44 protein-coding genes and 1 riboswitch (2 of these 45 only partly in view) are annotated in these 57,671 nt (G+C 38.5%); of the genes, 2 read left to right on the top strand and 42 right to left on the bottom strand.

What is annotated here, in order from left to right:
* From IEX65_RS18330 to IEX65_RS18125, 42 genes are all read right to left on the bottom strand, one after another.
* On the bottom strand, positions 1-706 hold the 5' portion of the coding sequence (locus IEX65_RS18330) for a chromate transporter (RefSeq protein ID WP_188768017.1). 470 nt of this gene lie to the left of the window's left edge; the window shows 706 of its 1,176 coding nt (coding positions 1-706); the start codon lies at positions 704-706; the stop codon falls past the left edge of the window.
* A gap of 90 nt (positions 707-796) precedes the next feature.
* The gene (locus IEX65_RS18325; RefSeq protein WP_188768015.1) at positions 797-1,690 is read right to left on the bottom strand and encodes a sulfite exporter TauE/SafE family protein; all 894 of its coding nucleotides are present in this window, start codon (positions 1,688-1,690) and stop codon (positions 797-799) included.
* A gap of 105 nt (positions 1,691-1,795) precedes the next feature.
* Positions 1,796-2,626 (bottom strand): sterol desaturase family protein, encoded by an 831-nt coding sequence (locus IEX65_RS18320; protein ID WP_188768013.1) that lies wholly within the window; start codon positions 2,624-2,626, stop codon positions 1,796-1,798.
* A 77-nt stretch (positions 2,627-2,703) separates the two neighbouring features.
* Positions 2,704-3,141, bottom strand: a complete 438-nt coding sequence (locus tag IEX65_RS18315) for a DUF4395 domain-containing protein (protein ID WP_188768012.1) — start codon at positions 3,139-3,141, stop codon at positions 2,704-2,706.
* Between the two features lie 117 nt (positions 3,142-3,258).
* Positions 3,259-4,482 carry a peroxiredoxin family protein gene (locus IEX65_RS18310; protein WP_188768011.1) on the bottom strand — a complete coding sequence of 408 codons (1,224 nt, stop codon included), beginning with the start codon at positions 4,480-4,482 and terminating at the stop codon, positions 3,259-3,261.
* 156 nt (positions 4,483-4,638) lie between these two features.
* Complete coding sequence (locus tag IEX65_RS18305) at positions 4,639-5,070, bottom strand: RrF2 family transcriptional regulator (RefSeq protein ID WP_188768010.1); 432 nt, start codon at positions 5,068-5,070, stop codon at positions 4,639-4,641.
* 153 nt (positions 5,071-5,223) lie between these two features.
* A complete protein-coding gene (locus IEX65_RS18300; RefSeq protein ID WP_229250759.1) occupies positions 5,224-5,724 on the bottom strand; it encodes a hypothetical protein in 501 nt (166 codons plus the stop codon).
* Complete coding sequence (locus IEX65_RS18295; protein ID WP_188768009.1) at positions 5,721-6,500, bottom strand: DUF2490 domain-containing protein; 780 nt, start codon at positions 6,498-6,500, stop codon at positions 5,721-5,723. The genes IEX65_RS18300 and IEX65_RS18295 overlap by 4 nt, the downstream gene beginning before the upstream one ends.
* On the bottom strand, positions 6,497-7,969 hold the full coding sequence (locus tag IEX65_RS18290) for a tetratricopeptide repeat protein (protein WP_188768008.1): 1,473 nt from the start codon (positions 7,967-7,969) through the stop codon (positions 6,497-6,499). Before IEX65_RS18290 ends, IEX65_RS18295 begins: the two co-directional genes overlap by 4 nt.
* Positions 7,970-8,113: 144 nt before the next feature.
* Positions 8,114-8,602: a nuclear transport factor 2 family protein gene (locus tag IEX65_RS18285; protein WP_188768007.1), complete on the bottom strand. Its 489-nt coding sequence runs from the start codon at positions 8,600-8,602 to the stop codon at positions 8,114-8,116.
* A gap of 68 nt (positions 8,603-8,670) precedes the next feature.
* On the bottom strand, positions 8,671-9,930 hold the full coding sequence (locus IEX65_RS18280) for a YeiH family protein (RefSeq protein WP_188768006.1): 1,260 nt from the start codon (positions 9,928-9,930) through the stop codon (positions 8,671-8,673).
* Positions 9,931-9,956: 26 nt separating this feature from the next.
* Positions 9,957-10,817 carry a cyanophycinase gene (locus IEX65_RS18275; RefSeq protein ID WP_188768005.1) on the bottom strand — a complete coding sequence of 287 codons (861 nt, stop codon included), beginning with the start codon at positions 10,815-10,817 and terminating at the stop codon, positions 9,957-9,959.
* Between the two features lie 13 nt (positions 10,818-10,830).
* A complete protein-coding gene (locus IEX65_RS18270) occupies positions 10,831-12,270 on the bottom strand; it encodes a phytoene desaturase family protein (RefSeq protein WP_188768003.1) in 1,440 nt (479 codons plus the stop codon).
* Complete coding sequence (soxC, locus tag IEX65_RS18265; protein WP_188768001.1) at positions 12,267-13,520, bottom strand: sulfite dehydrogenase; 1,254 nt, start codon at positions 13,518-13,520, stop codon at positions 12,267-12,269. The genes IEX65_RS18270 and soxC overlap by 4 nt, the downstream gene beginning before the upstream one ends.
* Entirely contained in the window at positions 13,517-14,143 is a 627-nt protein-coding gene (locus tag IEX65_RS18260) for a c-type cytochrome (RefSeq protein ID WP_374757859.1), read from the bottom strand. The genes soxC and IEX65_RS18260 overlap by 4 nt, the downstream gene beginning before the upstream one ends.
* Entirely contained in the window at positions 14,143-15,549 is a 1,407-nt protein-coding gene (locus IEX65_RS18255) for an APC family permease (protein WP_188767999.1), read from the bottom strand. Before IEX65_RS18255 ends, IEX65_RS18260 begins: the two co-directional genes overlap by 1 nt.
* 11 nt (positions 15,550-15,560) lie before the next feature.
* Entirely contained in the window at positions 15,561-16,724 is a 1,164-nt protein-coding gene (locus IEX65_RS18250) for an LLM class flavin-dependent oxidoreductase (protein WP_188767997.1), read from the bottom strand.
* Positions 16,724-18,430, bottom strand: a complete 1,707-nt coding sequence (locus tag IEX65_RS18245; RefSeq protein ID WP_188767994.1) for an amidohydrolase — start codon at positions 18,428-18,430, stop codon at positions 16,724-16,726. The genes IEX65_RS18250 and IEX65_RS18245 overlap by 1 nt, the downstream gene beginning before the upstream one ends.
* 25 nt (positions 18,431-18,455) lie before the next feature.
* Positions 18,456-19,925: a RagB/SusD family nutrient uptake outer membrane protein gene (locus tag IEX65_RS18240; protein ID WP_188767993.1), complete on the bottom strand. Its 1,470-nt coding sequence runs from the start codon at positions 19,923-19,925 to the stop codon at positions 18,456-18,458.
* 12 nt (positions 19,926-19,937) lie between these two features.
* Positions 19,938-23,123, bottom strand: a complete 3,186-nt coding sequence (locus IEX65_RS18235) for a SusC/RagA family TonB-linked outer membrane protein (RefSeq protein ID WP_188767990.1) — start codon at positions 23,121-23,123, stop codon at positions 19,938-19,940.
* A gap of 377 nt (positions 23,124-23,500) precedes the next feature.
* A complete protein-coding gene (locus tag IEX65_RS18230) occupies positions 23,501-24,109 on the bottom strand; it encodes a hypothetical protein (protein ID WP_188767981.1) in 609 nt (202 codons plus the stop codon).
* Positions 24,110-24,140: 31 nt separating this feature from the next.
* Positions 24,141-25,022 (bottom strand): DUF1684 domain-containing protein, encoded by an 882-nt coding sequence (locus IEX65_RS18225; RefSeq protein WP_188767979.1) that lies wholly within the window; start codon positions 25,020-25,022, stop codon positions 24,141-24,143.
* Positions 25,023-25,049: 27 nt separating this feature from the next.
* On the bottom strand, positions 25,050-26,795 hold the full coding sequence (locus IEX65_RS18220; RefSeq protein ID WP_188767977.1) for a tetratricopeptide repeat protein: 1,746 nt from the start codon (positions 26,793-26,795) through the stop codon (positions 25,050-25,052).
* Positions 26,796-26,857: 62 nt separating this feature from the next.
* On the bottom strand, positions 26,858-28,306 hold the full coding sequence (locus IEX65_RS18215) for a RagB/SusD family nutrient uptake outer membrane protein (RefSeq protein WP_188767975.1): 1,449 nt from the start codon (positions 28,304-28,306) through the stop codon (positions 26,858-26,860).
* Between the two features lie 33 nt (positions 28,307-28,339).
* Positions 28,340-31,519: a SusC/RagA family TonB-linked outer membrane protein gene (locus tag IEX65_RS18210; protein WP_188767973.1), complete on the bottom strand. Its 3,180-nt coding sequence runs from the start codon at positions 31,517-31,519 to the stop codon at positions 28,340-28,342.
* 92 nt (positions 31,520-31,611) lie between these two features.
* Positions 31,612-33,270 (bottom strand): hypothetical protein, encoded by a 1,659-nt coding sequence (locus IEX65_RS18205; RefSeq protein WP_188767971.1) that lies wholly within the window; start codon positions 33,268-33,270, stop codon positions 31,612-31,614.
* A 27-nt stretch (positions 33,271-33,297) separates the two neighbouring features.
* Complete coding sequence (locus IEX65_RS18200; protein ID WP_188767969.1) at positions 33,298-34,641, bottom strand: DoxX family protein; 1,344 nt, start codon at positions 34,639-34,641, stop codon at positions 33,298-33,300.
* 89 nt (positions 34,642-34,730) lie between these two features.
* Positions 34,731-36,068 (bottom strand): RagB/SusD family nutrient uptake outer membrane protein, encoded by a 1,338-nt coding sequence (locus tag IEX65_RS18195; protein ID WP_188767967.1) that lies wholly within the window; start codon positions 36,066-36,068, stop codon positions 34,731-34,733.
* 40 nt (positions 36,069-36,108) lie between these two features.
* Positions 36,109-39,150 (bottom strand): SusC/RagA family TonB-linked outer membrane protein, encoded by a 3,042-nt coding sequence (locus tag IEX65_RS18190; protein WP_188767965.1) that lies wholly within the window; start codon positions 39,148-39,150, stop codon positions 36,109-36,111.
* A gap of 153 nt (positions 39,151-39,303) precedes the next feature.
* A complete protein-coding gene (locus tag IEX65_RS18185; RefSeq protein WP_188767962.1) occupies positions 39,304-40,593 on the bottom strand; it encodes an O-acetylhomoserine aminocarboxypropyltransferase/cysteine synthase family protein in 1,290 nt (429 codons plus the stop codon).
* 536 nt (positions 40,594-41,129) lie between these two features.
* A complete protein-coding gene (locus tag IEX65_RS18180; RefSeq protein WP_229250754.1) occupies positions 41,130-42,326 on the bottom strand; it encodes a cysteine desulfurase family protein in 1,197 nt (398 codons plus the stop codon).
* Between the two features lie 164 nt (positions 42,327-42,490).
* Complete coding sequence (locus IEX65_RS18175) at positions 42,491-43,096, bottom strand: YceI family protein (protein ID WP_188767961.1); 606 nt, start codon at positions 43,094-43,096, stop codon at positions 42,491-42,493.
* 317 nt (positions 43,097-43,413) lie between these two features.
* A riboswitch (SAM riboswitch) is annotated at positions 43,414-43,506 on the bottom strand.
* Between the two features lie 87 nt (positions 43,507-43,593).
* Positions 43,594-44,472 (bottom strand): aldo/keto reductase, encoded by an 879-nt coding sequence (locus tag IEX65_RS18170; RefSeq protein ID WP_188767959.1) that lies wholly within the window; start codon positions 44,470-44,472, stop codon positions 43,594-43,596.
* A gap of 164 nt (positions 44,473-44,636) precedes the next feature.
* On the bottom strand, positions 44,637-45,869 hold the full coding sequence (locus IEX65_RS18165) for a sterol desaturase family protein (protein WP_188767957.1): 1,233 nt from the start codon (positions 45,867-45,869) through the stop codon (positions 44,637-44,639).
* 73 nt (positions 45,870-45,942) lie between these two features.
* The gene (locus tag IEX65_RS18160) at positions 45,943-46,755 is read right to left on the bottom strand and encodes a serine O-acetyltransferase (RefSeq protein ID WP_188767955.1); all 813 of its coding nucleotides are present in this window, start codon (positions 46,753-46,755) and stop codon (positions 45,943-45,945) included.
* A gap of 106 nt (positions 46,756-46,861) precedes the next feature.
* Positions 46,862-48,829, bottom strand: coding sequence for a family 2A encapsulin nanocompartment cargo protein cysteine desulfurase (locus IEX65_RS18155; RefSeq protein WP_188767953.1), 1,968 nt, complete (start codon positions 48,827-48,829; stop codon positions 46,862-46,864).
* Positions 48,810-49,739 carry a family 2A encapsulin nanocompartment shell protein gene (locus IEX65_RS18150; protein ID WP_188767952.1) on the bottom strand — a complete coding sequence of 310 codons (930 nt, stop codon included), beginning with the start codon at positions 49,737-49,739 and terminating at the stop codon, positions 48,810-48,812. Before IEX65_RS18150 ends, IEX65_RS18155 begins: the two co-directional genes overlap by 20 nt.
* 38 nt (positions 49,740-49,777) lie before the next feature.
* Positions 49,778-50,188: an RrF2 family transcriptional regulator gene (locus tag IEX65_RS18145; RefSeq protein ID WP_188767951.1), complete on the bottom strand. Its 411-nt coding sequence runs from the start codon at positions 50,186-50,188 to the stop codon at positions 49,778-49,780.
* A 46-nt stretch (positions 50,189-50,234) separates the two neighbouring features.
* Positions 50,235-50,789 (bottom strand): RBBP9/YdeN family alpha/beta hydrolase, encoded by a 555-nt coding sequence (locus IEX65_RS18140; protein WP_188767950.1) that lies wholly within the window; start codon positions 50,787-50,789, stop codon positions 50,235-50,237.
* Positions 50,790-50,855: 66 nt separating this feature from the next.
* Positions 50,856-53,423 (bottom strand): TonB-dependent receptor, encoded by a 2,568-nt coding sequence (locus IEX65_RS18135; protein ID WP_188767949.1) that lies wholly within the window; start codon positions 53,421-53,423, stop codon positions 50,856-50,858.
* Between the two features lie 586 nt (positions 53,424-54,009).
* Positions 54,010-54,834: a hypothetical protein gene (locus tag IEX65_RS18130; RefSeq protein ID WP_188767948.1), complete on the bottom strand. Its 825-nt coding sequence runs from the start codon at positions 54,832-54,834 to the stop codon at positions 54,010-54,012.
* A gap of 114 nt (positions 54,835-54,948) precedes the next feature.
* Positions 54,949-56,394 (bottom strand): MBOAT family O-acyltransferase, encoded by a 1,446-nt coding sequence (locus IEX65_RS18125; protein WP_188767947.1) that lies wholly within the window; start codon positions 56,392-56,394, stop codon positions 54,949-54,951.
* A gap of 437 nt (positions 56,395-56,831) precedes the next feature.
* On the opposite strand from IEX65_RS18125, the gene IEX65_RS18120 reads away from it, so the two are divergent.
* The gene (locus IEX65_RS18120; RefSeq protein WP_188767944.1) at positions 56,832-56,972 is read left to right on the top strand and encodes a hypothetical protein; all 141 of its coding nucleotides are present in this window, start codon (positions 56,832-56,834) and stop codon (positions 56,970-56,972) included.
* 201 nt (positions 56,973-57,173) lie between these two features.
* Positions 57,174-57,671 carry the 5' portion of an RHS repeat-associated core domain-containing protein gene (locus IEX65_RS18115; RefSeq protein WP_188767943.1) on the top strand. Its footprint extends 1,704 nt past the window's final position, so the window shows 498 of its 2,202 coding nt (coding positions 1-498); the start codon lies at positions 57,174-57,176; the stop codon falls past the right edge of the window.

Below are 57,671 nucleotides of genomic sequence, written 5' to 3'. Positions count from 1 at the left end.
CACTGCCAAAAACAAACGCACCTGCTTTCGTAAAAAACCAAGCAATTTCGGTCAGTTTCGACCATTCAAAACTCCAAAAACCAAAATTTGTAAGCAACAAAACCGATGCAGTGTTTTGCTTTTTTAGCCACTGAGGCGGAGCTTTTACTACCATATAACCAAAGCCAAGTACTATAAATAATATCACATCCTCTCGTTGAGTAACAGCCGTAAAAATGGCCATCGTGATAAAGAATATCCACAATATCCAATTCTTTTTGATAGCATCTACTTCAATTTTACTGATAGATTTGATGGTTAATTTATAAGAACTAATGGCAATAATACCTATAACAGCGGCACTAATTCCATAAAAAATGGCTTGCATCCACGGTAATCCGCCATAAAGTTGGTAGGCCATTCCGAGTAGTAGAACCATGATAAACGATGGAATCACGAATACAAGTCCAGTAACTGTTGCTCCAAGAATACCGTAATGTACATAGCCTAAATAAATAGCCAGCTGAGCAGCCAATGGCCCTGGTGCTAACTGTGCCAAAGCCAAACCTTCTTTATATTCTTCTTCCGAAATCCATTGGCGGTTTTCGACTAAATCTCGGTGCATATAACTTACCAAGGCTACGGGGCCACCAAAACCCAATGAGCCAAGTCGAAGAAAATAATTGGCAAGTTGCCACAAATTGTAAGTAGGTCTATTTTCAGTCATTTTTTACCTATTTTAATTATAAATAAAAAAGAGTAGCACAAGTAAACAATCTTTACCTAAGCTACTCTTCTCATAAATTTTAATTAGTTCTTATATCAAATGAAATCCTTTTAGAATCGTGCGAAGGCTCAATAAAATAACTACCGTTCCAACCAAAATCATCAATGGGCGACGTCTCACTTTATTTACCAAAAATGCTCCGAATGGCGATGCAATGACCCCACCAATTATTAATCCAGCAACTACTTGCCAGTTATCAATTCCTTGAAAAATAATAAATGTAATACCACTGGCAAACGAAACCGCAAATTCAGAAGCATTCACCGAACCAATCGTATAGCGTGGGTCACGGCCCTGCCCTAAAAGGGTTGAAGTTACAACTGGCCCCCAGCCTCCACCTCCAATCGAGTCGATGAACCCACCGAAAGCAGCCAAAATATTGATGTTTTTAGTTTTTTTCTTGACGATATTCTTTTGCAAAGCCTTACGGATAATCACAATTCCTAAGATTATCATGTAGGCTGAAATATACGGTTTAATAAAATCACCATTAATCAAATCAGACAATAAATAAGCCCCTGCAACCGCCCCCAAAACCCCAGGAATAACCAAACTTTTCAAAAGTTTTTTGTTGATATTTCCGAAACGATAATGTGAAATTGCCGATGCTCCTGTGGTGAACATTTCTGCCACGTGAACACTCGCACTACTCACCGCTGGTGGTACACCCAAAGCCAATAAAGATGACGTTGAAGTGATTCCATAGGCCATTCCGAGGGTGCCATCAACCAACTGAGCTGCTAAACCAACTAACAAATAAAAGAAAAAATCGTTATTGATAGCCGCCAGTGCCGAATCGAGTGAAATGGCTGTCTTGCTATTAAGAATTAAATAAATTGCAGTTGAAATCAACAATAAAACAGGTATTGCATACCAGAGTAATTTTGATGATTGTGGTTTTATAGAAATGCTTTTGGCCTCCATAATTAAATGCTAAGAGTGTCTTACAAATGATTGATATGCAAAGATAAAACAAAACCTACAAAGTCTATGATTTTAGTAGATTTATTTTATAAAAAAATACAAATCCTACCTTGACATCTCGCTTCTTTGGTCTTTTGCCTTGAAAATTGGGTATCCCAACTGCACATACCAAGGTTCTTCATAATAATCTTCCAAGCCATATTGTTCAGGAAATTGTCGAGTAATGTGAGCTGTTCCGAATAATACATCCCAAATGAAAAACATATTACCATAGTTTCCATTGATAACCCCTATCCCGTCTTTATCATGTGCAGCATGGTGGGCATGATGCGTAGCAGGAGTCGAAATTACTCTTTCCACAACCCACATAATTGGATGTAGCCACTTAATTTTATACAGAGGTTTATCCCAAGCAAAAGGCGAATGTGCTGCTATCCCGATAAGAATTTTCAGGAAATATCCCACTAAAAACGCTTGTCCGAAACCCAAGAATATCAAAGTTGCTGATACAATTCTTGAGGGAAAAATCAGTAGATATACCCATGAGTTTCTTCCAGAAAGAAAAACACTCATTTCGGGGGCTGAATGATGTACTCGATGTCCTTTCCAAAGCCACTCGTACGTATGTGCGGCTCTATGCCACCAATATTGTGTAAAATCTTCGAGTACTGTCACGATGATTAGGCCCAACCAAAATGGCGTTGATTCAAAGTAATTGGCATAATCTTTAAAGAAATATTGAAGAATAAAAGTTGAAAAAATAAAGCTAACAGGGCGTGTAATTACACTCGACATCAGCAAACCAGCAACAGTAATGTGCCATTCGTTTTTTGTCCATTTGCCACTTTTAAAAACGCCTGTGATAAATTCTACGATACTGAAAACAATCAAGAGAACTAAAATCTCGTAATAAATTAAGCTGTCTGTAAATTTCATAATGGAATAAATTTTATAGTTAATAATCAAAAGTTTGGGAATCGTATTTGATAGTTAAAGAACTTATTATAAGTGTTTTATTTGAAAATTTTCTTATAAAAAGTATAGACATAACAGCCAGCACAAAAGCCCAAAGCCGATTCGAGAAATGCAAAAAATATCAATACCGCAGTGATGTATAAAGTCGCTGTAAGATTATCAGTCAGAATTGTTGCCAAGATTGCTATTGAAAAAGCAAACCCTATTTTAGCTGCAAAAAGCTTGGGTGCTTGGTCGATTGGTTTTGTAGAAATTTTAAAAGTAGTAACCGTGAAATCGCTCAGTAAATTAAGCAAACTATATTTCCCAAAATCGAATGCCCGAAGAGCAAAATCAATCAATAAAAATGCAGCGATAAGCCACGATTTTGTAAAAAATACCAACACGCCCAGTACCAAAACCCACAAAGCCGTCAATCGGACTTTATTTTCATTGACTTTCTTAAAATCAACGGGGCATTCTAATTCAAAGCTCATAATTTAATTAATCTATTTAGTCTATGTTTTATATATACTTATTGTTCAAAAAAACGAACTGGATACTTTCTTACAAGGCACTTTTGACAAAGTGCCTTGTAAGTATTGAAAATGCAACTATAACTTAGCCGATTTATCACCAGTGGCTTTCAAAAGGCCATTAACATCTTCGTTAAATTCTTTCACAAATTCTTCGTAGTATTTGCCTGTAGCTGGGCCGGTATAGCCTGTGTGAATCTTACGAACTTTTCCTGCTTTATCAATATAGATTGTGGTCGGGAAAGACAATACTTCGCTCAGTGCTGGTAAAGCGGCCGATGCAAATTTCTTATCGGCTAAGCCCGCAAATAAAATATCATACTGAATATCAAAGCGTTTTTTAAGGGCTTCGAGTCTTGTTTTAGCAAAAGCAGGGTCATTTTTACGTTCAAAAGCCAAACCGATTATTTCAACGCCACGATTTTTGTTGGCCTTATACCACGGCGAAAGAAATAAAGCCTCGTCAATACAGTTCGGACACCAGCTACCCAAAATCGTTACGATTACAGCTTTACCTTTGTATTTTGGGTCTTTCAATGAAACTTGTTTCCCTGTAAAAGCGTCTGGAAAGGTAAAGTTAAAGTCAGCTCCTTCTTTCAAGGTTGTGAGTGTGTAAGCATCAGGTAAAGCTGCTTTTTCGTTGCGAGTTCCTTTGATTGCTTGGCTTCCTCGGAAACCGATAAATTCGGCAGTTAATTCATCGCCATTGACAGTCCCTTTTATTAACGAAGGGTTTGACCCACTGAAAGCTGATAAGAAAAACTCATTGCCTTTTACCGAACCTTCAAAATAGCGATAGTCGCCCGTTGTGCTTAAAATTGTACCAGTAAGTTTACTGCCCGTTTGATTGAAAACCCCTACGGTTTTGTTGCCAGAAGTACCAATCAGAAAATCCCAAGTACCTTGTAAGCTTACTTTGGCTTCTTGTGGTTTTTCAAAAAAACGATATTCTTTGCCAGCTTCAGCTTTAAACGGAATTCCCGCATCGGGTGTGGCCGTGCCAAGCTTTATAAATTTACCATTCAGACTGCCGCTATTTTCGATTTTGGCTGCCAAAACCGCATCAAATATCTCAACTGGAATAAAGATTGAATCTTTTCTGATGGTATAATTTTTAAGTTCAAAACGTTCTTCAGCGTTCAACAGATAAACGTCTTTGTTGGTAATTTCAAAATTGAATGGAGCTTCGTTGCCGCCCGCAACTGCAAAAGTACCACGCCACACACCTACTTGTGGTTTGGTTTGTGCATTTACCGCAAAACTACCCACTAAATATGCCAATGAAAGGATGATTTTTTTCATAATTTTCTTCTTTAGTTTATTGAGAAACAAATATAAAATATATAATCTATATATTTAGTAGATTATATAAAATATTTTTTCAATTAGAAGAAAATATGGCTTAAAGAAGATTTTTAACAGAAATTAGACACCAAGAAAAGCATGAAAGGGCGGTTCTTAGAGTGGAATAGTATCTTTCAGCACTAAATCAAGCAGAGAGGTGTTTTCGTAAATTTCTAAGCTTGCATTTCTGATTTTTAGCATAATAGGGCGAATACTGCACGTTTCTTCGCTTTCGCAGTCATCACATTTTCCGTAGAAATTAACTGATACACAAGGCGTTGGAGCAATTGGCCCATCAATGATGCGTAATACTTTAGCAACCGAAACCTCATTTGGTGGTGTACGGAGTAGGTATCCCCCACCCTTTCCTTTTTGGCTTTTGAGTATGCCCTGGTTACGGAGTTCGAGCAGGATGGCTTCCAAGAATTTCTTTGGAATTTTCTCTTCAACAGCAATATCGCTTATTAAAGTTGGTTCGTTTGCTTCAAATTTTTTAGTAAGCACCTTTAGTGCTTTGAGAGCATATTTCGCTTTCTTGGAAATCATATTGTGGTATTTTTCGTACTTTCTGAGCGAATTAACAAAGTTTTACCGAAAATATGAAATATTAGATTTAGTATTTATTGATTTGAAAATAAAAAACTGCCTTCCTGAAACACAAAAAGGCAGTCTGATGAAATTGAACCTTCAATAATACACTTAAAATCCGACTCCAAATTGGAATCCAATGGTAAAAGAAGCGGGTTTGTCGTTGCCAAAACGAACGGGTAAAGGCACTGCCACAAAATAGTTACTGTTTTTATTTTTCTTTACAACTTTATTCAAAACAGGAGTAAAACCGTAGCGTCCGCCGGTTTCGAATGCAGCACGAGTGACGAGCGTAAGCCCATGCGGATAACGAAACATTACCCCAGGGTGAAATAAGAAGTTATTTACTTTACTGACTCCTTTTTCTGAGCGAATGATAGGCACAAACTCAAAACTAAAACCGATTTTGTCGCTTTTCAGGATATTGACTCCCGTTGGAAAACCAATCGTATAACTTGATGAAAAATTGGTAGTGGTTTCGGTGTTTGTAAAAGTGACAAGCGGATGCAAAATGCCCATGTAACCCGCAATTTTTGGATAAGTATTTTGCGGCATTTGAGCTTGTGATAAATAACTGATGATGACAAAAATGAAGGTAATTGTTTTTTTCATGATTTACTTTTTTTGTTGAACTGGCTAAATAAATTATCGAACGTTAGTACGCCCCATAGAAAATTATAATAATCGATTTCTTTACCCGAATTACGTGCTTGAATACCCCATACGTAGCCCAAACTCCCTTTTATGTTTTTGGTGAATGGAAAATTGAGGCCAGCATAAAGCCTATTTTGGTCAAAAATATTAGGATTTCCACGCACTGCTTTGCCAAATTGAATGAAAATTTCATCGTTGACTACGGCAGTCAAGGTCTTTTTCGAGCCTTTAATTTTAAATGGTTTTTCAAGCCTAAGCATATATCTGACTCGCCAGTTTGGCTGAAAAACATTATTATTCAATAAATCTCGATTTCGGTATTCTAAACCATAGCGATTGATGATATTGAAATATTTCCCCTTTGATTCATTATCAATTCTTGCTGAAACCCGCCATTCACGAACGCCAGGTTTTTCGACGTCAGTTGGTTGAGTAATCAAAATCCAGCTTTTGAAATATCCGATAGGTGATAACGATATTTTGGTTTTCGGAGAAACTGTATAATGCAACCAAGGCCAATAACTTGTGAATTGATTGGCCGCAAGTACATCAAAATCAGTTTGCTCAGTGTTTTGTCGGCGATGCTGCAAATACAATTCCCATCGTAAATTTTTACTCAGGGTGTCGGTTAAAACTAACCTCCCCCAAACCACATTGTGGTGGTAAGTTTTTTGTGTTTTTGCTTCAAAAAAACAAATTAGCGTAAGAAATATCCAAACGTATTTTTTCATCATAGATAATAGCCCATTTCGGTCATTGCAGCACGGGCTTTGCTATCAATGGTATTCTTAAACTCGTGATTTTTGTAGGAAATGGCTTTCTCAAAATAATTTTTGGCCTGCTGTTTTTGGCCTTTCGCTTGAAGAATATAGCCAATTTGCAGAGACGAACTCGCACCAAAATGCCAATTTTGTTTTTCGCTCAAAGTAATAGATTTCTCGAAATAGGTAATCGCTTTATCAGGTTGCCCTGTTCGATAGAATGCTTTTCCGCCAAGAAAATAATACTCGGCTTGTTCTTTTGGACTAATCTGCTTTACATCAACATCTTGAATGGCATCAAGAGCTTGTGTACTATATCCACCATCTAATGCCAAACGAGCTTGTAAGAGAGCCTTATTGGGTAACACACGTGTTTTAGCATAGTTTTCGTAGAACTTCTCGGTAGCTTTATCAGTTTCTGAAATTGAACTTCCTACCGCTGGAATTTTAGTCAAAAAAGTCAACGATTTTTTATCATCACCTGCCAAATAATTACTAAAAAATAGCTTCAAATAGGCGTCTTTCAGAAACGCTTTGCCTTTGAAATTACGTAAATAGGCGTTGTATGAAGCGTTAGCAGCTTGAAATTGGCCTTTCATCAAAGCAATATCCCCTCGATATATTTCCATGATTGGACAATAGAGATATTCAGAGCCAACTGGATACTTTTTTAGGATTTTTTGAGCTTGTTCGGCACGGTTGGTTCGCAGCGAAATGGCCACAGCAATAAAAGAAGCATTGGGATTTTCGGGTTGATTTTCAATGAATCTGAGTAATGAAGAATTATCTTTTTCGTCAAATTTCAATACAAAAGACTGGATGTATAGTGAGCAGTAGGCCGCCTCAGCTCCCCAAATTTTATCTTTAGTGGCTTTGTCGAGTTCAGTGAGTCCTTGATTTACGTTTCCTTTCAGACCTAAGATTTTTAAAGCCCAACGGAAATTATCAGGTACTGAACCAATAACAATATGAAGACTACCCAGAGATTTATAATTTGGCAGGAAATTGGGAAATAGCTTTTGGTTTTCTTCCAGTAATTTAGCAGCCTGAATGATATTGTAAGCGGCTTTTACTTCGTGTCCGAAACGAATTTTGAGTAATGCCCATTGCAGTTTTATTTCAGCACGTAGGAAACGATTATAAGGTGAGTTTTCATCTAAATCTTCAATCAAATCAAGTCTTTCGTCTTCATTGTCGGCAATTCTCTTGAAATACGTTTCTTCATCATTATTGAAAATCTCAACAAATTCGATGTAGTTTTCAAGGTAAAGTCTGAATGGATTATCTTTTTTTTCTTTCGCCAAAGCTGCTCTACAAGCATTTATTCTAAAATTAAATACATCAGAATACGCCTTTTGAACATTGGGACTTAGTTCAAAATCATTAGCTTGGGTTAGAAAAGGGAAAAGTAATAGGATAATAATTTTCAGATTTTTAGCCATAAAAACTCAACAGAAATGTATTTATTCTAATTTTAGGCAAAATAAATGAAAAATAAAATATTATCCTACTAATTATATAGACTTTATATTTATTGTAAAATATTATACTGCTAATGTTAGTTTTAAACGTAATGAAAGTTATTATCATCTCATCAACAACGCTCCATCCCAATGCTCATCGGCTTTTCCGTCTAAAATTCGCCATTGGTCAAACCAAGTTGTGGTATATGTTTTTTGTGAGTCTTTGGGGTCTTTATATTCTCGAACAAAAGCCACAGTTACCAAATCTCCTTCGGCAACTACTGACACAACTTTTGTTTTTATTTTGTCTGGAATAGGCGTTGCTTTTACCTTTAATACTTCGGTAAAAAACTTCACTACTGCCTCTCTTCCATTACCAGCATTAGGGTTGTGCTGGATGTATCTTTCTGTCAAATACTTATCGGCAAGCTCCCAATGATTGGCCTCAAGTAATTCTCGAATGATGTGATAAACTACCTGTTTGTTTTTGTGAAGTTCCTTATTTTTACTCGTAAATAAAGCCTCCGCATCTTTGGCAGATGTTACCGGGTCTTGGGCAAAAAGATTGTCTGCGAAAGTTAGCATGAAAGCTATTGCAATGATTTTTTTCATATTCTTATTCAAATGATAGATTTATTATCCCCCCAACTGCCAACTATGAGGCAGTTGAGGGGATAAAATTATTTAAAAAGGAAATAAGCAATTACCAAAGTAATAATAATATTGAAAAGCTGAGCAATCAGAAAGGCGTAAAGTGGCTTTTTGCCTTCGTTGTTGAATAAATCAGAGAATTTGGTTTCGAGTCCGATGCTCGTAAAAGCCAGAGCAAACCAAAGTCCTTGCAGTGATTTTAGTCCACCTTTTACGCTATCAATGGTTTCGGAAGAAACAAAGAATGAAAACAGCAAAGAAGCGGCAATAAATCCAATCACAAACTTCGGGAAACGCTCCCAAATCACACCTAAAGTTGGTTTTGACTCTTTAACTGTTTCTGACTGATTGTTGGTGTATGTCCAGTAAATTGAAATCGCAAAAGCTGCCAAACCCAGCAATACATTTTGAGAAAACTTGACTATAGTGCTGATTTTGAGGGCCTCTTCGCCTACCAACGTTCCTGAAGCAATGACGGCCCCAGTTGTGTCAATCGTTCCACCAAGCCACGCACCAGTTACAGCTTCTGACAAACCCAATGCTTTAGCAATAAATGGCATGAAAATTATCATCGGAATGGCCGTAATTAATACGATTGAGATAACATACGACAATTTTTTAGAATCGCCTTTGATAGCACCTGCCGTTGCGATAGCTGCCGAAACACCACAAATTGACACCGCACTTGAAATGATGATAGCCAATTCTTCGTCGATTCCAAGTTTTTTTGACACCCAAAAAGCAAAATACCAGACCGAAATCACTACTAATAATGCTTGAATCAACCCCAATGAACCTGCTTTAAGAATATCGCCAAAAATGACACTCGTCCCCAAAAGAACTAAGCCGATTTTAACGAATAACTCGGTTGAAAGTGAATCTTTGAGCCAAGCAGAAACGGTGAAAAAGTTGCTGATTATCAGGCCGATAGATAAACTAAAGATTACCGCTTCGAGATTCCAGTTTTTCAGAAAAGCATTTCCTGCGAGAATCAAGGCTAAAAAAGTAAGTACAAAAACAATCGGAAAGCCCTTTACGGTTGCGATTACATTTTTGCCGAGTGTTAGTGTAGCCAAAATAGCAACGGCATAAACAATCACAAATACAAAAATAACATTCGTTAAATTGCTGATAGTTAATACTTTTTCAAATAACTCGGAGGTATCTTTCCATCCAAAAGCTGGATTTGGAATTTTCAATCCGAGAAGTGTGAGTGCAATTATCAGAAAACCAAAGACGACAACCGTCCAGTCTTCGGTGAGCGAAAGGGTTTGTTTTTTGTTTGACATAGGGTTTAGTTTTATTAGGTAAAATTTTACTTAATGATTTTTCGGTTTTTCAAATCAAACTTCTGACCACGAGACAAAAAATAAAAAGAGCCATTATTGCCCGAATCTCCCGTTGGATTTCTGTTTGTTCCAGAAAAATTTATTGCATCATAAATCGCCACCACAGAATTGCCAATGACGTGAAAATCATTCTTTTGTACTACTATTGCCGTACTTTCATCGATACCAATTCCCAATAAATTCGGGTATTTTTTGATAATTTCAATTAAATCAAATTGGCGATTTCTGGCCAATAGATGTTGGTCAATGGCGGTGTTATGCAAAAAATCTAAGCCCTTAGTGTGGTCGCCTTCTAAAATATTAGGGCCTTTGGTATCGCCACGGTGCAAGAATGAACCTTGAATGGTAGCCCCTGCCGAAGTTCCACCAATTACACCACCACGATTTAGCAGATTTTGAAATTCTTTGTGGGTTTGGGTGTTGAGATACGAGTCAGCCAAACGCCATTGACGACCACCCACAAACCAAACAGCCGTTGCAGTTTTGAGTGGTTTTACGAATGCTTCGGTATTGGCTTCTTTAGGGTCAGTGGTGTGTAAAACTGTAACTTTGGCAACGCCAAATTTCTCCAACAACTCCTTTTCTGCTGAAAATTCCTTACGGGCTTTGATGCTTGAATCGCCCGCAGCAGTAGGAATTACTACAATGTTTGCACCTTCGCCTCCAGCCAATTCTATAAATTTTGCCCATACTTCGGCAGGAACTTTACCGCCACCTACGATTACCAAAGAGCCTTTTTCAGGGCCAATAAATTCCTCTTTTTGTTGTGCAAAACCTGAAAATAATGTAGTTAAAAGCAGGAAAATTAGGGTAGTTATTTGTTTCATTGCTCGTGAAGGTTTAATGTTTAGAGAATATATCTTTCAAAGCACGTTGAGCGGCATGATAGCCACACATTCCATGCACACCACCACCTGGCGGAGTTGATGATGAACAAATATACAATCCCTTTTCGGAAGTTCTGTATGGTGAATATCGCAAAGCTGGGCGAGTGAATAACTGTCTTAAATCTATGATTCCGCCATTAATATCACCACCAATATAGTTGGGATTGTATTCTTCCAACTGCTCGGTGTTAAAGGTATGTTTGGCAAGAATACGTTCTCTAAAACCTGGGGCAAAACGTTCTACTTGCTTTTCGATGATTTCGGTCATATCTTTTTTTGAACCGTTGGGTACATGGCAATATCCCCATACAGCGTGCTTTCCTTCGGGGGAGCGAGTATTATCAAAAACACTTTGTTGAGCCAATAATATAAATGGTTTTTCGGGGTGTCTTCCTTTGGAGGTTTCGAGTTCTGCAGACGCAATTTCTTCAAAAGTATTTCCTAAATGCAAAGTTCCTGCTTCAAGGGCTTTTTCGGAGGTAAACGGAACAGCTCCCTCTAATGCCCAATCTACTTTGAAAACTCCCATTCCGTAACGGTATTTTTCGAGTTGCCATTGATAGATACTTGAAAAACGATGTCCAGCAATTTGCAGAAGCTGTCGAGGCGTAATATCAAATAAAACTGCTTTTGTAGAAGGTAGTTGCTTCAGAGATTTTACATGAAACTTTGTCTCGATTTTTCCACCCAAAGAAATAAAATAATAAGCCAAAGCATTAGCTAAAGACTGCGACCCACCCTTTGGAATCGGCCAACCTGATTTGTGGGCGGCAGCCGTTAAAACCAAGCCAATAGCAGAAGTCGTTAGGTTACTTAATGGCTGAATCGAATGTGCGGCCATGCCCGCCCAAAGTGCCTTTGCTTCCTTGGTTTTGAATTTATTGGCTCGCCAAGTGGCTGGCTTAAAAGCATTTAAACCAAATTTAGCAAATCCAATCGGGTCTTTTGGAAAATGAAGCGGAGCTAATAATTCGGGTAAAAGAACGTCCCATTGTTTGGTAATAGGTTCGATTAAATCAAGGTAATTTTCTTTATCAATTCCCAGACTTTTGGCTGTCTCTTTTAGTGAATTTGTCAAAATAGCCGCTGTACCATCATCCAAAGGGTGAGCGGCGGCGATTTTTGGTTGAATAAATTCTAAGCCAAAGTCGTGCAAAGGCAAAGTTTTGAAAAACGGAGAAGCATAAGCCAACGGATGAATGGCCGAACAAATATCGTGTTTGAAACCTGGCAACGTGAGTTCTGCCGTACGTAACCCACCGCCAATAGTAGATTTTGCTTCAACAATCAGTACCGAAAGTCCTTTTTGTTGGAGCGTAATAGCGGCCGCCAAACCATTTGGTCCAGAACCAACTACGATTGCATCAAAATCTGTTTTCAGTTTATCTATCATTTAAAGGTTTCTGGTTTGAACAACACTTTTCCATCTTTTTTGATTTGCCATGCGGTGATTGGGTTCATGTGATAGCCACCGTCGTTGCCACGTGCCTCAAAAAGTTGTTTGAGCGTTGGTTGGGTATAGCCCGTTTCGTCGGTTACTCGACTTAATATTTCAGTTTCTTCTCCTTTCCATTGCCACAGATGACGAAACTGAACGTGAGCTTTATCGAGAATTGGGTCGTTTAGTTGGGCAATTTGCCAATTTTTACCCGCATCGGTACTTACTTCTACTTTTACTACTTTTCCACGCCCTGACCACGCTAAACCACGAATTTCTATCCAACCTTTTTCGACCTGCTGTGGGAAAGACGGAAAAGTAATGATAGAACGAGCATCAATATCAAAGCTAAAAATGCGAAACTTACCATCTTTAATAGGTTCAGTATATTTAGAAGTTTCTTCACGAGTATAATAAGGGGTGTCTGATAGCTCTAATCTTCTGAGCCATTTTACGCTGGTATTTCCTTCCCAACCTGGGTTAAATAGTCTGAAAGGATAACCTTGTTCGGGGCGAATTGGCTCGCCATTTTGGGCATAAGCAATGATGGAATCTTCCCAACCCTTTTTTACAGGAATACTACGAGTCATTACGGCGGCATCTCCACCTTCGGCTAAAAACCACGAAGCGTTTGGTTTTACGCCAACTTCTCTGAAAAGCGTGGAAAGTTTTACGCCCGTCCACTCGCTTTGGCTCGTTAAACCACATATTTCTTGGGGAGTTAGGTTTTCCTTTCCGCCTCTAAAATTCCCCGAACATTCAATAAAAGCAATGCGTGAAACCGAGGGAAAGCGTTTTAAATCGGCTAAGGTAAAAACCAAAGGCTTTTCTACCAGACCATGAATCACTAATTCGTGTTTGTTGGGGTTAATGACGGGTACGCCTGCATGATGTCGTTCAAAATGCAGGTCAGAGGGTGTAATAATGCCATAAAAATCTTGCAAAGGCGACCTCGAAGAAATATCCGAAGGTTTTTTGACTGATTTAACAAATGGCGAACGTGTACCTATTTCACCTGCGAGCGTACCCAATTTTTTGGTTGGGTCTTCATAAATTGCATTTTCAGGAACAGCTTTTTGAATCGTCTGACCTTTGGCGGTTTGCACAATTGCGACGGCTGCCGTTGCCGCACCACCAAGCAATTTTCTACGAGAGAGTTTTTCTGGAAAACGTTGCGTTATTTCTATGATTTTATCAATTTTCATCTGATTTCAGCACCTCCTTTGCGGTCATCGGGTACAAATAAATTTTTAGCGGGCATTTCTACTTTGGGTAATGTTTGGGCATTAATTACATCTTTTTCGTCAATAATTCCGTTGGCGTTTAATAAATAGGCAGTCAAGTGATAAACCTCCTCGTTGCTCAAAGAACCAGGTTCGTTGAAAGGCATGGCTCTCCGAACGTAATCAAAAACCGTTGTGGCATAAGGCCAATAATTACCGATTGTTTTCTCTCGACGTTTGTCAGTGGGAGTTTTGTTCGTAACCAAAGAACCGTTTGGCCCACCGATGCCCCCCGCTCCATGACAAGCAACGCATTTTTCCTCAAAAATGACTTTTCCTTTGGCCGAAATTCCTTCACCTTTGGGCAAACCTTTGCCATCTGGCCGCACGTCAATATCCAATCGGTCGATTTCGGCTTGGGTGGCATTTCTGCCATAACCGAATGAACTGGGAACGGTATCAGCTAAAACCTTCGGTTCATTTGACTGAACTGGTCGATTTTGCAAAGGTTCAGATTCCTTACTCATGGCTTGGTAGCAAGCTTGTAAAGCGATTCCAAAGAAAAGTAGGGCAGCTAAACCCAATAAATATCTTTGTTTATTCATCATTGTTTTTGATTTCGAGTAGTCAAAAAATATACAGGAATGCCTAAACCTGCAATGATTAAGCCTGGCCAAGTGTAGGTGGGTTTATAGATAATAAGTAATACACAAAATGCCAAACCCATAACAATATAAATCGCAGGAAGCACAGGATAACCCCATGCTTTGTATGGGCGGTCGAGGGTTGGTTCTTTTTTACGTAAAATATAAATTGCGGCAATTGTGAGTACGTAAAAAATGACAACCACAAACGAAATCATGTCCAATAAATCGCCATAGCGACCACTCAAACTCAATATGACTGCCACCACAAACTGAAACCATAGAGCATATTCTGGCACGGAGTTTTTGTTTAAATCGCCAGTTTTCTTGAAGAAAAGCCCATCTTTTGCCATGCTGTAATAAACCCTTGCACCTGCCAGAATCATTCCGTTGGCACAGCCAAATGAAGCTATAAGAATCAAAACAGCAATCACAGCTGTACCACTTGCTCCAAAAATGGCTTGGGCGGCTGCGATACCCACACGGTCTTTTTCGGGGGTTCCGAGTGCTTCGATGGGCAATACCGCCGTAAACATGATATTGAGTGTTACGTAAATAAAAGTAACAACGGCAGTTCCGAGCAGTAAACTTAATCCAATATTACGTTTTGGATTTTTGATTTCACCTGCCACGAACGTTACGTTGTTCCAAGCATCGTAGCTGATAACCGTTCCGACCAATGCCGAAGCGATTGCTCCCCAAAGAGCGGGGGTGTCAGCATATTGAATAAATTCGCCCGTTTTGGTGAGTTTTTGTAAATGAAAAGGATTCGACCAGTTGGCTTGCCAGATTTCGGGTTTTAGGTAAATGAATCCAAATAAAATCAAACCTAACAAAGAAAGTAGTTTGGTACTGGTGAATATATTTTGTACAATTTTACCAAGTTTAACGCCTTTGGTGTTGAGATAAGTTAAGATAAAAAGCAACAAAATAGATGATAATTGAGCAGGAGAAACTTTGAAAGATTCGCCTATACGGAAAGCCACTAAATCTTCGCTGAATATTGGAAAGAAATACGCCAAAAACTTGAAAAATGATACACAAACGGCAGCAATCGTACCTGTTTGGATTACAGTAAACAAACTCCAACCATAAACAAAAGCCACCAAACGTCCGTAGGCTTCTTTCAAATAAACATATTGCCCACCTGCTTTTGGGTACATTCCGCTGAGTTCGCCATAGCTTACTGCAGCGGTCAAGGTCATAAAGCCACCTATCACCCAAACCACAATGAGCCAGCCAGCCGAACCAACATTGCGGGCGACATCGGCACTGACTATAAATATTCCAGAGCCAATCATACCGCTTGCGGCAAGCAAAGCGGCATCAATTAAGCCCAATTCTCTTTTAAATTCCTTTTCGGACATATATGTAATTTTTAAACCAATTCGGCGGTTGTTAGAGGCGTAACAGGTGTTTCGTTTGGAATTCGATTATTTAATCTTGGCATCGAAACGTTTGGTAAATGAGGCAAAACCAATTTGGCAAAATAGTTTGCTTCTTCGATCAATGGGAAACCTGAAAATACAAAAGCTCGAAAACCCATATCCATATAGCGATTGAGTTTGGCAATAATTTGGTCGGCACTGCCCACCAAGCCACTGCCACACCCCGAAAACACTTTTCCGATGGTCGTCCAAAGAATTTCCTCGGCATAACCTTCGTCATCGGATGTTTTTCTAAATTCATCTTGACGAATTACACCCAGCGAACGAGAATCTTCTCCTCTGGCACGGATTTCGGCGGCACGTTGTTCATCAAATTTTGAAATCAGCTTTTTAGCATAAGCCCTTGCTTCTTCTTGTGTTTCACGAGCTACTACGTGGATTCTGAGTCCAAAATCAATTTTTCTACCGTATTTTACTGCTCTTGCGGTCATGTCCTGCATGGTTGCGTACATGGCTTCTTCAGATTCTGGCCACATCAAAAATACATCGCAATGTTTGGCACAAACTTCTCTTGAACCATCGGAAGTTCCTCCAAAATACAAGAGTGGTCCACCATTTTGGTAAGGCTTCACAGGGTCAGAGGGCATATCAAACTGATAGATTTCTCCTTTGTGCTGAATGCGGTCTTGTGTCCAACCTTGTTTCAATATTTCGATTACTTCGGTGCATCGTTGATAGCGATAATCAGGATTTTCACGAGTCCCTGGCAAATCAGAATTGATGATATTCAAAATCAATCTTCCTTTGAGAGCATGGTCGAGCGAGGCAATTGCTCTTGCCAACATGGGCGGATGAACTTCGCCAGTTCTAACTGCTGCTAAAAAAGTTATTTTCTCCGTCAACGGTGCGAGTGCTGAGGTGATTGTCCAAACGTCTTGCCCTACTGTGTATGCGGTTGGGTATAAAATATTACTAAAACCGAGTTTTTCTGCTTCGAGCGTAATATCTCGACAATGCTCAAAATTACTTCTACGAGAATTGTCTAAAATGCCCAAATACTCGGTATCTCCACCAATAATATCATTGAACCATGATATTTCAGCGACTCTCTGGGTGGTTCGGATGTCGGCTGTTTTGATGTTTTGAATTGCCATTATTGTTTTTTATAAATTGTTGTACCCTCTTTTATGGTTTCTAAAACTTCTACGTCTTTGATTTTTGCAGGCTCAATCGTCAGAATATCGTCAGAAAGCACTACCAAATCTGCCAATTTACCTTTCTCGATTGAGCCTTTCGTTTTTTCTTCAAAGTACTCATAAGCACCATTGATGGTGATGGCTTTGAGGCCTTCGAGTGGGGTTAAGCGTTCTTCTGGGCCAATAACTTTACCCGAACGAGATTTACGCTCAACTGATGTCCATAATAAAAACAGTTGATTGATTGGTGTTACCCCAAAGTCTGTATGATTGGTGGCAATGATACCTTTCTTGATAGATGATTTGAGAGGACTCAAAAACTTAGCACGGTCATAACCTAAATTGGTCTCATGTACATCGCCCCAGAAAAAAGCATGATTACTGAACAATGATGGTAAAAAGCCCAATTCTTTGTATTTATCCAATTGGTCAGGACGTACAAATTGCGAGTGAATCACTACGGGGCGACGCCCTAAGCTTGTCGTTCCCAATACTTTATTGGCATTTTCAACGGCAGTAATGTACATGTCAATTGCTGCATCGCCATTGCAATGGGCGTACGGTTGGATATTATTCTTGAATGCTTTGATGATGGCTTCGTTGAATTGTTCTTGTGTAACCACTGGAAAACCACGACAGAGTGAATCATTACAGCCTGGAACTTTGGTCAGATAAGCCTTGCCGAAAAAAGCAGTTTTCCCTTGCGGTGAGCCATCTGACATAAATTTGAAACCATTGAGTTTGAGGTGGTTTTCAAGCACACCATGTTTAAAATCTGGGTTGCCGATTACTTTATCAATGATGGCATAAGACGGTAAAGTTTCGATGTCAATTAAAAGCTCATTTCTTTTTGATGCTTCTTTGAGCAATTTTAAATTCTCGAAACTTGTGCTACCATCTTGGGCGGTCGTTACGCCAAAACTGGCGTAGTAAAGTTGTTGTTCTTTCAATTGTGCCAATTGGTCTTCAATGTTCTTGGCTGGTGCTTCAAAACCTCCACGAATCACATAAGCGGCTTTTTCTTGTAATAAACCCGTCGGCTCATTCGTGCCTTCTTTTCTTTCAATTACTCCACCTGCTGGGTCTTTGGTGTTGCTATCAACATTGCCGAGTTTCAAGGCATAAGAGTTGGCAACCGACATGTGACCAGATACGTGAGTAATTACTACGGGATTATTCGGAAATGCTCCATCTAAATCCCATTTGTTTGGGTGACGTTTTTCTTCTAATTGGTCGAAATCATAGCCAAAACCACGAATCCATTCTCCATCTTTGATACCTTTTTGAGCTTTTAACTTCTGTAATTCGGCAACTATATCAGCTATTTTGCGAACCAACCCTACTGGCGGCGGATTGAGATTTGCCAAACCCGCACGTCCGAAACTCATAAAGTGGCTGTGTCCGTCAATAAACCCTGGGGTTACAGTTTTTCCACCCAAATCTACCACTTGGGTATTTTTACCTTTTAGTTTTTCGATTTGCTTGTTGTTTCCAACCGCCAAAATTTTACCATTTTGTACGGCAACGGCCTGAGCTATGGTGTTTTTTGCATCAACCGTAATGATTTTTCCATTGATAAAAATCTTATCGGCAGAAGTAGTATTTTGTGCAAAAACGGCTGTTTTTGCACAAAATAATGATATTAAAAAGAGGACTTTTTTCATGATAGATAATTTGACAGCGTTTAAATTATTTTGGAGCAAGTTTATTGTAGGCAAGTTCGTTGCTCGGAATTGCCCAAACGTAATTACTTGCTGTTGGTAATACCTCTGGTGCTACTCCCGCATTACCTATTTTACCTGGTAATTTTTGAACTCTTCTCAACAAATCGGGAGTTCTGAAACCTTCACCCAAAAGCTCTATTCTACGTTCGGTCAAAATAGTTTCTACTAATTCTGCTTTGGTTGAAATGCCTTTAGTAAATACAAAATTGGCATCAGAACGCTTGCGGACTGCATTCAAAAGTGCTGTGGCGGTTATTAAATCACCAGTCTCAGTAGCTGCTTCGGCATAGTTGAGTAGTACTTCGGCATAGCGAATGATTGGCACATAATCACTGAAAGGAGCTGAGTTTTTAGGAAATTTTCTTAATAACTTCTGACCAGTGGCGTTGGTACTTATCAAACTTTTGCGAGCATCAGTAGAGGTAGTTGAAGCTAATGTAGGGTCTGTTACAATACCAACAGAATTCAAGTAAATAACAGGTGTCAAATAGTTTGAAGCCAATGATGCTTGTAAACCTGGTGCTTCAGTAGGGTTGATGTAAGGTATGGTAAGTAAAACCTCGTTTCCTACGTAAGAACCACCAAAAACAGTAGCTATGTTAGCCTCTAATCTGTGTGTCAATGTTCCAGAAACATACTGAAACGGTGCAGCAGTCGAAACAATTTTCTTAGCTTCAGTAACTACGGCTGCGTAATCGCCTTTGACTAAATTTACCCTTGTTTTAAGTGCAATCGCTGTGGCTTTATGGGCTCTCGATGCAATTAAAAGCGGTGTTGAGTACGTTACTGGCAAATCCGTTTCGGCCTCGTTCAAATCTTTTAAAATTTGGGTATAAACCTCAGCTACTGTGCTGAAAGCAAAGTCGTTGTTTCCGCCCGATATTTCTGGCGTTAATCTCAGCGGTAAAGCTGGAGCTGCACTATTTTGTTGAAATGGCTTGGCGTAAGTTTGCACCAAACTGAAATAGGCAAATGCTCTTAAAAACTTGGCTTCGGCAATGTAGTTTTTGCGTAAATCATCTGCCAAAACTTTTGAAGTATTGAGGTTATCAATCAAAATATTGGCCGAATTGATGGTGGTATAAGCTGCACCCCAAACTTGATTGACAAAATCGCCTGACGATGTAATAGATTGATTCCAGACGTTTGCTCCCGTTGAGTTATTTCCGTCATTTTGACTGAATTCATCGCCACGCTGCTCATTAAAAATAATGTGACGACCGCCAAAATAGGCTTGACTTCCAAACTGCGAATAGAGACCATTTACCTGAGCCAAAATCTTTGCAGGGGTGCTATAAGCGGCATCGGTTGAGATACTCGTGATAGGCACAGTATCCAACAAATTATCTTTGCAACCACTTAGCGACCCGATAACAGTTGCTGAGATTAGCAACGAACGGCGGAATATATTTTTATGATTAAAACTATTTTTCATTTGATTAATTTTTTAGAAACCTACATTTAAACCTAAAGTAAATACAGAGGCATTGGCTGGCACGTTTTGGTCTTTACCCGAATTGACCGAGTTTCCGTTGATTGAGACCTCTGGGTCAGCACCTGTGTATTTCGTAAATGTTAAGATATTTGACGCTTGTACATAAGCTTTGACAGATGAAATATATTTTGAAACAACACCATCTTTGATAGGTACATTATAACTCAAAGCTATGTTCTTTAGCTTAATGAAAGAGCCATCCTCAACAAAAGCTGTATTTGTAGAAGAAAAACCGCCACTGAAACTATCGCCCCAAACTAATTTTGGAACATCGGTAATTTGGCCTGGGGTAGTCCAACGGTCTTTTATCCAAGTACCATTATTGAAATAGCGTTGGTCAGAAAGTGTTCCTTTTGTTCCATTATATAGCTTATTTCCACCTGAGAAAATCAAATTAATGGCTAAATCAAAGTTTCCGTAGGTGAAGTTGTTATTCAAGCCGCCATAATAAGTAGGAAGCGATGGCCCTTGAATTCTGCCATCACGGTAATTGTCAATAGCAGGAACAGTAGCACCGTCGAGTGTGGTGAATGTTCTTTTGAGTGCATCATATTGCACTTGTTGGTCTTGGGAATTGAGGTAAATTCTGTTACCATTAGCAGGGTTAATTCTCAAAGTTGGTACGGCAAAAATAGAACCCACCGAGTAACCAACACGAGTTACGTTTTGAATACCGAAAGTACTTAATGCGGTTGGATAAATATCACCACCAGTACCCAATGATGTCACACGGTTTTTAAGCGTGGCAATATTGAAATTAGCATTCCACTGGAATTTTTGGTTATTAATAATGTTGGCTGTTAAACCTAACTCAATTCCCTCATTATACAAAGACCCTACGTTTGCAGCAATTGAGTTACCCGGAATACCTTGTGAAAGTGATTGGGGAGCCGACAAAATTAAGTCATCAATGGTATTTTTATAATAATCCGCTTCAACTGTAAAACGATTGTTCAACAAACTGAAACTCAAACCAATGTCGGTTTTCTTGCTTGATTCCCAACGCAATGCAGCATTTCCTGCTTGTCCAAAAAATAAGGTTGGTACACCAGCGTAAGTGCTTGAGCTGTATTGCGATAATGCAGCATAATCGCTCAAACTACTATTTCCCACAACCCCATAACTTGCTCTGATTTTAAGTGAATTGATGTAGTTTTTTAGGTTTGAGTTTTGGTAGAAAGCTTCCTCCGAAACATTCCAACCTACCGAACCACCACCAAAATTCCCCCATTTATTACCAGCCGCCAAAGCAGATAAACCATCACGACGGAAGTTGAAACTTGCCAAATATTTGCGGTTGTAATCATAGCTTACATTACTAAAAAATGAAAGGAGGCCATTTTCTGACTGAACCGTTGAAGAGGGTGTAATGTTGGTAAATCCACCTTGATAGCTCGTAAAGAATGGGTCTGATAAACCCGTGCGAGTGGCACCCCAACCATCAACTTTGCGGTAGATTTCTTCGTGGCCGAGTAAAACTTTTACGTTGTGAACATTCGCCAAAGTAGTATTATAAGTAAGCGTATTTGTCCAGTTTGAGCGGAAGTAGGTTGTGTTTGAGTTTGCTGCCGTTCCTCTGTTAGCAAATCCATCACCACTTTGTAGGTTTCTAAACTCTTTGTTTTCGACCACTAAATTATTAATACCATAAACCGTTTTAAATTTAAGGTCTTTCAGTAATTCAATCTCAGCAAAAACACTACCAAGCAAAGTGTTGTTTTCCGACGTGTTTTTGTCAAGGTCTAAAACTGTTTGAAGGTTGTACGCATTAAATACCCCCAAGGTATTAGCATTAGGGCCGTATCCAATATTTCCGTTCGCAAGGTTGATATTATATGTTCCATCAGCATTATATACAGGAACGTTTGGTGGCAAAATGTAGGTCATACGTGCCAAAGGTTGCAGACCAATATACTGCGTATTTACGCTATTTCCCGACGAACTCCCCACCGAATTTGGCCCGATTGCACCTGAGTTTGGTCCTGCATTAACCGAATTGCTGAACGAGAAGTTTGTTCCAATTGAAATGCTACGATTGAGTTTATGCTCTAAATTCAAACGGGCAGTTTTGCGGTCAAAGGTATTAGCTTTGAGAATACCATTCTGTTTAGAATAATTGACCGAAACGTAATAATTGGTAGCATCATTAGCACCCGAAACATTTAAAGTATGGTTTTGTGAAACGCCCGTTTGATATGCTACATCGTACCAATTGGTTTCGATATTTGAACCATCAGCATTTTTGCCAAGTACAAAACCTGGCGTAAGTCCTGCGTTTACTCTCGCTTCATTTTTGATGGTTACGTAATCTTCAGCATTCAAAATTTCTGGTAGATTGAATGGTTTGCTCCAACTTACCCAAGTATCATAATTTACTTTCGTTTTACCTTTTTTGCCTTTTTTTGTGGTAATTACTACAACCCCATTAGCCGCTCTCGAACCATAAATGGCCGCCGCCGAGGCATCTTTCAGCACATCAATTGATTCAATATCATTTGGATTGATGTCAGAAAGTGGGTTATTTCCTACCGAACCACCAGCCGAGCCAGTGAAAACAGTGATTCCATCAACAATAATGAGTGGATATACCGAAGATGTAATTGAGTTGATACCACGAATACGGAAAACAGGTGTGTTGTTTAATGCACCACTTGGTTGAACAATGTTCACCCCTGCCGCTTGTCCACCCAACAATTGGTCTAAGCTTTGTGCGGGACGATTTTCCAATTGTGATGCAGAAACCTTTACGGCTGACCCTGTGAAAGCTTTTTTACTTTCACTGCCGTAACCCGTCACAACAACCTCTGACAATTGTTTGGCGTCTTCTTCGAGGTCAATTACAACTGGACTTGATTCTACGACTATTTCTTTGGCCTTAAAACCAATTGAACTAACCACAATTGTGAAAGGGAATTTTTGTCCAGTTTGTAAATAAAAAGCACCTTCTTGATTGGATGTAGAGCCATTGGTAGTGCCTTTAATCTGAACTGCTGCTCCAATTACGGGTTCTTTGGTTCGTTGGTCGAGGATTCTACCATTGAGTTTTGCATTGATAATTGGCTGTGTATTTTGGGCGGAGAGTGCCAACGGAAAGAACAAAATACATACCCAAATAAACAGGTAGTTGTTTTTTTTCATTACTTTGTAATGGTTTAATTAAAAATAAGAAATCTGAACAGGTAAAACTTTACCCGTCGGAGTCATTTAGCGATGAACTTGTTTTGTTTAAACTTCCGCCAGTTCGGTTGCCGCCGAATTGGCTTTTTTCTATTAGCTCAATGATTATTTCTTTTGCTAATACTTTGTTTTATGGGACAAATGTAAATATTTTTATTAATATACTAAACCGATAGACTAAATATTTTTCAATTAAAAACACTATCAAGAAATATTTTAATTAATTATTGATTTTATTATACTTTTGTAGAATCTATCAAGAAATTAGATTTCTTTTAAAAACAAAACCTCCTTCGCTTTGATGCAAAAGAGGTTTTATGCAATCTCTGAAAAAGAAGTTACGGTGTAATTTTAATGTTTCCAAACTCTCCACCTGCACCGTCGCTCAGAAAAATACCAAACTTACCTCCTACTTTTCCATCAATCAATTGTGAAGAAAAGGCTGGTGAAGCGTTATTATCGACGTAAACCTCCACATTTTGGTTCTTAATGTGGAGTCTGACATGAAACCAACGATTTAGACTAAGTTTGGCAAAGTCGTCGCAAGCTGAGTTTAGGTCTTTCGGAATTGGCGAGGCATAATACTTTATGGCATTTTTGCGAAGTGTATAATCTTCATTCAGTAGTGCATAAGGTGAAATACAAAGAGCTTGAAAGGCAGTATCGTTCTGCCCATAGAATGCAAGCCCAATGTATTTCTGTGGTGAAAAATCCTGTCCTTTTATGTCTAAATCAATGTTTCCTTCAATAAAATTAAAACTTGTTATCCATAACAAACCATCACCTTTCTTTTCAGTAATTTTAATTCTTTTTGGAGTTGCTTCATCATATTCTCGATTAACGAACTCCAGCCCACCATTTTGTAAATCTTCCAAAAAACTAAATGACTGGGCAGAGCAAAATACCGTACTAATAAGCAGGATTATTGTCAGAATAACATATTTCATAATATTACTTAGTTTAGTAATTCCCTAATACTTAGTGACTTCCATGATATTTTTCACCTGCTTTAATAGCAACCGTTAGGATATTTTCTTTGGTTGGTAGCGGGCAAGTTGCGTAAGGCGTAAATGCACAAGGAGGGTTATATGATTTATTGAAATCTATATAAATATCGCCATTGGCATCGGGAGCTTCGGCGTCCAAGAATCTGCCAGCTCCGTAGGTTTCATGTTTGTTGGTAGCATCACCATACACAAAATGCAAATGTTCTTTGGTGCCAGTGGCTTCTAAACTATATTCTTTGCCGTCAATCGTGAAAACTAATTTCCCAGGTGAATCTTGCTCGTAAGTGCGACCTGTAATGTCAGTAATTTTTAGTTTTTTGCCTTCGGTCGGAACAAATTTTGCTTTTACTTTCCAGTTTTGGTCAATCGGAAACGTTTCAATGCCTTTGAAGCTTTTGACAAATTCTCCTTCAAGGTCACGTAATCTGATGGCGTATTTATCACCTCTTTGAATGATAAACCAACGAAGTGTTTTATGGCTCAAAACTGTTGGTTTGCCTTTGTAAGGAAATAATTCAGCATTTTTAGCAGGCTCACTGCCTAAATTTACCGTTGCATTTGAAGAGGCTTCGTAAGAAACTTTACCGTCTTTCAAGATAATTTTTCCCAGAAAAGCATCCGAGTGGTCGGCAGGAAATTTGATGGTATTGCTTTTATCGCCACCGATAGTATTTACGCCTTCTTCGAGCCAAAACAATCCCGCCAAATTGAGCCAACCTTCTTCGGCTTTCAAGCCTTCAATGCGTTTTTGTTGCCAACTTTTGATAGTTGCTTCGTATGGAGTTTCTTCTATAAAAGAGAAAAGTAATACTGCTACTACGAGCGTTCCGAGAAATTTGAGGTTTTTATTCATTTTTTTATTGTTTAAAGTTTGTACTAATCAAAGTGGAAATAGGCTTGAGTCGCCATTTTTAATAATTTCTTTCAATTTATCGGCATATTCATGTGCTTGATGAACATCACCTTTTGCTTTATAAACTTTGTATAGTCCCCAGTAGCCATTGGCCGAATTTGGATGTTTTTTCAATAAATCGTTATAGGCTTTTATGGCTTTATCGTATTTATTGGCTTTCAAATGAGCCTCTGCCAAACTTATCAAAACTGGTCGGGCATAGGTTGGTGGTTCGCTATAACCCAAATCATCTTCTTTTTGCTTGGCTTTTTCAAGGATTTTAATGGCTGCTTCGTAATTATTTTCGGCACTTTTTATTACACCTTGCAGTTCGAGCGAAGCCACATTTAAATCGGCAATGCGTTTGGTGTTAATAATGTCTTTGGCATCAGTTTGTCCGCTATTTCTCCATAAATGGGCATCAAGAGCATCAGAATAGCCTTTAGCAGCTTCAATTTGGCTATTTTTGGCAGCATCCATTCCCAAAGCAAATAATCTTAAGGCTTCTTTATAGGCAATTGCTTTGGGCGTGAACAAACTATCGTCGTCAATTTTGATGGCGGCCAGCTTTTCGGCAGCCTTTTTATAAAACCCAAAGCACAGTTCCATTTTGGCAGGAGCAATTACGCCTTGATAAAAAAATCGACCTTCATATTTTCTTTTTCGCTCTTTGGTAGCGGGCATATTTTTTAGTTTCTCAGCATAATAGAGGGCTGTCGAATAACGTCCGTCTTCGGCACAGTTCGATAGTAGATAATTGATGTTGTGAATGTAATTCCAAGTATCTACTTCGGGCATTTTTTGCTGTTTCATATAAGCCGAATCAACTTTTACGGCGGCAATAAATGATTCGTAGGCTTTTTGGTAGTTGCCCAGTTTATAATAAACATGGCCAGGCATGTGAACCATGTGTCCAGAATTAGCCGATAATTTTGGTAATATTTCGGAGCTTGCAAGAGCTTCTTCGGGGCAACAATTTTCTTTCAAGTGAATCCAATAATGATGGACTGCGGCATTGTTGGGATGTTCTCTTAGAATATCTTTCAATAAATATTCTGAGTAAATTTGCCCTTCACGAGGGTTCATTTTTGAGTCGTATCCTCCCATTTTACTTAAAGCCAAAAAAAGTTTTGCATCAAGGTCTTCGGGATATTTATGTACAATCAGTTCTAACTTTGACTGATATACGGCACTTTTCCCACCTGACTGGTCGGCATCTCGTGCCAGTATAGCATCAGCGTACAGTTTTTCTCGTTCGGTGGCTTTCTCTTTTAATTTTTTCAGTTTTGCAATGGCTAATTTTTGGTCATTCTTAAATTCGTCGCCTTCAATTGCTCCGATGGCACTATATAAGCCATAATAGGGCATAATTGCCGATGAATCGTTTCTGATGGCTTCTTTGAATGCTCGGTATGCTTCAAAATCCCAAAAACAATGCAACAACGCAATGCCTTGATTGAAGAATTGTTGAGTTTTGGCCGACTTGGTTGTTATCTTAAAATCAACTTCTCCGATACCACTCAAAATAATTGGCGGTGGGAGATTTGGTACATAGGGAGTTTCTTTGCGGTAATCTAAAATGTGTTCTAAATGGCTATGGCTGTCGTGGGTTGCACCTCCATCATGCACATCGCCTGTACTCGAAGTAGCGTCGTGCTGATGCTGTTCTGGCTGACGGACTCTTTGAGCCAAAAGCACCGTTGGAAGTAGTATTATTAATAAAATACGTAGCATTTCGGTTAATTTAAGAAAAATGAATAGCGACCTTGCGGCCGCTATTCGGTTTAGTTTAGGGTTTATTTTAGAAGTAGTCTGTTAGTCACAATCTCTACGTTTGGTAGAGGGAAAATATAGTTTTCTTGCGATGGTTTCACCTCTGGGGCACTCAACGAGCTACTTGCTTTTGCAGGAAGTGGCAGAAGATTGCGTAACAAATCGTTTGAGCGGAAACCTTCACCCAATAACTCAATTCTTCGTTCTTTCAAGATTGTATTTACTAAAGCCGTTTTATCGGCAGTTGCAGCCGCTGGGAAGTTATAAGTAGCATCTGAGCGATTACGAACGGCTTTCAATAACTCAACAGATTTGGTTAAATCACCCGTGTAAGCAGCAGCTTCGGCATAGTTTAACAAAACTTCTGAGTAACGAATGATTGGCATGTAATCCAAAAATGGCGATGGTTTGCTATATTTTGTCAAGAACTGCACGCCCGATGCGGTACGAGCAAAAGTTCTTCGCAAGTCAGTTGATTTCCATTCAGTATCGCCCCAAATTCCAGTTGGATTTAAGTTATATTCAGAATTAGCATTGAAAACATACGGGAAAGATGTTTGTCCAGTTACGTTGTCCAATTCAGTCATTGGTACCGACAAAATTGATTCGGTACTTGTGTAGTTGGTCGTGAAAATCTCTACGATGTTTTGTAATCTGTGACTTACACCCGTACTTGCTGTAAACGGAGCTTTATCAGAAACGATTTTCTTGGCTTCTTCAATTACTTTTTCGTAGTTTCCACTGTTCAAATACACACGGGTTTTGAGAGCAATGGCCGTATTTCGGTGGGCTCTTGTGGTGTTGAGCAAAGGTGTTGCGTAATTCAAAGGCAATGCCGCTTCTGCCTCGTTCAAATCTTTGATAATTTGGGCGTAAATTTCAGCAACGGTGCTACGTTTTAGGTCATTGTTGGCTGTTGAAGTTTCAGCTTCTAAACGCAATGGCAAACCTGGAGATGTACCTTTGTTTTCGTTGTAAGGTCTTGCGTATAACGTAACCAAAGCATAATAACTCAACGCTCGCAAAAATTTTGCTTCGCCAATGTACTGCTTCGCAAGGGTTTCATTTACTGCTTTTGGGTTATCTGTCAATCCTTTGATGAGAATATTGGCATTATTGATGGTTCGGTAGCCCGATTCCCAAAAACCTGCTACAAAGTTTGAACCAGAATTGAGTGTCTGACTCCATGCCTCAAAAGCAGTAAAGGTATTACTTGTGCGGTTGATAAATTCTTCGCCACGAGCTTCGGTGTAGGTGTAATAATTTCCACCATAAAAATTACCTGCTTTAGCGGCTTTATAGATACCATTTACTAAGCCTAACACACGTTCAGGCGTGGCAAAAGCATCTGCACCACTAATGGCTGTTAGTGGTACGGGATTGAGAGATTCTTCTTGATTACAGCTTGATGTTCCGAAAAGCAAAGCGGCAATTGACGTAGCAATGAGTGTATTTTTATTGAAAAATTTCATAATAATGCTGTTTTTGGTGTGAAATCGCTTAAATTAGAAACCTATGTTGATACCGAACGTGAATGTACGGGCTTGTCCAACTGAGTTTTTCTCAACCCCAGGCGTGGTGTTTGAATTACCATTAACCGAAGATTCTGGGTCAGTACCTGAGTATTTTGTTAGCAAGAAAAGGTTTGAACCTTGCACATAAACTCTCACTGAATTCAAACCAGCTTTGGTAAGTAGTTTGAGCGTTGGTAAACGATAGCCCAACGAGGCGTTTTGTAAGCGAATAAAATCAGCTTTTTCTGCATTGGTTGAAACTGGAAATGACGAACCACTTGAAGTTTGGTCGTTATAAACCAATCTTGGAATATCGGTAATATCACCAGGTTTTTGCCAACGATTCAGGATTTCGGTTGAGTTATTATACGCTCTTTGGTCGAGCAAAGTGGCTCTTGTACCATTTTGAATATAATTTCCGCCTGCGTAAGAGAAGTTAATGCCTAAATCGAAGTTTTTGTATTTAAAATTATTAGACCAACCGCCGTAGAATGTCGGTAGGGCATTGCCAATCAAGTAATAATCTGCTCCTGTGATAGCAGGTGCTTTTGTGCCATCCAAATATGTCCACTGGCTTTGGCCTGGCAAAACTACTTGGCTGTATTGCACTTGCTCGCCTTTGGCATTGATAAATATTCTTTGACCATTGGCAGGGTTTACACCCGCAGTTTTTGCACCGTAAAGACTACCTACTGAGTATCCTACACGAGTAACGTTGGTAGTTTCGTAAGATACGTGCGTGGTACCAACAATGTCTGTATTTCCTTCGGCCAGTGCCGTAACTTCATTTTTGATTTTTGTGATATTAAAGGAAGTATTCCACGAAAAATCGCCTCTTCTAAGTACATTTGCATTGATACCCAATTCGATACCACGGTTGTACATTGAGCCAACATTTCCTAAAATAGCATTACCTGGAATACCTTTTGAAACCGCCTGTGGAGCAGATAAAATCAAACCATCGACATCATTGTAGAAATAAGTTGCTTCAACTTGAATGCGGTCATTCAAGAAACCAAGTTCAGCACCGATGTTTGTTTGCTTGCTCGTTTCCCAACCTAAGTTTGAGTTGCCCGCTTGCGATAAAGCCCAAGTAGCAGCATTGCCATAAAGTGAACCACTGTAAAGTTCGAGCGAACTGAAATCATTGCTCAAGTTTCCGTTTCCAACTCTACCCCAACTTGCACGCAGTTTCACGTTGTTGAGTGTTCGTGCCAATGAAGAGTTTTTGTAAAATTCTTCATCCGATAATTGCCAACCGCCCGAAACACCACCAAAATTTCCGAACTTTTTACCTGAACCTAAGGCCGAGTTCCCATCACGACGGAAGTTTACAGTAAAGAAATATTTTTTATTGAAATCGTAGTTGAGACGAGAGAAAAACGATAAGAATGAACGTTCGCCAAGGTCATTATTTGCGGCTGAAATAGCACCCCAGTTGCCTTGATAATTTTCAAAATAAGGGTCAGAAGTTTGCGTGCGTGAAGCCCCCCAAGATGAAGTTCTGAATTTCTGAATATCATACCCAACCAAAGCCGAGAGATTTTGTTTTTTGCCAATTTGAGTGTTGTAAGCAAGCGTATTTGTCCAGTTCCAGTTATCTCTCAAACCCGAAGTATTGGTTGCGTTTCCTCTGCTCGAAAATCCGTTACCTTGAATCGCACTATCAAAACTTACATTTTCTGTTTTTAAACGGTCAACCGAATAGGTTGTTGTAAATTTTAAGTTTTTCAATAATTGAGCATCGAATGAAAAATTTCCAATCACACGGTCATTCTCAGAAGTGTAACGGTTTTCGTTGAGTAATGCTACTGGATTTCCCCAGTTACTCACAAATTGATTATTACCAACGCCAATCGTATTCGGACTCGCTGGATTTACGCTATACGAACCATCAGCATTGAACGGCCCAACATTTGGCGGCAATGCAACCGCCAAACGAGCCACGCCAACCAAAAAGAAGTTCGAACCTGGCAATGAGCCTGCATAAGGCGACTCATTATAGCTGGTATTGTATGAAAGTCCACCTCTAAATTTCAACCATGTATTTAATTCTTGGTCAATATTGAATCTGATGGCTTTACGCTTAAATTTATTGCCTACGATAAAGCCATTTTGGTCAGAAACATTGGCTGAAAAATAGTAATTTGTAGTAGCAGTTCCACCCGAAACGCTCAAATTATGGTTTTGTGAAGTTCCTTGTTTGTAGATATAATCGTACCAACGAGTGTCAACAGGATTATTATTAGCATCAGTATTCGGAAAAAATAAAGCTGAAGCTACTCTATCATTGTTGGCATTTCCGCCCAAAATTTTAGCGTTGTTTACTGCTTCATTTTTGATGGCAATAAACTGTTCTGCATTCAATAAGTCAGGTAAACGAGTAATATTCGATACGCCAGCCCATGCTTCATAATTGATTTTTGGTTTACCTGTTTTACCTCTTTTGGTTGTTATCAAGATTACACCACCAGCAGCACGTGAACCATAAATGGCCGTTGAAGCAGCATCTTTCAATACATCAACCGATTCAATATCAGCAGGGTTAATATCTCCCAAAGGGTTATTAGGCACGGCAGTGCTGGTTGAAATGTTACCTGTATTAATCGGAATTCCATCAACCACTACCAAAGGATACGAACTCAAAGAAATAGAGTTTACACCTCTGATACGAATCACTGGTGGGTTATTCAAAACTCCGTTGGGTTGGGCTACGCTGATACCAGCCGCACGGCCTTGTAAGGCTTGGTCGAAACTTTGTACGGGTTGTTCTTTGATTACGTCGCCCCCAACTCTGGCCGCTGAACCTGTAAATTCAGCTTTGGTTTGTGTTCCGTAGCCTACAACACGTACTTCACTTAATAATTTGGCTTCTGATACTAACTCTATCGAGTATATAGACTGATTGTCTATTTTTTTTTCGATTGGAGAATATCCAATAAATGAAAAAACAAGCGTTGCACCTTCTGGAGCGTTTATTTTGAAACTTCCTGTAAGGTCAGAAACCGAACCAACGCTCGTGCCTTTTACCAAAACAGATACGCCTGGCAAGGCTTCACCCGAATCTTTATCTTTGATACTTCCCGAAATGGCTCTTTGGGCATAAAGCAAACTGCTAAATCCTGTCAGAATAAAAACTAAAAATAGTTTTTGTAGATTATTGACTTTCATAAATCTTTGGTTTTGTTTTTTAAAATTATTTATAAAAAGTGGTGGAAATAGCAGCGTTACAGCAACATGATAGACGACAAACGGCAAAGTTTTTAATCATATTTACCCGCTTCGAGTGTGCTTCTCGTTAGGGCATATTTTTTATTGTAACGGTCGAGAACTACGTGAATAGAATCTTTCTTTTCGTTGATACCTGATAGAATTACTCTTTCACCTCCATTCAAAACCGTATATTTTAAAATCATTCGATTGCGTTTTGTTGGACGGCTTTCGGCCTCAATCCCTTTAGTTCGACGAGCCGAACGAGCAATTGGGTCAATTTTAGGGTCTTCTGGGCCAATAATTGCTAATGCTTCTTTTGGAATCCAATTATCTGCTTTTGGTTTTTCACCCTTTTTCTTGGCTTTCGCATTTGTGCTATTATCGCCACCAAAATCAGCTCTATTTCCTTGAAACTCACGTCCTTCTTGACGATTTCCACGGTTTTTATCTTGCAAATACAATACATTATGTACCGTATCAGCTTCATAATAAAACACTCTTTGGCCACCCGCAACACCAGTCAACTCGAAAGTTCGGTTGATGTCTCGCATCGGGGCTCCTCCCCCATTTGATAAATCTAATTCGACTGGTTTATTGGTTTTGAAAGTCAAGGTTGTCCATTTTTCAAACGTTGCTTGTTGCCATCTTGTGGTATCTAATGGCGAATACGGAATCACTTGGTTATTGATTTTGAATTCGGTCACGTTGTAGTTTCCACGCAATTCTTTGATGCCTTTGATGGCTGGTTGCTTATAAGGGTCATACAAGAAGTTGACGATTGCCAAATAAGTAAATACAGGCAAAAACAAGATAATTGTGGCAGTTTTGAGTGTAATGCGAGAGATTCTCTCCCATGCTTTGGTGAATGTTGGATAGAAAACAAACGGCACAGTATATTTTTCAAGAATCAATAAATTATAAATTCTTGGAATATAACCCACCAGCAAAAAGGCTGAAAACAACACAAAATACGAACTATAAACGTGTACGCCACCATCGTAAGCAAAGTTCACATACACAATATCGGCCAATGCACCAAAAAGCAAAACTGCTCCCCAGAAAGTTGTTGCTCTGAAAAATAACAATGCACCAGCCGCTACTTCTACGATACCAGTAAAGACTTCGTACCACGGCACAATACCGATTGATAACCAATAGATTTTTTGTAAAGTCAAATCACCAAAATCGGTGTTTAAAACTCCCCATGATGGGTAAGGCAATTGCGTTGGGGTCAGTTTCGTGAAACCAAAACCAATGATTCCGATACCTGCACGGTAACGAACTACTACGTTTAGCCAGTAGTAAAGTAAATTATACTCGGTACGTTCTTTTTTTCTGAATTTAGCAATTGCTGTCCAAATTAAACCAATAACGGTCGCAAAAATCAGTGTGATTACCCAAACAGCATACCCTTGCAGCGTTGAGCCAAAGATTTTATTGCCAAAGAAGTTTAAGCCAGAACCAAAACGAGCAATATCATAGACATCACGGTAATGTAAATGCAGCCAATCGAAAGTAAAAATGTCTTTATACCAATCCAGATTATTGGGCAAAGTCATGGCAATAAAGAATACAAAAGCAATGCGAAAGGCTATTTTATGCCAATTTTTCCAAGGTTTTGCTTCGGCAGATGTTTCGGTGTGAGAAGCGTTTTCAGGTAATTCTATACCCAAATCTTCACGAACTATATTTAAGTTTGAATCAGACATAATTTTAGAGTTTTGAATTGGTTAGAATTATAATTTCAACGCATTTCTACGACCTGATTTTTTTGCCTCAATGGTCAAGTATTTTTTATTGATTTTATTCAAGACCGCATAAACCGAATCTTTACCAGCACTCAAGCCCGATAAGACAATCGTCGAGTCATTCAAGCGTTTAAACGAAAGTGAAAGTTTATCTGAAGCATGGTTTTTATTGCGATTTTTCAGCGAAAGTGCCGATTTTGTGGAGTCAAAATCATAACTATAATAGTGGCGGCCTTGTGAACCAGCAAACTCATAGATACGATTTGAGTCCGCTTTATAGAGTTCTTCGCTCGGTAGATGCTCAATAATTACGGGCTTATTTGATTTGATACTCAATGTATTCCATTTTTCAAAAACCACATTTTGCCAACGAATTGGGTCGGTTTTTGAATAGGGAATCGTCTGATTATTCCAGCGAAACTCGCTTACGTTATACAATCCAATGATATTTTCGATGCCTTCCGCTTTGGGAAAATGGTAACCATTGTTTTTGTAGCCTGCATAAGTTTTGAAGCCATAAAAAACCACAAAAAATAAGATGAAAACTGTTTTCAAAACAATGCGATACTGCTTCCATTTTCCATTAAAAATTGGTTGAAAACGGTTAGGTGCAGTTGGTTTTTCGAGAGAAAGTAAATTGAATAATCGGATAGCATCAAAAGCAAAAAGATAGAGAGCAAGAGCAACGAGGTAGAAGGCATAAACATATTCGCCGCCTTCGTAGGCGATATTTGAAATGGCTACGTTTCCAGTAAAAGGAAGAATGATAAGAGTAGCAATCGTTGCCGTATTACGATTCAATAAAAGTAAACCCGCTACAATTTCGACCAAACCCAAAAACGATTGGTAACTTGGCACAACACCCAAGCCGAGTGAAAACAATTTCCAAGCCGTGAAATCCCCATAATTGGTATTAAGATTACTTAATGAAGGAAAAGGTGCTTGAATTGGGAAGAATTTCAAAAACCCATAAGCAATAACACCAATGGCGAGACGATAACGAACCAATACTCGAAGCCAATAATAGAGCTGGTCGTAATTGGTTTCTTTGGTGTAAATTTTATCCCAAATGAATGTTCCGATAGCAGCCAGTAAAATAATGACCAACCAATTAAAAAAACTATCATCACCCGTGAAAGTTGGAGAATATCTCGATAAATAAAAAATGTCTCGGTATTGAATCTGCAACCAATTAGTTGAAAAGATGTGCTTAAAAAACCTTAAATCTAAGGGTAACACCTGCAAAAAGAAGTAAATGCCGAAAAACTTAAAGATAGTTTTTTCTGTATTGCTCCATTCGCTTTGCGAGTTAAGTTCAAGAATTTTAGACATAATTTTAATAGAGGTATTTAGGTAAGTGTTTGAAACGCCTAATTTTTATCTGCCCTACCAAGAGAATCCGCATAGGGCAGATTTTATTCTTAGTAACCTGGATTTTGCACCAAAGCCTTGTCTATTAATGTTTCTCCTACTGGAATTGGTAATAAAAGGCGATTGGCATCAGTCACATTAAAGACCTGTGCAGCACGACCCGTACGCACAATATCGAACCAGCGATGCGGCTCTAAGGCAAATTCTACACGTCGTTCGTTTTCGATTGTCAACAGAAGTGCATCTTTAGTTGTTGCAGTAGCAGCTGCAATACCGGCACGGTCACGAATAGCGTTCAAATCGGCAAGGCCATCAGTTATTTTTTCTTGGTTGGCACGAGCCTCTGCTCGAATCAAGTAGATTTCTGCGATACGAAAAACGAAAGTTGGGTCAGTTGCTGGCGTGCGGTAATACAAATTTCCGTACCAACGATTCTGATTATCTTTTGCTATGAGTGTGCTACGTCCGCCTCCTACTTTTGGGTCATTCAAGAGAGCAACAATTGCATCATTTGGAGCCCATTGGCGTGTTCCGCCGTTAGTCTGTGGTTGCCATTGTCCACGGTGCGTATTAGTTTCGTTGGCACTGTAAAATATCTCAAAAACTGATTCTTGTGTGCCTCTTGCATCATTTGCAAAAAAGGCATTATATGGTTTTACAAGTCTGTAATTGGTATCTGTAATCAATTTTGAAGCATATTCTTCAGCTTTTGCCCATTCTTTTAGGTATAAATGCAAGCGAGAACGTAAGGCCCAAACAGTTTTTCGAGTAGCTCGATAGCGGTCGGTTGTAGCTGGCAATAATGGCTCGGCCGTTTCAAGGTCTTTCAAAACCAAAGCGTAAGTTTCAGCTTGTGAACTTCTGCTTATTCCACTGTTTTCGGTCGGATTTGCCGTTGGTTTCGTTATCAAAGGCACGCCACCCCAAGTACGAGCCAAATCGAAATAAGACAAAGCACGAATAAAATATGCTTCACCCACTAATTGATTTTTTAGAGCATCGGTCAAAAGTGGGTCAGTTACGGTCGGAACTTTCGCAATGACATTATTTGCTCGATTGATGGTACGATAGATGGCCGTCCAAGCACTACCAATCGTCGAGTTATCGGCGTTGACTTTTTTATTGATAAATTCCTGCACTTGCGATTGCGAACCTGTCCATTGAATATTATCGCCAGTCAGATAACCGATTGATTGAAAGGTTGTTCCGTAATAACTACCATTGCTCAGTGCCGAATAAACGCCTCGGAGGGCAGTTTCTGCCGAAGTTTTATCGAAAATTGTTTGAGTATCCGAAATTGATTCTAAAGGCTGTACATCTAAAAATTTATTGCACGAAACTGTTGATGTAAGTAAACCTATGGATAGTATATACTTTAATGTTCTCATTATTCTATTGATTTAATTTTTTCAAAAAATTGACCTTGAATTAGAATGTCAAACTTAAACCAGCTTGAAAACTACGTGGTTGCGGAGGCGTTCCTAAGTCAATACCTTGTGCGTTTTGGTCGCTACTCGCACTCGACTCAGGGTCAAGACCCGTATATTTTGTCAATAAGAAGAGATTCGTACCATTTACATACAATTTCAAAGCATCGGCTTTTAATTTATTGGCGATTGCTTTCGGGAAGTTATAGACCAGATTTAAGCTACGAAGACGCAAGAATGAGCCATCTTCCAGCCAACGGCTACCGCCATCACGGTAATTATTTACGTTTACACCGTCAGGTCTTGGTACGTCCGTAATATCACCAGGCTTTTGCCATCTGGCATTATTGCTCGCAAAAATCACACGTGCAGCGTCTCTGGCTCCACCACCTTCACCAAAAAATTTATTATGGTTATATATTTTATTACCATATTGGAAAGCCAAGAAAGCAGAAAGCTCAAAACCTTTATAACTTACATTATTGGTTAGTCCACCAAAGAATTTTGGCCAAATACTGCCCACAATTTGGCGGTCAGCTACCGTAATTTGTCCATCTTTGTTTACATCTTCATACACTACATTTCCAGTTTCAGGATTCACCGAAAGTTGTTTATACACCCAAAACGAATAAAGAGGCGTACCTTGTTGTTGTAAAATCAAATCACGGCTACCATAGCGAAGCGGGTTTTCGAGTTTTTCGATTTTATTGATATTTTGTGCAACATTGAAGCTGGTTGTCCATTTCAAACCTGCTCTTTCGTAGTTGATTGTATTGATATTCAACTCAAAACCTTTATTGCTGATTTCTGCTGCATTGCTCCAATAGTTAGCAAAACCAGTAGTGCTTGGCAATGCCAACTGCAATAGCCCATCACGGGTATATTTTGTGTAATAGTTAATCTCGAAAGAAACTTTACTGTTGAACAACGAAGCATCTAAACCAACATTAAATTGATTGGTGCGTTCCCATTTCAAATCTGGATTGGCCAACTGTTGCGGAGCAATACCTGGACTTCCTTGATACGGAGCTCCACCTGTCCAAAGTCCTTGGGCAGCAAAGTTGCCGATACCATTTTGATTTCCAACAATTCCATAACTGGCTCTTAATTTTAAATCAGAAATTAACCCAACATCTTTCAAGAAACTTTCTTGCTTCAGTCTCCAAGCTGCTCCCACTGCTGGGAAATATCCCCATTTGCGGTCAGAACCGAATCTTGAAGAACCATCAGCTCTTATGCTAAAGTTAACCAAATATTTTCCATCAAAACCATAATCTGCTTTGGCAAAGAATGAAGCAAGATTGCTTTTGCTCCAACTTTGTGTACTGGTTGTTGTAGCAGCAGACGAAATGATTTTGAATGAATTATTGGCAAAACCACGACCTTCAGCGTAAGTTCTTGTCAAAACATCGCTTTGAAGCGTATTTCCTACCACCACTCCGAGCGAATGTTTTTTGCCAATTTTCTGACGATAAGTTAATGTTTGTTCATTCAATAAAGAAGTAAATTGGCTAATTGAAGAAGTGGCCAAACCACCTTGAGCTCCCAAGAGTAAGAAGGTATTCCAGTATTCTGATTCATTGTAGTTGTTATAATCAGCACCCCAACTTGAACGTAATTTTAAGTTTGGTAATAATTCTGCTTCGGCGTATAAATTACCGATATAACGCAAACTGGTTGAGTTTACATCATAATTATTAAGTAAAAGAGTTAAGTTATCAAACCCAGCACGACCAACTAATACTCCGTTTTCGGTCGGAGAAAGATAAGTTGGTGTATGCAAAGCAGCTTGTAATAGCCCCCCTTGTGGGCCATCACCCGCACGTGCCTGATTGCGATACGTGCGACTGAATGAATTACTTACCCCAATCTGTACTCTATCATTGATTTTTTGGTCGAGATTTACTTTGAAACTCGCTCTATCAAATGTAATAGGTTTCAAAATTGCTTCCTGAGAATTGAAGCCTCCACCAATGTAGTATTTGGTCGTTTTTGTGCCACCAACCAACGAAATATCGTAGCTTTGAAGCGTTGCCGTGCGGAATGCTTCGCTCAGACGGTCATAGGTTTGTTGTTCTTCTGGCAATCCACGTCCACCTTCTGATACTGGTCTGAATGGTCGATTAGCAAAGGTTCTATTCAAAGATGGTGTATCTTTACCTGTATTAATCCACCATTCGTTTACAAGTTGAGCGTGTTCGGGGCCAGTGGTTAGTTCCCACAATTTGATTGCTTTTGCTTGTCCATAGCTTACGTTGAAGTTTACTTTCGGAGCTTGCTCGAAATTTCCTCTTTTGGTAGTAATCAAAATAACACCGTTTGCTCCACGAGAGCCGTAGAGAGCCGTTGCTTCGGCATCTTTCAATACTTCAATACTTTGAATATCAGCAGGGTTTAGGTCGGCAATCGGAGAAGTTGCTTTGCCACCAGTTCCGATGGTTTGAAGACTATTACTATTGATAAATACGCCATCAACTACATAAAGTGGGTCATTATCGGCATTGATTGAAGTTGCTCCACGCACTCTGACGTTTACAGTTTCGCCAGGAACGCCAGTAGGCGAAGAAATTTGTACACCCGAAACTTTTCCTTGTAATTGTGCATCAATACTACCTACAGGAATGGCGTTTACTTCGAGCGGATTTACTTTTGTGATTGAGCCAATCAAGTTTTTGCGTTCTTGTGTGCCATAGCCCACAACCACAATTTCACTTAATTGCTTGGCATTGGTTTGTAACGAAATCGAGATTGAACTTGTAGTTGCCAAAACCTCTTTTAGTTCGTAGCCAATGTAATTGACAATCAGCGTGTAAGGTAATTTTTGACCTGTTTTGAAGTAAAATTTTCCCTCAGCATCTGTAATTACACCGTGAGTCGTTCCTTTAATCTGCACCGAAGCACCAATGAGTGGTTCGTTTGTTTTTTCATCTAAAACCCTCCCCGAAAGCGTGGAGTTAATCGTGGCATCTGCATTCTGAGCTATAATTACCGACGGAATTAGTAAAATAGCCAATAAAAACTGTACAAGTAGCTTTTTTTTCATTTACTTTGTAATGGTTAATTTAAAAAATAAGGTACTGGGACGATTGCACCGCAATCTCCTGAATCATTCCGCAATGAGCCTTTTTTTGACCAGCCACTCTTGTTCCAGCAAGAGTGGCATCTTTTGGCTTTATATATTTACTGTTTGTGTGCCTTAATCAAGTGTTGCAAACGATTGCTCGATGTCTGCTTTAATATCCTCAATGTGTTCAATTCCCAACGAAACCCTCAAAGCCGTTGGTTCTACTCCTGCCGATTTCTGCTCTGTTTCTGAAAGCTGCGAGTGAGTAGTTGAAGCTGGATGAATAATCAAAGTTTTCGAGTCGCCTACATTAGCTAAGTGGCTGATTAACTGTAAGTTATTAACAAATTTCTCAGCTCGTTGTTTATCTCCTTTTAGTTCAAAAGACAATACACCGCCGTAGCCTCTTTCAAAGTATTTCTTAGCCAAATGATGGTGCGGGCTGCTTTCTAAACCTAAATAATTAACACTTTTTACTTGTGGATGATTTTGCAACCACGTCGCCAAACTTAGTGCATTTTCGTTGGTTCTTTCGATTCTCAAAGAAAGTGTTTCAAGACCTTGCAATAACAAAAACGAATTGAACGGACTCTGTGCTGGACCCCAATCACGCAGACCTTCAACTCTTGCACGAATAATAAATTGAATGTTTCCGAATGGCCCACCAACACCAAAAACATCATTCAGCACCAAACCATGATAACTCGGCGAAGGCGATGTAAACTGTGGATATTTGCCATTTCCCCAGTTAAATTTACCTGAATCGACAATCACACCACCGATGGTTGTGCCGTGACCGCCAATCCATTTAGTAGCAGATTCTACTACAATATGAGCTCCGTGTTCGATTGGACGAACAATTGCCCCACCAGCACCAAAAGTATTGTCAACGATGATTGGTAAATCATATTTTTCGGCCAGTTTTGCAAATGCTTCAAAATCAGGCACGGCAAAACCAGGGTTTCCGATTGATTCTAAATAGATAAATTTCGTTTTTTCATCAATCAGTTTTTCAAAATTCTCTACTTTATCATCGGCCGAAAAACGTGCTTCTACACCAATATTTTTGAAAGAATTTTTAAATTGATTGTACGAGCCACCGTACAAATAAGGCGTCGTAACGAAGTTATCGCCAACGGTTGTAATATTATTAATGGCTATAAATTGAGCCGCATGACCCGAACCAACTGCCAAAGCAGCCACACCGCCTTCGAGAGCCGCAATGCGTTTCTCGAAAACATCGCTCGTTGGGTTCATGATGCGGGTATATATGTTGCCGAACTCTTTTAGTGCAAAAAGATTAGCACCGTGTTCGGCGTTATTAAATACATAAGAAGTTGTTTGATAAATCGGCACCGCTCTTGCATTGGTGGTTGGGTCGGCGGTTTGCCCTGCGTGAAGTTGAAGCGTTTCGAATCTCATTTTGTTTGTCGTTTATTTGTTGTATAATTATTTTGGTTGAATATGCTTGCTATTAATACCGATAGACAGTTCCAAAGAAGATGATGAATAGACAACCACCGAATATTCAAGCAACTCGATGGAAACCGTCATATCTGGTATTTATTCTGTTTGTTCGGTTAGATAAATTAGTTCATGGTTGATGGTCAACAGTTGCTTTTAACTTTGTTTCATTAAAAAATCTCTTGAGTACTAACCTTAAATTTCTAATATTTGTGAATAATATTTTGTTATTATTAATCTATAAAATCCATAGACAAAGTAAATTATTTAATTTTCTTATTCCTAAAAAAAGAAAAACTTTGTTTATATTTTCTTTAAAAAGTACAAATATTTATGGTATTTATCAAAAACAAAGAAACGAATAAAAATTTAATAATCAGCGACTTATGCGTTTATTTGAAATAAAAGACCTAAAAATGATTAGGCCTTTTATTGTTTCCGTCAAATTAATTTATTGTATCTCAATCGGTTACAATAAACCCACTGATTATCTATCAATACACAACGCTCTCTGATTGAACTGTGTGTAAATCCTTCACTAAAAAACGTTTCTTTTCTTGTTTAAAAACCTTTGCGATTGCTCGTACGGCAGTGTCAATTTCAAACAATGAATTGTACTTTGAAAAAGAAAACCTGACGTTTTCGCCATCTGATTTTGGGTATAATGCACTGATAACGTGCGAACCTCCTTTCGACAAATTCAAGCAAGCACTGCCGCTCGAAACATGGATTCCTTGTTCGTCGAGTATATTTTGTAAAAGTCTATTATTAGGTAAAACTGGAAAACGAGCGTTAAGAATGTTTGGCACACTTTTGCTCAGTGATTCACTTTCGCCATTAAATTCAAACTCCTCTAAATCTAAGCGTTTTAGTCCACTGATAAGTCGTTCTTTCAAAGTTTGGTTATGTTTATGCACTTTTTCGATATTGCTGTTCGCAATTTCAAGGGCTTTTGCAAACCCCACAATACTGGCTACATTTTCGGTGCCACCTCGATAGCCTCTTTCTTGACCTCCTCCGTGCAGCAATGAATGTAAATTGGTTCGTTTGCGGGCAAATAAAAAACCGACACCTTTTGGGCCATGTATTTTATGTCCCGACCCAACCGCAAAATCAACGCCATTTGAATTTAGTTGAACGGGGAATTTACCAAGACTTTGCACAATGTCAGAATGTATAATTCCTCTGTATATTTTGGCAAGTTCGCTTACTTCTTCGATGTTTGTGATATTCCCGATTTCGTTGTTGACGTGCATTAAACTTACCAAAGAGCGGGGGTTTTCGACCAGTAGTTGCTCCAAATGATTTAGATTGATATTGCCTTTTCGGTCGAGATTCACGAAGCTTAATTTTATTTTATTTTTATAAAAATGCTCGGTAAAAGTCTCCAAAATTGACTTATGCTCAATGGCACTCGTAATAATGTGTTTGATACGATAGGCCTCTAAAGAACTCGAAATTGCCCAATTATTAGCTTCAGTTGCTCCCGAAGTAAAGAAAATCTCTTCGGGCAATACATCTAAAATATCGGCAATAGTTCGGCGAGAAGTCTCAATAGCTTCATGTACTTTTCGGCCCAAACTATGGTTTGATGATGGATTTCCGTAATACCTATATAGATAGGGCATCATTACGTTTAGAACTTCAGAATCTATGGCGGTTGTGGCTGCGTTGTCTAAATAGATATTCATTATTTGTTTAATAGGTTTTTAGTTAATTGATGAAGTGTATGTGAGTTAGTTTTTTAGAAATAATGTGGTTGATAAGATTATGGTAGGATTCAAGTGTTTTCGAACCCTACCTAATTCTGTCATCACTATTCAACCTAATTTCAAGTATTAAACTTTAGAACACTTTACAATGCTGATGTCAGATTTATATCTAATTCAAAATCGTCGTAAATAAATTTGTCTCCCAAGTTATCAAAGAAGCTTTTCGAGCCATATTTGATACCAAAATCAGTGCGATTAATGGTAATTTTGGCCTTTGCGGTAGCTTTCTTGCTATCAATCGTAACTACTGCTGGGAATTTAATCTCTTTGGTCACGCCTTTGATGGTCAATTTTCCAGCGATTTCGTAGTTTTCTTTGTCTTTCGGAGTAGCCGAAGTAATTACAAAAGTTGATTTCGGAAATTTATCGGCTGCAAAGAAGTCATCTCCTTTCAGGTGTCCAACGAGTTTTGCATTGCCATCTTTGTCTGTAATATCGGTTACTGTAATTGACTTCAAATCAATATCAAAAGCTCCACCCTTTAGTTTTGTACCATCTACAATTAGGCTACCACTGCTTATGTCGATATTCCCCCAATGTTCGCCAGTAAATTTCTTGCCTTTCCACACTAATTTTGAATTTTGTGTATCCACTTTTAAGGTCTTATTACCTTTCGATTTGTCGAAACCCATCGCAAATGATGATACAAACCATACGCTAAAAAGGGCTAATTGTGCTAATTTTTTCATGATTTTCTTTGGTTTTATTATAAATGATTTGATTTTTTCGATGTTTAACTTTCCTGCAAAATGCTAAAGTTGAATGTGTATGGACAGCACTTTCTTACCGAGCAAAAATGCACAGCTGATAGTCCATAATTCGACAAGTGGAAAAAGGAATTCTTAATGCGATGTTGAAAACAATTTCAACAACAGCATTGTGAAGCAGGGTAAAAACGATTGCTTAAACGATGAGCGAGTTTTTCGCCAACAAAAGAGAGAGATGACAATACCACCATTGTCTGGGAATTGAATCTAAAATTTTTCATGTGTTTTTTATTTGGTTTGATTTATCTGTTTAGGAATTGGCACCTTACTGGTGGTTAGCAGGTTGCCAGAAGTTCGTCGAGCCTAATCTCTTTCTTCGTTCTTAATAAATCTATTAATCTACTTATTCGATAGACAAAGATACTTTATGAAAACGTAATATCCAAACTTTTTTTTCTTTTTTTACAGTAACGTCTCAATTAAGACGTTACTGTGGTTTGGTAGATGTCGTACCAATCTTGTTGGCTGAGTTTTATTTGTGCCGCACTGGCAGCATTTTTTATGCGAGTTTCGGACAAAGACCCAATAATTGGCAAAGTTCCTAACTGAATGAGCCACGCAACGGCCGTTTGCTCAATATTGGCATCGTATTTTTTGCTGATACTTTCGAGTTTTGCTTTCAATACTGCTGCTTTTCCTTCTTTTCCTTCAAAAATTTCTCCGCCCGCCAATGGAGCCCAAGCCAATGGTTTACTAAAACTTTGTTTGATAAAATCAACCCGACCGTCTTCGATGGCCGTTGTATTCATCACGTTTAGCTCGATATGGTTCGTTACGATTGGAATGGTCAGATAAGACGCCAAAAGTTTGTGTTGAAAAACATTGAAATTAGCTACTCCAATATGATTTACTTTTCCTGAATTCACCACTTCGGCCAAAGCCATTGCAGTTTGCTCAGGGTCGGCCAGTACGTCGCTTTGATTCAATAAAAATATGTCAATATAGTCGGTTTTTAGTTTTTTGAGTGAATTATCGACACTCTCTACGATGTAATCTCTTGAATTATCGAAATAAAAACCTTTACCGTTATCTGATTTTCGGATACCACATTTGCTAAATAGTACGATGTCTTCTCTACGAAAACTTTTGCTGGCTATTACTTTTCCGAAATGCTCTTCAATCGTAAAATCTCCGTAAATATCTGCGTGGTCGAAGGTATTAATGCCCAGTTCTAAACATAAATTGACGATTTGTTCCATTTTTTGTGTGGTCTGAGAACCCAAATTCTCCCATCTCCAAAACCCATAAATTGCTTCTGATACTTTTGGACCCGAATCGCTCAAATAAACTTTTTTCATACGTTGCTGTTCTGTAAAATGTATTTTTGGTTAAAATAAGGTTAGTTTAAATATATTTTGGGTGATTTCGGATGTGAGATTGAAATAAATCTGGGTAAATCAATGATAAATTTACCCAGAATGAATTAGTTCAACAAAATCACGTAAATCACGTAATCGCATTTTTAGATGAGGGTTTTCTTCCCACCATAGATAAATCTTAAATAAGCAATTTTTGCTTTAGAAACTACATCGTAATCAACGGCCAGGATTATCAACGAGATGAGCGATAAAACCGAAATAGTTATCTGTGGAAAATACCAAATTAGTGGCAAAGCAATGATAGCAATTCGCACGAATTCGATGTAAAATACCCATCGGCGTTGCTCCAAAATTGCTCCACAATTAATCAGTGTGGCTATGATTGTTAGTGCAAAAATGGTCTGTAAAAACGCATTGATGTAATGCTCAAACAGTAAAAAGGTAAAGAGTGTGACGAGCATCAGCCCCATCTGAATCAACACATATTGCTTAAATTTATTGGAATGAGTTTTTACTTTATGTTTCGATAAAAGTTTGCTCTCTACGATTGCTCTTGCATTTGGGTCGAAATTGCTTGGTGAACCAAAAATAATTTTCAATTTATTCAGAAAGCCTTTTGTTTTAGAAACCGAATAGGCAATTTCAACCAAAAAATGAAAATGTTGCCATAAAAAGCTCTTGCTTTCTAATTGTTTGGTTAAACCATAGATTGGCGTTTCTGTCTTTTCAGCAAAAGTGCCAAAAAGTTTATCCCAAATGATAAGCATATCGCCGTAGTTTTTATCTAAATACACTTCGTTGCTTGCGTGATGCACACCATGATGTGTAGGCGTAACGAAAATGTATTCGAGAATCCCGAGTCGGCCAATGAGCTGGGTATGGGTGAAGAATGGGTAAATTCCATGAATAATCAACAAAACACTAATCATGTGCGGTGGAAAACCAATGATTGGCAGAATCGACCAAAAGAGTGTACGAACTACCGCCTGAAAAATTGTGATACGAGCAGCCGCCGAATAATTAAATTCTTCGCTTGAATGATGCACTACGTGAAACCCCCAAAAAAGATTAATTTCATGCCCGAAACGGTGATACCAATACCATACAAAATCGGTTGCCAATAATAAGACAATCCACAGTAAAATGCTCGGTTTTATGTCGAAAATGGCAAAATTATCGTGCAAATAAACATAAAAAAAATAAAATCCACCCGCTGTAAAAGCATCAATCAGACGCTCAGCGATACCAACATTCAGATTAGCCATTGTGGTGCTAAACGAGTATAAACTTTTGCCTTTTTTCTTAGAAATATAGTATTCTAAAAGTATAAAAAAGAAGAAAAAAGGCACTGCGAAGGCCATTATGTTGAGTTTCATAAAGTGACTTGTAAGTTATATTGTTGATAGTGTTAGTTCTTATATAATTAAATCATGATAAAACGCACTTACCTCATCCTAAAACTTTCTGTTTATCATCAATTCTTAGTTGGTGAGTATTGAATACGTGCGAGTATGGACTTACACTTTTTGTCAGAAAAACACTTCCACCGATGACACTATTACGGCCGATAACCGTTTTACCGCCCAAGATGGTTGTTCGGGCATAAATTATTACGTTGTCTTCTACTGTTGGGTGGCGTTTTACTTCGGCCAATTCTTTGGCGACTTGTAAAGCACCGAGCGTAACTCCTTGATAGATAGATACATTATTGCCAATTTGAGCAGTTGCTCCAATTACGATTCCTGTACTATGGTCAATCATAAACGGTACACCAATTTGTGCATTTGGATGAATATCCGTTCCTGTATTTCGGTGAGCGAATTCGCTCAAGATACGAGGTAAAACAGGTACTTCAAGCCTTACCAGTTCGTGAGCGATACGATAAACCGTAATGGCATAAAAACCTGGATATGAAACAATTACTTCATTAATACTTGTAGCTGCGGGGTCAAATTCGTAAATTTTAGTAGCGTCGAGTCGGAGGTTATTATAAATATTTTCCAGTTCATCATAAAAAGCATTCGTAACTCCCTCAATATCAAATACTTTTGGGTCTAAATAACTCAATAAAATATTCTCTAAATCAATTTGATTTTTCTTCAGGATTCCCTCGTAAGAAGTCTGTTTTGGCAAATGATTACTCGGAAACAAAAACTGTATGAGGTCATTGAGCCAAACAATCGCATCGTGCGTAGAAGGAGTTGCTTCCCATTCTGCATTGTGCGTCTTACGGAGTAAATTGATAAAATTTTTATATTTCATTGAAGTCAAAATTTTTCTATTAATATATTAAATCCATAGATTAATATCCAAAAGTTCTCAAAATAAAGTAGAATCGGCGATGATTCTACTTTATAACGTGTATCAATCAGTTTCGATGTCCACTTTTGAGTCGATGTAGTACAGACACAAGGGTATCAACATCTGAACAAGTATTATAAAAAGCCAGTGACGGTCTAACGGTTGTCTCCAGACCCATTCTTCTTAAAATTGGTTGGGCACAATGATGGCCAGTTCGCACAGCAATTCCCTCTTGATTGAGTGCTTGTCCTACCTGGTCATTGGTATAACCCTGTAATGTAAACGAAAGTACCCTTGCTTTATTGGCAGCCGTACCTATCAAACGCAAACCTGGTACTTGTTTGAGCAAATGAGTGGCGTATTCGAGTAAATAATGCTCGTATTGACCAATCACATCCATCCCGATTCGGGTTACGTAGTCAATAGCTGCACCCAATCCAACGGCATCTGCAATATTTCCTGTGCCTGCCTCAAAGCGATTCGGAGCATTGTGATACTTGATATGCTCAAACGTTACGTCTTGAATCATATTCCCACCACCTTGCCACGGCTCAGTTGCATTCAGAATGTCCTCTTTGCCGTAAAGTACACCAATTCCCGTTGGTCCAAATACCTTATGACCTGAAAAAACAAAGAAATCAGCATTTAAATCTCGTACATCTACTCGCATGTGCGAAACCGACTGAGCTCCGTCAACTAAAGCTTTCGCACCCGCAGCGTGAGCCATTTCAACAATTTGCTTGGCAGGTGTAATAGTACCAAGAGCATTTGAAACTTGCGTAAACGACACCAGTTTAGTACGAGGATTCAATAATTTTGAATATTCATCCAACAAAATTTGTCCGTCATCATCTACTGGAATGACTCTTAATTTCAAGCCTTTTCTATCGGCCAAGCGTTTCCACGGCACAATATTGGCGTGATGTTCGAGATTACTAACAATGATTTCATCACCCGCTACTAAGTTTTGTTCGCCCCAACTTTGTGCTACTAAATTGATAGCCTCGGTTGCTCCACGCACAAAAATGATTTCGTTTATCGAACCTGCATTCAGAAAATGTTGAACCTTCTGACGAGCTGCCTCGTAAGCATCGGTTGCACGAGCAGCAAGTTCGTGAGCAGCACGGTGAATATTAGAATTTTCGTGTTCGTAAAAATAACTTATTCGGTCAATAACTTGCTTTGGTTTTTGGGTTGTAGCGGCATTATCTAACCAAATGAGTGGCTTCCCATTGACTCTTTCAGCAAGAATTGGGAAGTCTTTTTTTATCAAATTTGCATCGAAAGTGCTTCCTGTTGCCGACTTTTTCAATTCGGTTGATGTATCAGGAAATCTTTCGTTCAAGAAATAATAAGTTGGTTTTGCATCCCCTACTCTATCTTGATACAAATGCGTATAAGTTGGCTTTGGTTCGTGACTGCCTAGATGATTTCCACTGATACTTTTCAGAATCTCGTTTAAATTGAGGTGTTCAAAAAGTAATGGCAAATGGAATTCATTATTTATACCACCATTTGTACCTTTTTTAAGGTTTGAGTCTGGAAAACTCGTATCTGGTGAATCTATGTTGAAGTTATCTCCATGATTCAAATATGATGGAGAAGCTCCACTTCCTGCCACTGAACTCGGTACTTGCCCGCCGAAAGAACTATATTCAGAAGTGCTATTTGGATGATTTGCCAAAGGATTCTCTAAAATTCCGAAGTTAATATCCAATTCTTTTCCATAGCTCAGCACCGAAGGCGATATACCTAAACCACTTATCGGACTACTTGATATTGTTGGACTTGCCAGCGGAGCAATTCCACTTTGAGCAAGGTGCGTATCATGCGGAACATTTCCCTGAGAAAATCCATCTAACAGATTTCCTGCAAAAGCTTTGGCTCTTGGATGCTCGGTTGGGTTAAGTGAAAACTCCTTGGGGGCTCCATTGGGTAATGCCTTAAATAATTGATTAGCAAAGTCTTGCAGTGAATCAATATCAGGTAAACCCGATGGAACGCCACCTGATTGATTATAAATATTTGTATTCATGGTATTTGCCGATTTCTACATCTTCAAGAACCGCAATGGCATCATCTACCAAAACAGCCAATGAGCAATAGAGTGAAACTAAATAAGAAGCAATGGCTTTTTCGTTGATACCCATAAAACGAACCGATAATCCTGGAGATTGTTCGCCTTGTAAGCCAGGTTGAAAAAGTCCCACTACACCTTGTCGGCTTTCACCAGTGCGGAGTAAAATAATTTTTGATTTTCCATCAACAATTGGCAATTTATCAGATGGAATGAGTGGAATACCTCTCCATGTTAGGAACTGGGAACCAAACAAAGAAATTGTTGGTGGTGGCACACCACGACGAGTACACTCACGACCAAAAGCGGCAATCGCTTGTGGGTGTAGCAAGAAGAAACCAGGTTCTTTCCATACTTTGGTAATTAGCTCGTCTAAATCATCTGGAGTTGGAGCTCCAGTACGAGCTTTAATAATTTGCGATGGTGCAACACTGTGCAAAAGTCCGTATTCTTTATTATTGATAAGTTCGCTTTCTTGGCGTTCTTTAATGGTTTCTATCGACAAGCGAAGTTGTTCGCCGATTTGGTTGTATGGTTTGCTATATAAATCTGAAACACGGGTATGAACATCAACAATCGTTTGTACGGCAGCCAAATTATACTCACGTGGGTCGTCGATGTAATCTACGAACGTTTGTGGTAAAACTCTTTCATCACGAGCTGAGCAATCAACCTCAATGGCAGTACCATCTTTTACTTTATTGAGACGATAAACACCAGATTCAACGGGTATCCAGTTGAGTAGTTTTGTCAACCAACGAGGTGTAATAGTCACCATTTGTGGCACTGTTCTGGTTGCAATCGCCAGTTGCCTTGCCGCTACATCACCGAGTGCTGTTTGCTGGGTGTTTTTATTAAGATTTGCCATTTAAAAAACGTTTAATTGTTTGAATTTATTTAGAGGAATTATAAAATATCAGCCAATGTCATGTTTTCATAGACACTCAAATTGGCATCTCGTACTTGCATCATCAAGGGTCTTATCTTGCATTTTTCTTCGCTCACACAATCGTCGCATTTTCCGTAGAAGTGCAATGAAACGCACAATGTTGGGGCAATTGGCCCATCAATCAATCTTATCAGTTTGGCTATTACGATTTGGCTTGGGTGGGTATTCAGAAAATATCCACCATTTTTTCCTTGCGTGCTACTCAATATTCCTGCTCTACGCAAATCGTGCAAGATTGTTTCTAAGAATTTTTTAGGTAAATTATCTTCGGCTGCTATATCACCAAGAGTCAATGATGATTTGGCTTCGTAGTTCTTTGCCAAAACACTTAGTGCTTTTAAGGCATATTTAGCTTTTTTGGTAATCATACCTTTAAGTTTTTTGAAGTGTAATATGCTGGTTTAAAATGGAGTTTTAGTCTTTCTGAAAGATTAATTCTCGGAGGAGTGATTTGCCTTGAGTCCACGCTCCGAGGTCAGAATCACTATTGATATGGCCTTTTGTGCCAATATTTATAAATTTACTTCCCCAATAGTCGGCCATTTTTTGTGCTTTGTCTATTGGACAGTAATTATCGTTGGTGCTGCCAACAACCACGCTTTTGAAGGCAAGTTTGGTTTTAGGTACTGGTGCAAATGAATTTAATTTGGCATTATCAAATTCTTCCACATCAGGTGGTGCTACAAGCAATGCTCCTAAGATATGGGCATTCGTATCAAATTGTTGAGCGTAATGAGCCACTGTCATACAGCCCAAACTATGGGCAACCAAAACAATTGGTTCTTTGATGTTTTCAATCGTCTTTTTAAGACCAACAACCCACTTATCTTTTTCTGGATTATCCCAGTCTTCTTGAGCAACCCTCACAAAGTTTGATGGGTTCTGTTCTTCCCAAAGGGTTTGCCAGTGCCAATCATCAGAATTATTCAAACCAGGCACATTGATAAATTTTATTTGAGTATCTAACATGGCCGTAAAAGTTTTGAAAGTATTGATTGTAAGAAACCTCACAACCAATACTTTGTTTATCTTCCATTAAAACGAATATCGAAGCGTTGTTCCGTAAGTACGAGGGTCGCCTAAGATACCGGCGTACTGACCTGCACTACCCGGAGCAGCCAATAATTGCTCGAAGTAGTCTTTGTTGGCGAGGTTTCTACCCCAAACAAATAAAGAGATTCCGTTTGATGCTCTGAAACCAACACGACTGTTTAGTAATGAATAACCGTCAATATTCAAGAATTGAGAAGGTGATGGACTTGATGAGAATTCCGAACGGAAATATACATCAACAGCTGCAAAGTAATTTCCTTTCAAACCTAATAGACTTCCTTTGGTTGTTGCTTCTACACCAAACGACCCTGACCATTTTGAAATACCTGGCAAACGTCCACCCGATACATCTTTAAATGCTTGAGCTCCACCAACTTCTTCTAAAGGCACTGGTGCATTCGTGAATGAAACGTATTTACCATCTGTATAAGCCAAAGCTCCGTTGAATGTAAAGTGATTGCTGATTCTGATATTTCCGTCAACTTCAACACCTCTTACACGAACCTTCTCAGCATTGGCTAAGTATCCACGGTTTACACCTGGTTCTGGTGTTTGTACTTGCGTTTGGTAATCTTTGATTTCATCATCGAAGAATACTACATTTAAGATTGAGTTAGACGTTGGTTTTGTTTTTACACCAACTTCAATGTGTTTCACAAATTCTGGTTTCACTTTTGCGAGGTCAATCAATACCTGTCCGTTGGCAGTTGGCAAACCTCCGATGTTGATACCAATTGGCTTATAGCTCGAAGCAAAAGTTGCATAGGCGTTGATGTTCTTGTTTGCCTTATATTGCAAAGTCAACTGACCAGAGAAATTACCATTTGTTGCTTCTGTATCAAATGCTTGGTTGGTGTAAACTGCATTTTTCAATGCGATTAGAGCTGCGTCAGTTGTTTGGAGTCCACCGTAAGTTTCTCTTTTATAATTCGCTACTTTTTTGTCGTAGTTATATCTTACACCTGGCAAAAGGTGTATTTTTTCAGTAATTGCCCAGTCTATTTGGCTAAATGCGGCTAAACTTGTACTTTGGATACGGTTGGTAGTACGAATACCGAAATTATCAAATAAACCAGGTGTTTTCCATAACGCACTTGTTGAACTTTGAGCAAAACGCCATTGTGCCGAACCCGCTTCTTCGGTTTGAACTGGGTCTGAGTTCAAATCTTGCCACAAACCAAACAAACCTACTACCCCACTTACTTTTGAAGAAACTTTTCCTGAATATCTAATTTCTTGTGACCATTGCTCATGTTTTGAGTTACCCGATGAAATAGTGAAGATTGGTAAACCAGTATAATCACGGTCATTCAACGGAGTCCATTGCCAATAACGCCATGCAGAAGTTGAAGTCAAAGTACCGTTACCAATTTTAATATCAGCATTTACAGAAGCTCCACCCAATTGGTTGTCGGCTTTTGATGGTGTATCTAAATCAACAATTCTCTCGAATGGGCTACTGTAAGGCAGTGTATAGTTTAAATCTTTGATGATTGCATTGAATTGGCGATAAGCCGCACGTTTGGTAGTAACTACTCCCGCTACTGGCCAGCCATAACCGTTTGGCTTTTGGTCGGTTACATCGGCAATAAATGTGATTTTGATTTTATCAGTTGGCGTATATAATAGTTGACCTCTGAAACCAAGGTTATTAATATCGTTTTGGTGTTGTTGAGTCTTGATATTGTATAATAAACCATCACGTTGTGTACCTGAGAAAGAGATTCTTGCTGCTAATTTTTTAGTTAACCCTCCCGAAAGTGAACCTTTTGCTTGAATGTATCCATAATTACCGTAGCTCAATTCAAAGCTGGCAGTTGGGTCGAAGCTTGCTTCACGAGTCGTGATATTAAATGCCCCAGCAGTTGTGTTTTTACCAAATAATGTACCTTGTGGGCCACGCAAAACTTCTACACGGTCGATGTCAACAAAGTCAAGAGCAGTGGCTGCGGGACGTGCATAATATACACCATCTACATAGAAACCTACACCTGGGTCGATACCGTCATTGGTCAAACCAAAAGTTGAACCTAAACCACGAATATTAAGTGTTGTATTACGAGCGTTTGACGCATATAGTTGAACAGTAGGAACGAGTTCTTTCAAACGGTTTACATTAAACGCCCCAGCATCTTCGGCAGTTGTGCCACGAATTACCGAAATCGGAATCGGAATATCTTGTACTGCTTCTTGACGACGGCGAGAAGAAACTACCACATCGGCCAATTTATTTACATCTTGCTCAAGTTTGATTTCAACTTTGCTTTCGGTGATTACGATTTCTCTTTTTATATACCCAACGTAAGAAACGATTACTGTAAAAGGTAGTTTCTGACCAGTAATCAAGGCAAACTCTCCGTTTGCGTCGGTGTTCGCTCCATTAGTAGTACCTTTAATCGAAACTGTTGCTCCAATGAGGGCTTCGTTGGTAATGGCATCAATTACTTTACCCGATACCGTAGCATTGATAATGGGTTTGTCTTGTGCAGAACTGATAAATGGCAAAAGGATTGCTCCCAGAATAACTATTGAATTTAGAATTTTTTTCATTAATTTTAGTTGTTTAATGCAAAATAAAGTCTTGGCAGTCAATCGAAAGATTACTGTCGGAGTCATTTAGCGGTGATATTATTTGAGTTAAACTTGACCAGTTTGGTGGCAGCCAGACTGGTTTTTTGTTTCATTATTTTAGTTTTTAACAGATAATTTTCAGATTCATACTTTGTGTTTTTATTTGATAACACAAATATATATAATCCATATAATCTATCAAATTGATAGATTAATAATTTATAAAATTCTTTTGTTTATTATATACATTCTTGAAATAAATCAAATTTGGAGAAAATCAGGACAAATAGATTTAGAAAAGAATTAGGTAGTGGATAAATTGGGATAGCAATTTATTAATCTAATACCTTACATTAAGTCGGTATTTTTATATTATGCTTAATACTAAATAAGTGCCTTAAATTACTTGGACTAAGGTTATTCACTCCCGCAATAATTTCATTCAAAAAAGGATTAACTTAAAGATTTTTCAAATTAACCCAGAATAAAACACTTGTGAAAAACACAACGTGCCTCTACCCTGCTCCATTCTCTAAGTTTCAGACACTGTCCAAAATAAGAATACTTATTCCAAATACTGCTCCAAATCTTTTATTACCTTCTTAGTATGAACCGTATGATAGGGGCTTCGAAGATGATAAATTGTATCATAAAAACAACTATCAGGATAGACCGAATCAATAGGGGAATTAATTATTTTTGTTTTTAAACTTTTTTTGTATTGCTGATGTAAATCTTCTATTGCTTCTGGACTTAGTTTGTATTGACTTTCCGCCAAACAAGGAAAAACAAAATACACTTTAGCTCCTTTACTTTCCATCAACTCAACAAACTTATTTATTTTGGTTATACTCTCAGAATAACTCTTTCTTGCAATAGGTCCTCCATCATTGAGGGGTAAATGCGATACTAACCTTAGCTCTTCTCTTATGTTGCCATTTTTGTTAAATGCTTTTCTACTATAAGCCACGTCATCAATATGATTATCATTTGATAATACCTTTAAAAGTAGGTATTTGCGAAGCTCTCTAAAAATATATTTACAATTGGCCTTTAAATCTTCAAGTACATTTGGAAACTCAATATATTTTTTGGCAGGTGGATATAATTCCGCCAAAAACAACTTGATATTATCATCGCCTTCATTTAAAAAATATTCAATTGAAAGTAGAACCACATCACCTTTCTTTATATCTTCTTTTACTTCATTTAGCATAAAACTAAGCCCTAAACTCGCTGCTAAAGCCATGTTTTGTACAGGCATTTTTAACTCTTGTTCCATGTATGGACTATTAAAGCCAAACATAACATTAGAGCCACCAATCAATATCAACTTTGGCGAAGGAAGGTCGTTCAAGCGTTTATGCTTGTCAATAATAGCTCCTGCCATTGTTTGAGAGCCTATTAGAAACTCTTTTGCTCTGACATATCTGAAAGCCGAATAAAAACTAAGAGTAACAAAAAGGGTAATAAGAGTACTTTTTATAAAAAATTGTCTCATATTCTAAAATTGAAAGTAAATAAATTGTGCTGGTTTCTCGAACGCTCCAAAGAGTAAAATCCACGAAATTAATAAGCAGTAAAGCCCCCATCTTAGCCATTTGTTTTGGGTTGATAGATAACTACGAATACTTAGATTTCGTTGAAAGTAATGCACAATTTCCATCAATACTAAAGATAAAACTGTAACTAAAAATAGTTGTTTTGATTCACCCAAAAGAATATTATTCCTTACAAAATCAACATTTTTTAGTGAATTTAGAGAAATATTACTGAATAAATGAGTGATAATATACTTGGCATCAGCAAAGGTTCTGGCTCTAAAAAATACCCAACAAAAATCGACTAATATGAATACAATAAGGATATGAATAATTTTCGCGACTAAATTATTGGCTTTGAGATGAAGTGTAGGTAAGAATCTTTCTCGTAAACGAGCCAATACTAAGAGTAAGCCATGTAAAGCTCCCCAAATAATAAAATTCCAACTTGCCCCATGCCATAGACCACTCACCATAAATACAATAAACAAGTTGAATAATTGTCTGTAGTAAGGAACTCGACTTCCACCTAAAGGAATATACAGGTAATCTCGAAACCATGTAGAGAGTGAAATATGCCAACGACGCCAAAACTCGGAGATTGACTTTGAAAAATACGGTCTGTCAAAGTTTTGCATTAATTTAAAACCCATTACTTGTGCAGAACCAAGTGCAATATCGGAATACCCAGAAAAGTCACAATAAATTTGAAATGCAAAAAAAACAGTTGCAATAATCAAGGGTAAGCCTTCGTATTGAGTCGGATTGTTGTAAACTTTATCCACCATTATGGCCAAGTGGTCGCCAACAACTACTTTCTTGAACATCCCCCATGCCATCAATTTTAGCCCATTCGTTACATTCTCGTATGAAAAATGGTGTTTTATATGAAATTGATAAAGTACGTTTTGTGGTCTTTCGATAGGCCCTGCCACCAACTGAGGGTAAAACATAACGTACAAAGCATAAATGCCAAAATGCCTTTCGGCTTTTTGATTACCTCGATATACTTCTATCGTATAACTCATCGCTTGAAATGTATGAAACGATAAGCCTATAGGTAATAAAATAGATAAATATGGTAAAAATGGACTCGGAGCAAAGGAATTAATATTTTCAATAAAGAAATTGTAGTATTTGAAAATCGCCAAAACCCCAATATTGGCAATTAGGCTTATTATCAAAAATGTTTTACGCTTATACCCAACTGCATTTTCTATAAAAATTCCAGCAAAGTAATCTATTACAATCGTAAATCCCAGAATAAGAATATAAACGGGTTTGAAAAACATGTAGAAATAACAACTCGCCGACAACAACCAAAACCACCTAAATTTGTGCGGAATAACAAAGTAACCAGCCGTAACGACAATAAAAAAAATGATAAACTCTACTGAATTGAAAAGCATTAAGACTCGTTGATTGGGAATGAATTATGCTGCAAATTAAGAAGTTTTGGCCTAATTGTAAAGATTTCTGGAGAAGAAAATGGATTAGTAAAGAATTTGTTAGTTTTTTGAATTATTCAAATCTGTCTTTTACTTTTATTAAATTTCACCAAAATTATAAAAAACTTTTTGTAAAAGCCTGTGTTGATTCAGTTGTATTTTCTTATTGTATGCAATCCTGCTTAGGATTATTATCAATTACGATTACTTTGTTTGCTCCTATACATAACATATAAATTAGTTACGAATTATTCTATTTAATCACTGGTTTAGTCAATACTTGCAAAGTTAAATAGTGGCAAAACATGGACGAGTATGATTTGGTGTGCCATTTGGCGTATAATGCTCCCGTAGTTTTGCTTGAAAACCGAGCCAAAAGGCTGTAAAATCACCCGATTATGAAACTGTACAACGCTAAAGCCCAAGCCCTCATTCAAGCATTGCTTAATAAATACACCGAGCGTGGTATTACCCAAATAGAAGATACCACCGACCTACAAGCCAACCCGATTGCCGAAAAGGGAACTGAACTACTATAGAACTCGTGAAACTATTTGGCAATAAAACTAATTATTACGCCATGCTTCAACAACTCAAAAAAGCCTTGTATAACGAAGCAGCTTAAACCTATGACCGAAAACAATTACATAACCTTTATTGCCTAAGTAAAACAGCAAATTCTCCGTAGCCACTATCAAGCAGCTCGTTTGGTGAATCGTGAGCAATTGCTATTGTATTTTATGGTAGGAAAACAACTTGCCGAAAAAGTAAATACCGATAATTGGGAACGTATTAGTAAAAGTAGCTATTATGCACTTGGCGAACTGAAAACAAAAGAGTTGGGATGTGATAATAGCACAGGTACCCAAAAGGCTTTGCAAACCGTAGATTATGTAAAAAATATACGAGGTTGGTTGATGAGTATAAATGGTGTAGAAAACGCTGACTTACAAGACAATAAAGACCTATTCGGTATGCGTTTGACTTATGATGGCATAAACGCATCTAATGATAATGCAGAGGTAAGCAATACATTTTTTAATGGAAATATTGTAAAGCAAGAATGGAATACCCTAAAAAATACCACAACTGGTACAACTGCCAATGGCAAGCAGACTTATGACTACAAATATGACCGACTAAACCGCCTCATGGAAGCAAACTTTGTTGGTTCTTTAACAGAAGGCTTGAGTGTAAAAATGTATGATATTACCAATCCATTACGTAACTATGACCTA

It is taken from the genome of Emticicia aquatilis (genome assembly GCF_014644295.1).
Classification (GTDB): domain Bacteria; phylum Bacteroidota; class Bacteroidia; order Cytophagales; family Spirosomataceae; genus Emticicia; species Emticicia aquatilis.
This window is presented reverse-complemented; position numbering and strand designations above follow the sequence as displayed.

Excerpts from the sequence above, each read along its gene's own strand:
- IEX65_RS18325 (WP_188768015.1), bottom strand. The coding sequence starts at position 1,690 with ATGGAGGCCAAAAGCATTTCTATAAAACCACAATCATCAAAATTACTC.
- IEX65_RS18320 (WP_188768013.1), bottom strand. The coding sequence starts at position 2,626 with ATGAAATTTACAGACAGCTTAATTTATTACGAGATTTTAGTTCTCTTG.
- IEX65_RS18315 (WP_188768012.1), bottom strand. The coding sequence starts at position 3,141 with ATGAGCTTTGAATTAGAATGCCCCGTTGATTTTAAGAAAGTCAATGAA.
- IEX65_RS18310 (WP_188768011.1), bottom strand. The coding sequence starts at position 4,482 with ATGAAAAAAATCATCCTTTCATTGGCATATTTAGTGGGTAGTTTTGCG.
- IEX65_RS18305 (WP_188768010.1), bottom strand. The coding sequence starts at position 5,070 with ATGATTTCCAAGAAAGCGAAATATGCTCTCAAAGCACTAAAGGTGCTT.
- IEX65_RS18300 (WP_229250759.1), bottom strand. The coding sequence starts at position 5,724 with ATGAAAAAAACAATTACCTTCATTTTTGTCATCATCAGTTATTTATCA.
- IEX65_RS18295 (WP_188768009.1), bottom strand. The coding sequence starts at position 6,500 with ATGATGAAAAAATACGTTTGGATATTTCTTACGCTAATTTGTTTTTTT.
- IEX65_RS18290 (WP_188768008.1), bottom strand. The coding sequence starts at position 7,969 with ATGGCTAAAAATCTGAAAATTATTATCCTATTACTTTTCCCTTTTCTA.
- IEX65_RS18285 (WP_188768007.1), bottom strand. The coding sequence starts at position 8,602 with ATGAAAAAAATCATTGCAATAGCTTTCATGCTAACTTTCGCAGACAAT.
- IEX65_RS18280 (WP_188768006.1), bottom strand. The coding sequence starts at position 9,930 with ATGTCAAACAAAAAACAAACCCTTTCGCTCACCGAAGACTGGACGGTT.
- IEX65_RS18275 (WP_188768005.1), bottom strand. The coding sequence starts at position 10,817 with ATGAAACAAATAACTACCCTAATTTTCCTGCTTTTAACTACATTATTT.
- IEX65_RS18270 (WP_188768003.1), bottom strand. The coding sequence starts at position 12,270 with ATGATAGATAAACTGAAAACAGATTTTGATGCAATCGTAGTTGGTTCT.
- soxC (WP_188768001.1), bottom strand. The coding sequence starts at position 13,520 with ATGAAAATTGATAAAATCATAGAAATAACGCAACGTTTTCCAGAAAAA.
- IEX65_RS18260 (WP_374757859.1), bottom strand. The coding sequence starts at position 14,143 with ATGAATAAACAAAGATATTTATTGGGTTTAGCTGCCCTACTTTTCTTT.
- IEX65_RS18255 (WP_188767999.1), bottom strand. The coding sequence starts at position 15,549 with ATGTCCGAAAAGGAATTTAAAAGAGAATTGGGCTTAATTGATGCCGCT.
- IEX65_RS18250 (WP_188767997.1), bottom strand. The coding sequence starts at position 16,724 with ATGGCAATTCAAAACATCAAAACAGCCGACATCCGAACCACCCAGAGA.
- IEX65_RS18245 (WP_188767994.1), bottom strand. The coding sequence starts at position 18,430 with ATGAAAAAAGTCCTCTTTTTAATATCATTATTTTGTGCAAAAACAGCC.
- IEX65_RS18240 (WP_188767993.1), bottom strand. The coding sequence starts at position 19,925 with ATGAAAAATAGTTTTAATCATAAAAATATATTCCGCCGTTCGTTGCTA.
- IEX65_RS18235 (WP_188767990.1), bottom strand. The coding sequence starts at position 23,123 with ATGAAAAAAAACAACTACCTGTTTATTTGGGTATGTATTTTGTTCTTT.
- IEX65_RS18230 (WP_188767981.1), bottom strand. The coding sequence starts at position 24,109 with ATGAAATATGTTATTCTGACAATAATCCTGCTTATTAGTACGGTATTT.
- IEX65_RS18225 (WP_188767979.1), bottom strand. The coding sequence starts at position 25,022 with ATGAATAAAAACCTCAAATTTCTCGGAACGCTCGTAGTAGCAGTATTA.
- IEX65_RS18220 (WP_188767977.1), bottom strand. The coding sequence starts at position 26,795 with ATGCTACGTATTTTATTAATAATACTACTTCCAACGGTGCTTTTGGCT.
- IEX65_RS18215 (WP_188767975.1), bottom strand. The coding sequence starts at position 28,306 with ATGAAATTTTTCAATAAAAATACACTCATTGCTACGTCAATTGCCGCT.
- IEX65_RS18210 (WP_188767973.1), bottom strand. The coding sequence starts at position 31,519 with ATGAAAGTCAATAATCTACAAAAACTATTTTTAGTTTTTATTCTGACA.
- IEX65_RS18205 (WP_188767971.1), bottom strand. The coding sequence starts at position 33,270 with ATGTCTGATTCAAACTTAAATATAGTTCGTGAAGATTTGGGTATAGAA.
- IEX65_RS18200 (WP_188767969.1), bottom strand. The coding sequence starts at position 34,641 with ATGTCTAAAATTCTTGAACTTAACTCGCAAAGCGAATGGAGCAATACA.
- IEX65_RS18195 (WP_188767967.1), bottom strand. The coding sequence starts at position 36,068 with ATGAGAACATTAAAGTATATACTATCCATAGGTTTACTTACATCAACA.
- IEX65_RS18190 (WP_188767965.1), bottom strand. The coding sequence starts at position 39,150 with ATGAAAAAAAAGCTACTTGTACAGTTTTTATTGGCTATTTTACTAATT.
- IEX65_RS18185 (WP_188767962.1), bottom strand. The coding sequence starts at position 40,593 with ATGAGATTCGAAACGCTTCAACTTCACGCAGGGCAAACCGCCGACCCA.
- IEX65_RS18180 (WP_229250754.1), bottom strand. The coding sequence starts at position 42,326 with ATGAATATCTATTTAGACAACGCAGCCACAACCGCCATAGATTCTGAA.
- IEX65_RS18175 (WP_188767961.1), bottom strand. The coding sequence starts at position 43,096 with ATGAAAAAATTAGCACAATTAGCCCTTTTTAGCGTATGGTTTGTATCA.
- IEX65_RS18170 (WP_188767959.1), bottom strand. The coding sequence starts at position 44,472 with ATGAAAAAAGTTTATTTGAGCGATTCGGGTCCAAAAGTATCAGAAGCA.
- IEX65_RS18165 (WP_188767957.1), bottom strand. The coding sequence starts at position 45,869 with ATGAAACTCAACATAATGGCCTTCGCAGTGCCTTTTTTCTTCTTTTTT.
- IEX65_RS18160 (WP_188767955.1), bottom strand. The coding sequence starts at position 46,755 with ATGAAATATAAAAATTTTATCAATTTACTCCGTAAGACGCACAATGCA.
- IEX65_RS18155 (WP_188767953.1), bottom strand. The coding sequence starts at position 48,829 with ATGAATACAAATATTTATAATCAATCAGGTGGCGTTCCATCGGGTTTA.
- IEX65_RS18150 (WP_188767952.1), bottom strand. The coding sequence starts at position 49,739 with ATGGCAAATCTTAATAAAAACACCCAGCAAACAGCACTCGGTGATGTA.
- IEX65_RS18145 (WP_188767951.1), bottom strand. The coding sequence starts at position 50,188 with ATGATTACCAAAAAAGCTAAATATGCCTTAAAAGCACTAAGTGTTTTG.
- IEX65_RS18140 (WP_188767950.1), bottom strand. The coding sequence starts at position 50,789 with ATGTTAGATACTCAAATAAAATTTATCAATGTGCCTGGTTTGAATAAT.
- IEX65_RS18135 (WP_188767949.1), bottom strand. The coding sequence starts at position 53,423 with ATGAAAAAAATTCTAAATTCAATAGTTATTCTGGGAGCAATCCTTTTG.
- IEX65_RS18130 (WP_188767948.1), bottom strand. The coding sequence starts at position 54,834 with ATGGCAGGAGCTATTATTGACAAGCATAAACGCTTGAACGACCTTCCT.
- IEX65_RS18125 (WP_188767947.1), bottom strand. The coding sequence starts at position 56,394 with ATGCTTTTCAATTCAGTAGAGTTTATCATTTTTTTTATTGTCGTTACG.
- IEX65_RS18120 (WP_188767944.1), top strand. The coding sequence starts at position 56,832 with ATGAAACTGTACAACGCTAAAGCCCAAGCCCTCATTCAAGCATTGCTT.